The 50,937-nt window shown below is 72.4% G+C and carries 41 protein-coding genes and 7 pseudogenes; 16 read left to right on the top strand and 32 right to left on the bottom strand.

All coding sequences use genetic code 11. From position 1 onward, the window contains the following. Positions 1–110 precede the first annotated feature (110 nt). Positions 111–741: pseudogene (locus tag ACWFR1_RS31100) on the bottom strand (PHP domain-containing protein); the annotation flags it as partial. Between the two features lie 152 nt (positions 742–893). Here ACWFR1_RS31100 and ACWFR1_RS31105 point away from each other — a divergent pair. Further along, entirely contained in the window at positions 894–2,318 is a 1,425-nt protein-coding gene (locus ACWFR1_RS31105; RefSeq protein ID WP_453557092.1) for an RtcB family protein, read from the top strand. A 19-nt stretch (positions 2,319–2,337) separates the two neighbouring features. On the opposite strand, the gene ACWFR1_RS31110 is transcribed toward ACWFR1_RS31105, so the two are convergent. The 4 genes from ACWFR1_RS31110 to ACWFR1_RS31125 all read right to left on the bottom strand — a co-directional run bounded on the left by ACWFR1_RS31110 (position 2,338) and on the right by ACWFR1_RS31125 (position 5,535). Further along, entirely contained in the window at positions 2,338–2,796 is a 459-nt protein-coding gene (locus tag ACWFR1_RS31110) for a CBS domain-containing protein (RefSeq protein ID WP_141297002.1), read from the bottom strand. Positions 2,797–2,807: 11 nt separating this feature from the next. Next, the gene (locus tag ACWFR1_RS31115) at positions 2,808–3,002 is read right to left on the bottom strand and encodes a hypothetical protein (RefSeq protein WP_453557095.1); all 195 of its coding nucleotides are present in this window, start codon (positions 3,000–3,002) and stop codon (positions 2,808–2,810) included. Between the two features lie 93 nt (positions 3,003–3,095). Next, the gene (locus ACWFR1_RS31120; protein WP_453557166.1) at positions 3,096–4,568 is read right to left on the bottom strand and encodes a bifunctional aminoglycoside phosphotransferase/ATP-binding protein; all 1,473 of its coding nucleotides are present in this window, start codon (positions 4,566–4,568) and stop codon (positions 3,096–3,098) included. A 100-nt stretch (positions 4,569–4,668) separates the two neighbouring features. Next, positions 4,669–5,535: a universal stress protein gene (locus ACWFR1_RS31125; RefSeq protein ID WP_453557097.1), complete on the bottom strand. Its 867-nt coding sequence runs from the start codon at positions 5,533–5,535 to the stop codon at positions 4,669–4,671. 308 nt (positions 5,536–5,843) lie between these two features. Here ACWFR1_RS31125 and ACWFR1_RS31130 point away from each other — a divergent pair, with 308 nt between their 5' ends. Together ACWFR1_RS31130 and ACWFR1_RS31135 are read left to right on the top strand one after the other, a co-directional pair. Then, a complete protein-coding gene (locus ACWFR1_RS31130; protein ID WP_453557099.1) occupies positions 5,844–6,308 on the top strand; it encodes an Hsp20/alpha crystallin family protein in 465 nt (154 codons plus the stop codon). A 100-nt stretch (positions 6,309–6,408) separates the two neighbouring features. Further along, on the top strand, positions 6,409–6,747 hold the full coding sequence (locus tag ACWFR1_RS31135; protein WP_453557101.1) for a hypothetical protein: 339 nt from the start codon (positions 6,409–6,411) through the stop codon (positions 6,745–6,747). Between the two features lie 106 nt (positions 6,748–6,853). Here the strand turns inward: ACWFR1_RS31135 and ACWFR1_RS31140 are convergent, their stop codons facing one another. The 5 genes from ACWFR1_RS31140 to ACWFR1_RS31160 form a co-directional block, all read right to left on the bottom strand. Beyond that, on the bottom strand, positions 6,854–7,060 hold the full coding sequence (locus ACWFR1_RS31140) for a DUF1918 domain-containing protein (protein ID WP_453557103.1): 207 nt from the start codon (positions 7,058–7,060) through the stop codon (positions 6,854–6,856). 328 nt (positions 7,061–7,388) lie between these two features. After that, entirely contained in the window at positions 7,389–7,967 is a 579-nt protein-coding gene (gene pspAB, locus ACWFR1_RS31145) for a PspA-associated protein PspAB (RefSeq protein WP_453557105.1), read from the bottom strand. A gap of 19 nt (positions 7,968–7,986) precedes the next feature. Continuing rightward, the gene (htpX, locus tag ACWFR1_RS31150; protein ID WP_453557107.1) at positions 7,987–8,913 is read right to left on the bottom strand and encodes a zinc metalloprotease HtpX; all 927 of its coding nucleotides are present in this window, start codon (positions 8,911–8,913) and stop codon (positions 7,987–7,989) included. Positions 8,914–8,920: 7 nt separating this feature from the next. Next, positions 8,921–9,199, bottom strand: a complete 279-nt coding sequence (pspAA, locus tag ACWFR1_RS31155; protein WP_453557109.1) for a PspA-associated protein PspAA — start codon at positions 9,197–9,199, stop codon at positions 8,921–8,923. Further along, a complete protein-coding gene (locus ACWFR1_RS31160) occupies positions 9,196–9,951 on the bottom strand; it encodes a PspA/IM30 family protein (protein ID WP_453557111.1) in 756 nt (251 codons plus the stop codon). Before ACWFR1_RS31160 ends, pspAA begins: the two co-directional genes overlap by 4 nt. A gap of 73 nt (positions 9,952–10,024) precedes the next feature. Here ACWFR1_RS31160 and ACWFR1_RS31165 point away from each other — a divergent pair. Further along, a pseudogene (locus tag ACWFR1_RS31165) lies at positions 10,025–10,216 on the top strand (hypothetical protein); the annotation flags it as partial. Positions 10,217–10,273: 57 nt separating this feature from the next. On the opposite strand, the gene ACWFR1_RS31170 reads toward ACWFR1_RS31165, so the two are convergent. From ACWFR1_RS31170 to ACWFR1_RS31180, 3 genes are all read right to left on the bottom strand, one after another. Next, positions 10,274–11,071, bottom strand: coding sequence for a VOC family protein (locus ACWFR1_RS31170; RefSeq protein ID WP_453557113.1), 798 nt, complete (start codon positions 11,069–11,071; stop codon positions 10,274–10,276). Between the two features lie 365 nt (positions 11,072–11,436). Next, positions 11,437–12,393, bottom strand: a complete 957-nt coding sequence (locus ACWFR1_RS31175) for a universal stress protein (protein WP_453557115.1) — start codon at positions 12,391–12,393, stop codon at positions 11,437–11,439. 114 nt (positions 12,394–12,507) lie between these two features. Next, complete coding sequence (locus ACWFR1_RS31180) at positions 12,508–12,906, bottom strand: DUF5997 family protein (RefSeq protein ID WP_453557117.1); 399 nt, start codon at positions 12,904–12,906, stop codon at positions 12,508–12,510. Positions 12,907–13,078: 172 nt separating this feature from the next. Here ACWFR1_RS31180 and ACWFR1_RS31185 point away from each other — a divergent pair, with 172 nt between their 5' ends. Further along, positions 13,079–13,885 (top strand): LysR family substrate-binding domain-containing protein, encoded by an 807-nt coding sequence (locus ACWFR1_RS31185; RefSeq protein WP_453557119.1) that lies wholly within the window; start codon positions 13,079–13,081, stop codon positions 13,883–13,885. 102 nt (positions 13,886–13,987) lie between these two features. Then, the gene (locus ACWFR1_RS31190; protein WP_453557121.1) at positions 13,988–14,569 is read left to right on the top strand and encodes a Type-2Aa cytolytic delta-endotoxin; all 582 of its coding nucleotides are present in this window, start codon (positions 13,988–13,990) and stop codon (positions 14,567–14,569) included. Positions 14,570–14,608: 39 nt separating this feature from the next. Here the strand turns inward: ACWFR1_RS31190 and ACWFR1_RS31195 are convergent, their stop codons facing one another. From ACWFR1_RS31195 to ACWFR1_RS31205, 3 genes are all read right to left on the bottom strand, one after another. After that, a complete protein-coding gene (locus tag ACWFR1_RS31195; protein WP_453557123.1) occupies positions 14,609–16,267 on the bottom strand; it encodes an FAD-dependent oxidoreductase in 1,659 nt (552 codons plus the stop codon). 59 nt (positions 16,268–16,326) lie between these two features. Then, positions 16,327–17,238, bottom strand: coding sequence for an AurF N-oxygenase family protein (locus ACWFR1_RS31200; protein ID WP_453557125.1), 912 nt, complete (start codon positions 17,236–17,238; stop codon positions 16,327–16,329). A 388-nt stretch (positions 17,239–17,626) separates the two neighbouring features. After that, on the bottom strand, positions 17,627–19,459 hold the full coding sequence (locus tag ACWFR1_RS31205; RefSeq protein WP_453557127.1) for a S8 family peptidase: 1,833 nt from the start codon (positions 19,457–19,459) through the stop codon (positions 17,627–17,629). A 229-nt stretch (positions 19,460–19,688) separates the two neighbouring features. On the opposite strand from ACWFR1_RS31205, the gene ACWFR1_RS31210 reads away from it, so the two are divergent. Together ACWFR1_RS31210 and ACWFR1_RS31215 are read left to right on the top strand one after the other, a co-directional pair. After that, entirely contained in the window at positions 19,689–20,051 is a 363-nt protein-coding gene (locus ACWFR1_RS31210; RefSeq protein WP_453557129.1) for a DUF1304 domain-containing protein, read from the top strand. Positions 20,052–20,074: 23 nt separating this feature from the next. After that, positions 20,075–20,668 carry a TetR/AcrR family transcriptional regulator gene (locus ACWFR1_RS31215; protein ID WP_453557168.1) on the top strand — a complete coding sequence of 198 codons (594 nt, stop codon included), beginning with the start codon at positions 20,075–20,077 and terminating at the stop codon, positions 20,666–20,668. A gap of 75 nt (positions 20,669–20,743) precedes the next feature. Here ACWFR1_RS31215 and ACWFR1_RS31220 read toward each other — a convergent pair whose 3' ends face one another. Together ACWFR1_RS31220 and ACWFR1_RS31225 are read right to left on the bottom strand one after the other, a co-directional pair. Further along, positions 20,744–23,749, bottom strand: coding sequence for a carbohydrate binding domain-containing protein (locus tag ACWFR1_RS31220; RefSeq protein WP_453557131.1), 3,006 nt, complete (start codon positions 23,747–23,749; stop codon positions 20,744–20,746). A gap of 220 nt (positions 23,750–23,969) precedes the next feature. After that, positions 23,970–24,314, bottom strand: a pseudogene (locus ACWFR1_RS31225) (MarR family winged helix-turn-helix transcriptional regulator); the annotation flags it as partial. Here ACWFR1_RS31225 and ACWFR1_RS31230 point away from each other — a divergent pair. Then, positions 24,311–25,324: pseudogene (locus ACWFR1_RS31230) on the top strand (MFS transporter); the annotation flags it as partial. The pseudogenes ACWFR1_RS31225 and ACWFR1_RS31230 overlap by 4 nt on opposite strands. Positions 25,325–25,384: 60 nt before the next feature. Here the strand turns inward: ACWFR1_RS31230 and ACWFR1_RS31235 are convergent. Beyond that, entirely contained in the window at positions 25,385–26,209 is an 825-nt protein-coding gene (locus ACWFR1_RS31235; RefSeq protein WP_453557132.1) for a VOC family protein, read from the bottom strand. A 144-nt stretch (positions 26,210–26,353) separates the two neighbouring features. Here ACWFR1_RS31235 and ACWFR1_RS31240 point away from each other — a divergent pair, with 144 nt between their 5' ends. Continuing rightward, complete coding sequence (locus tag ACWFR1_RS31240; RefSeq protein WP_453557134.1) at positions 26,354–26,983, top strand: GNAT family N-acetyltransferase; 630 nt, start codon at positions 26,354–26,356, stop codon at positions 26,981–26,983. Between the two features lie 96 nt (positions 26,984–27,079). Then, positions 27,080–27,274, top strand: a complete 195-nt coding sequence (locus ACWFR1_RS31245; protein ID WP_453557136.1) for a hypothetical protein — start codon at positions 27,080–27,082, stop codon at positions 27,272–27,274. Positions 27,275–27,668: 394 nt separating this feature from the next. On the opposite strand, the pseudogene ACWFR1_RS31250 reads toward ACWFR1_RS31245, so the two are convergent. The 3 genes and pseudogenes from ACWFR1_RS31250 to ACWFR1_RS31260 form a co-directional block, all read right to left on the bottom strand. After that, positions 27,669–27,815: pseudogene (locus ACWFR1_RS31250) on the bottom strand (hypothetical protein); the annotation flags it as partial. A 199-nt stretch (positions 27,816–28,014) separates the two neighbouring features. Then, a pseudogene (locus ACWFR1_RS31255) lies at positions 28,015–28,146 on the bottom strand (hypothetical protein); the annotation flags it as partial. A gap of 15 nt (positions 28,147–28,161) precedes the next feature. Next, positions 28,162–29,202, bottom strand: coding sequence for a helix-turn-helix domain-containing protein (locus ACWFR1_RS31260; protein ID WP_453557138.1), 1,041 nt, complete (start codon positions 29,200–29,202; stop codon positions 28,162–28,164). Between the two features lie 137 nt (positions 29,203–29,339). On the opposite strand from ACWFR1_RS31260, the gene ACWFR1_RS31265 reads away from it, so the two are divergent. Continuing rightward, the gene (locus ACWFR1_RS31265; protein WP_453557140.1) at positions 29,340–30,875 is read left to right on the top strand and encodes an alpha/beta fold hydrolase; all 1,536 of its coding nucleotides are present in this window, start codon (positions 29,340–29,342) and stop codon (positions 30,873–30,875) included. Positions 30,876–30,981: 106 nt separating this feature from the next. On the opposite strand, the gene ACWFR1_RS31270 is transcribed toward ACWFR1_RS31265, so the two are convergent. From ACWFR1_RS31270 to ACWFR1_RS31290, 5 genes are read right to left on the bottom strand one after another with little or no spacing between them, the layout of a single operon-like run. Further along, a complete protein-coding gene (locus tag ACWFR1_RS31270; RefSeq protein WP_453557142.1) occupies positions 30,982–31,788 on the bottom strand; it encodes an ABC transporter ATP-binding protein in 807 nt (268 codons plus the stop codon). Beyond that, positions 31,785–32,789 (bottom strand): ABC transporter ATP-binding protein, encoded by a 1,005-nt coding sequence (locus ACWFR1_RS31275; protein WP_453557144.1) that lies wholly within the window; start codon positions 32,787–32,789, stop codon positions 31,785–31,787. The genes ACWFR1_RS31270 and ACWFR1_RS31275 overlap by 4 nt, the downstream gene beginning before the upstream one ends. A 5-nt stretch (positions 32,790–32,794) precedes the next feature. Continuing rightward, entirely contained in the window at positions 32,795–33,664 is an 870-nt protein-coding gene (locus tag ACWFR1_RS31280) for an ABC transporter permease (protein WP_453557146.1), read from the bottom strand. After that, the gene (locus ACWFR1_RS31285) at positions 33,661–34,614 is read right to left on the bottom strand and encodes an ABC transporter permease (RefSeq protein ID WP_453557148.1); all 954 of its coding nucleotides are present in this window, start codon (positions 34,612–34,614) and stop codon (positions 33,661–33,663) included. Before ACWFR1_RS31285 ends, ACWFR1_RS31280 begins: the two co-directional genes overlap by 4 nt. Beyond that, positions 34,614–36,251: an ABC transporter substrate-binding protein gene (locus ACWFR1_RS31290; protein WP_453557150.1), complete on the bottom strand. Its 1,638-nt coding sequence runs from the start codon at positions 36,249–36,251 to the stop codon at positions 34,614–34,616. The genes ACWFR1_RS31285 and ACWFR1_RS31290 overlap by 1 nt, the downstream gene beginning before the upstream one ends. Before the next feature lie 131 nt (positions 36,252–36,382). Here ACWFR1_RS31290 and ACWFR1_RS31295 point away from each other — a divergent pair, with 131 nt between their 5' ends. Beyond that, positions 36,383–37,576 carry a LacI family DNA-binding transcriptional regulator gene (locus ACWFR1_RS31295; protein WP_453557152.1) on the top strand — a complete coding sequence of 398 codons (1,194 nt, stop codon included), beginning with the start codon at positions 36,383–36,385 and terminating at the stop codon, positions 37,574–37,576. 21 nt (positions 37,577–37,597) lie between these two features. On the opposite strand, the gene ACWFR1_RS31300 is transcribed toward ACWFR1_RS31295, so the two are convergent. Next, positions 37,598–39,232, bottom strand: a complete 1,635-nt coding sequence (locus ACWFR1_RS31300; protein WP_453557170.1) for an amidohydrolase — start codon at positions 39,230–39,232, stop codon at positions 37,598–37,600. A gap of 95 nt (positions 39,233–39,327) precedes the next feature. On the opposite strand from ACWFR1_RS31300, the gene ACWFR1_RS31305 reads away from it, so the two are divergent. Together ACWFR1_RS31305 and ACWFR1_RS31310 are read left to right on the top strand one after the other, a co-directional pair. Further along, entirely contained in the window at positions 39,328–40,044 is a 717-nt protein-coding gene (locus ACWFR1_RS31305; protein ID WP_453557154.1) for a TetR/AcrR family transcriptional regulator, read from the top strand. After that, positions 40,037–40,948: a DUF4232 domain-containing protein gene (locus ACWFR1_RS31310; RefSeq protein ID WP_453557156.1), complete on the top strand. Its 912-nt coding sequence runs from the start codon at positions 40,037–40,039 to the stop codon at positions 40,946–40,948. Before ACWFR1_RS31305 ends, ACWFR1_RS31310 begins: the two co-directional genes overlap by 8 nt. Positions 40,949–41,091: 143 nt before the next feature. Here the strand turns inward: ACWFR1_RS31310 and ACWFR1_RS31315 are convergent, their stop codons facing one another. Together ACWFR1_RS31315 and ACWFR1_RS31320 are read right to left on the bottom strand one after the other, a co-directional pair. Then, positions 41,092–42,438 carry a hypothetical protein gene (locus ACWFR1_RS31315; RefSeq protein ID WP_453557158.1) on the bottom strand — a complete coding sequence of 449 codons (1,347 nt, stop codon included), beginning with the start codon at positions 42,436–42,438 and terminating at the stop codon, positions 41,092–41,094. Between the two features lie 125 nt (positions 42,439–42,563). Further along, the gene (locus ACWFR1_RS31320) at positions 42,564–46,283 is read right to left on the bottom strand and encodes a choice-of-anchor D domain-containing protein (RefSeq protein ID WP_453557160.1); all 3,720 of its coding nucleotides are present in this window, start codon (positions 46,281–46,283) and stop codon (positions 42,564–42,566) included. Positions 46,284–46,525: 242 nt separating this feature from the next. Here ACWFR1_RS31320 and ACWFR1_RS31325 point away from each other — a divergent pair, with 242 nt between their 5' ends. Continuing rightward, positions 46,526–47,959 (top strand): chondroitinase-B domain-containing protein, encoded by a 1,434-nt coding sequence (locus tag ACWFR1_RS31325; protein ID WP_453557162.1) that lies wholly within the window; start codon positions 46,526–46,528, stop codon positions 47,957–47,959. Positions 47,960–48,064: 105 nt separating this feature from the next. Here ACWFR1_RS31325 and ACWFR1_RS31330 read toward each other — a convergent pair. Continuing rightward, positions 48,065–49,009, bottom strand: a pseudogene (locus ACWFR1_RS31330) (TIGR03564 family F420-dependent LLM class oxidoreductase). 157 nt (positions 49,010–49,166) lie between these two features. Then, a complete protein-coding gene (locus ACWFR1_RS31335; protein WP_453557164.1) occupies positions 49,167–50,741 on the bottom strand; it encodes a carbohydrate-binding protein in 1,575 nt (524 codons plus the stop codon). Positions 50,742–50,937: the final 196 nt, after the last annotated feature.

Consider the following 50,937-nt stretch of genomic DNA (forward strand, 5'->3'; position numbering starts at 1 on the left):
TCATCCCGATACACCAGTATCGGGACGACCCTCCGCCTTGCGATCGCACGCACCAGACGCCGCCCGGCCTGCCCTTCGGGCAGACGACGCTACTTGCGAAACACGCCCTAGTGACTTCTCGCCCGGAGGATGTCCTCGTCGCCCAGGTCGACACGGTCGGGCTGGGCGTTGATCTCCAGGGCGGTGCCGGTACGGGCGCAGGCGGCGAACACCTCGTCGAGGTCGGCGTCGATGCCCGGCCGCTTGCCGATGAGGCGGGTGGTGGGATGGCCGACGATACCGACGTGGGGGTCCTCGCAGGCGCGGACGAGCCGACGGACCATCGCCTGCCGGTTGAGGCTGAAGTGGGAGTGCACCGAGGTGACGCAGAGGTCGAAGCCAGCGAGGAACGCGTCGGGCCCGTCCACGCTCCCGGCCGGGGCTACGTTGAGCTCGGTGCCGTGCAGGAGGCGCATCCGATGGCGCCTGCGGTCCAGTGCCCGTACGCGTTCGTGCTGGTCCAGGAACTTCTCGTCGGTCATGCGCTGCATGGACAGGTCCGGAGCGTGGTCGGTGACCGAGTAGTAGGCGTAGCCCCGTGCGGCGGCGGCCCTCACCATCTCCTCCAGCGTGGCGAGGCCGTCGGTGAGGTCGGTGTGGGTGTGCAGGTCGCCCTTGATGTCGTCCTCCGTCACCACCTCGGCCAGCTCCCCCGCGCAGAGCCGCTTCGATCTCGCCGCGGTCCTCGCCCAGCGTGGGCGGGTTCCCGGCACCCGCCGCGCGAAAGCGCGGTCCGGACGTTGTACTGGGAGTGATGGGGATCCGTGCCACGTGAACCGCCGTGTCGAAGAACGGGCCTGCCGCCGGGGCGGCGTCCGGGGCCGCCCGCGTGGCGCGAAGAGAAGGTGGCGGGCATGGACATCACCCTGGTCGAGGAGACCCCGTTCCGGTTCCGCATCGAGCGGCAGGTCCCGATGCGCGTGCCCGGGGTCGTCTTCGCGACGCGGGAGCTACTGCCGCAGGCGGCGGGGGACAAGGCGCTGGAACAGGTCGTGAACGTGGCGACGCTGCCGGGCATTGTCCGCGCGTCGTACGCCATGCCCGACGTGCACTGGGGGTACGGCTTCCCGATCGGCGGGGTGGCCGCCACGGACATGGATGCCGGCGGAGTGATCTCGCCCGGCGGCGTCGGCTTCGACATCTCGTGCGGCGTACGGCTGCTCGCCGCCGGCGTCGACCGCGGCCCGCTGGCCCCACGGATGGGGCGCCTGATGGACATCCTGGGTGACACCGTCCCTCGCGGCCTGGGACCGGGCGGGCTGTGGAAGCTGTCGGGGCGCTCCCAGCTGGAGGAACTCATGGTCTCCGGGGCCGCCTACGCGGTCGAGCACGGCCGGGGTGTGCCCCGCGACCTGGAGCGCTGCGAGGACCGCGGGACCTTGCCGGGGGCCGATCCGTCACAGGTCGGCCAGCGCGCCGTGGACCGGGGACTCCGGCAGGTGGGCAGTCTGGGGTCGGCCAACCACTTCCTGGAGGTGCAGGCCGTGGACCGGGTGTACGACGGGCCCACCGCGACCGCCTTCGGGCTGCACACAGGTCAGGTGTGCGTCATGATCCACTGTGGTTCGCGCGGCCTGGGGCACCAGGTGTGCAGCGATCACGTCCGTGTCATGGACCAGTCCCTGCGCTCCTTCGGCATCGAGCTGCCGGACCGGCAGTTGGCCTGCGCGCCCGCCGTCTCCACGCCGGGCAGCGCCTATCTGGGGGCGATGGCCGCCGCCGCCAACTACGGACGCGCCAACCGCCAATTGCTCACCGAGGCCGCGCGCCACGCCTTCACCGTCGTCGCAGGGGCGGGCCTCGACCTCGTCTACGACGTCTCCCACAACATGGCGAAGATCGAGACGCACGATGTGGACGGGGTACGGCGCCGGTTGTGCGTCCACCGCAAGGGTGCCACCCGGGCTCTGCCGCCCGGACACCCGGACCTGCCGGACGACCTGGCGGAGGTCGGGCAGCCCGTGCTTGTGCCCGGCACCATGGGCACGGCCTCGTACGTGATGGCCGGCGTCGTCGGCAACGACGCCTTCTGGTCCTCCGCCCACGGTGCCGGACGCGTCTGGAGTCGCCACCAGGCGCTGCGCCGCGTCCGCGGCGAGCAACTGCACGAGGAGCTGGAATCGCACGGCATCGCTGTACGGCCGAAGTCCTGGCGTGCGCTTGCCGAGGAGGCGCCCGACGCCTACAAGGACGTCGACGCCGTGGCCGTCGCCACGGAGGGCGCGGGGCTCGCCCGGCTGGTCGCCCGGCTGGTACCGCTCGGGGTCGTCAAGGGATGAGCAACCAGGCGTCCCGCTGTCAGGCCCCGCGTGAGCGGGGGTCCGCGGAGGGCGGCCCGGGTGGTTCCTCCAGGACGCTCCAGGCGACCGGGCCCAGGAGGTCGGCCAATCGTTGGAAGACGTCGATGAGCATGTCGTCCACGGTCAGGACGCCCACGACCCGGTGACCGTCCAGGACGGGAAGGCGACGGAACCCGGACCTGCGGAAGGTTCGGTAGGCCACGTGGATGTCATCGGTGACGTCAACCGTGATCACGGGCGAGGTCATCACCGAATCGATCATCTCGTCCGCGTCGAGACTTCTTGCGAGAGCGGCCAGCGCGAGGTCACGGTCGGTGACGATGCCTCGGAGGGTGTCGCCCTCGGTGACGATCACGGAACCGACCCCGTACTCGGCCATCTCTCGGGCGACTTGTCTCAGCGGTGTCCTCGTGGGCACGGACACCGCCGGATGGCTCATCGCTTCGGAGACCTTCATCGGCCCGGTTCCTACAGTCCCTGGGCCAGGAGCAGCTCGTGTGCCAGCCGGGCGCCGCGAGCCGCCTGCTTCTCCCTGTCGGTGTCCTCCGAGGGGATCTCCTCCAGCCCTTCGGCGAGCGCCCTGACAGCCTGAGCCAGGACCTGCACCTGGGCCTCCAGGGTGCGCAGCCTCTCGTGCTCGTTCGGGGTGATGTTCTCGGTCATGACGTCTCCTTTTTGCGGTGAACGGGGGAGCGGGCTCTCCCGGTCGATGGGGTGAGTCGTGCTGTGGGTCGGTCGCATCGGCGTCCTTCGCTGCTATCCCGGCTCCATGTAGGGGCGGCGGAAGACGAGGGGGCCGGTGTCGTGCGGGCGTACGGCTGTCAGCGCTTGGGAGGCCGCGGCCTCCAAGGGACCGCTGGTGTCGATCACGACGGCCTCTGCCCACGGAGGCTCTCGCGCCGCGATGGCGGTGGCCACGTCGAGGTCGGCGTCGGACGGTCCGGCGGCGCGGTGTTCCAGGCGGGCCGCCGTCATCTCGTCCGGGACCTGGCAATGCAGGGCCACGAGGTCGGCATGGGTGCGTTCAGCCACGCGCCGGGCGGCTTCGCGCTGTTCGGCGCTCGACCAGGTGGCGTCCAGGACGACGGACTCGCCGCGGGACAGCAGGGTGGCTGCGCGTTCCAGCAGGGCCGCGTAGGTCGTGGCGGTCCACTCGGATGTGTACAGGCCCTCGCCGTAGGGGGCGGCAGAGGGCCGGTCCGCGGGGAGGCCGGCGAGTTCCTTGCGGAGCCGGTCGCTGCTGAGCAGTGTGACGCCAAGACGATCGGCCAGCGCACCGGAGAGCGTGGACTTCCCGCTGCCGGGGAGTCCTCCCACCAGAGTGAGTCCGATGGCGGAGGCGCGCAGGTGCCGCAGGGCCGACGTGATCAGCCGCCGTGCGGCGAGGTCGGCGTCGGGCGCGCCCTGGCGGGCCTGGATCAGGGAGACCTTGGCGCGGACGAAGGCGCGGTAGGCGACGTAGTGGTGCCGCAGAGAGGGGGGTGCGGGATCGCCGGAGTACTCGCTGTACCGGGCGAGGAAGAATGCCGCCTGCTCCGGGGCGTCGAGTTGTTCCAGGTCCATGGCGAGGAAGGCGGCGTCGTCGATACCGTCGACGAAGCGCAGCTGGTCGTCGAACTCCAGGCAGTCGAGGACGCGGGGGCCGTCGTCGAGGCAGAAGATGTCCTCGGCGAGCAGGTCGCCGTGGCCGTCGACGATCCTGCCCTGCTCGATGCGCATGTCGAACAGCGGCTCTCGGCCGGCGAGATAGCGGCGGACCAACTGCTCGATCTCCGCCACGCCCTCGGGCACGCGGCCTTCTCCGGCCATCGCACGGACCTGCGCGAAGCTCGCTTCCCAGCGCGACGACAGGGCGTCCCGGGTGCCCTGCGCGTCCACCTCCGGCGTGTGGGGGGCGCTCGCATGGCGGGTGGCGAGCAGTCGGGCGACGGCCCGCAGGGCATCGTCGACAGCCGCGCCCTCCCGTACGAGCCGGGACAGGCGACGCTCGGCCGGCATGCGGCGCATCGCCACGACAGGCTCGGGCGCCTCGGTGTCCGGGACCCGAATCTCGCCCACGCCCAGGTAGACGTCCGGGGCGAAGCGGCGGTTGAGAGCGACTTCCCGCTCGCACGCCTCCCGCCGGGCCTCCACGGTGGTGTAGTCCAGGAACTTCAGGTCGACCGGCTTCTTGAGCTTGTAGGCACGATCGCCGACGAACAGCACGACCGCGGTATGGGTCTCGCGCACCTCCGCCCGTGGGAGTGCGCCGGTGTCAGAGGCGCCCGGCCGGATCGTGGCAGTGTGCTCCTGGCGCACCGTCGCGATCAGCTCGTTCAGCGGGGTCGGCTCAGTCATGGGGGACGACGGCGACGGGGCAGCGCGCGTGGTGCAGGGCGGCGTGGGCTACGGGACCGAGGCGTGGTGCGAGGGCGGGACGGTGCGTGCGCCGGCCGACGACCAGCAGATCGGCTCCCTCGGCAGCGCGCACGACAGCCTCGGCAGGGCTTGCGAGGCGGATCGCGTCGACCGGCTCCACGCCGGGGAACTTCTCGCGCCAGGGGCGAAGGATCTGCGCCAGCTGCTTCTGCGCTTCCTCCGTGATCTCCTTGGTGACGTCATGATCCACGCCCCAGGGGGTGTGTGCGTGGAGCGGCAGACTTCGGCCGTGGACGACCTGGAGGGGTACGCCGCGGGCCGCGGCGGCCTCGAAGGCGAAGGCGAGCAGGTCGTCGCAGGGGCCGTGCAGCTTCAGCGCGACCACGACGCTACGAAAGGCGGGGGACGAGCCCCGCTCGCGGGCCTCGGCACGGACCAGCACCACGGGCCGCGTGGCCCGTGCCACGACGGCCATGCTGACGGAGCCGAGGAAGTAGCTCTCGGAGGAAGTCAGGCCGCGCGAACCCAGCACGGTCAGCTCGGACTCGGCCGCCGCCTTCAGCAGGGCGTCCTGCGCGTCGTCGGCGAACAGGTTGCCGACGATCAGGAGGCCCGGGTGGCGGGCCTGGAGTTCCGCCTGCGCCTGGTGCACGAGCCGCTTCGCCCAGTAGTTCTGATCGATCTCCGATGCGGCGCGGACCGGCTCGGGCGCGAGCATGGGCCAGGCATGCATCAGGCGCAGAGTGACCTTGCGCCGCTCGGCCTCGTCGGCGGCCCAGTGAGCGGCCGCCATGCTCTCGGGCGAGCCGTCCAGGCCGACCGTGACGACTGGCTCCATGGCAACTGCCTCACTCTCGAACGACGCGGCAGGAAGGGACGCGCAAGCGTCGGCGACCGAGGGCCGAAGCACGCCCACTCCTCTCATTCGAGGAGTACCCCAGATTGTCCTGCCGCGCATGTGGGCCGCGACGTGACCCGGCTCGGGAGCGCTGTGAAGTTGCAGCTGTGCGCCGGAGGGGCCGGTAGGTCCCTGGAAGCCGTGCCCCGTCCGGCCCCTTCTCGGGCCCGTCCGGCACTCGGAGAGCGCGCCGACGGGCGCCAGGGTGGGGGTGACAGGTGGATCCACGACGCAAGGAGCGAACGATCATGTCAACTGGCATGGAACGTCGTCGCAGCTTCTTCCCCGAGTTCCCCGACGTCAGGGACTGGTTCGGCGACCTACCCCGCTTCCCGATGTGGCGCATGGCTTTCGACCGGCACGCCATCCCTATCGAGGTGACGAGCGGCGAGGGACGGTACGTGCTGAAGGCGGAGCTGCCCGGCGTGGACCCGGACGAGGACATCACGATCACTGTGGACGGCGACGTGCTCAAGGTCAGCGCCGAGCACGAGGAGAGCAGCGAGACGAAGGACCACTCCGAGTTCCGCTACGGCTCCTTCGAGCGCGCGGTGCGCCTGCCGGAGGTGATCGACCCCGAGGACGTGAAGGCCGAGTACGCCGACGGCATCCTTACCGTCAGCGTCGCCGTCCGGCAGCCCCAGGAGAGCCGCGCCCGCACCGTTCCCGTGACCCGCGCAGAGGGACCCGGCGAGGCGGAATCCGCCACATGAAGCCCGGCCAGGTCCCGGATCCACCCCTCGGGGCCGAAACCCCCGCACCCCGCTGAGCCCGTGCGGGCCCGGTGGGGGCCGTCCCACCTGGAGGCCCGTCATGCGCGACGGAGCGACACCGCCCCCCGGGCAGCCGCAGCGGCCCTGGCGCGCCCCCGACGGCACACTGCGCACCGGCAAGGTTCCCGTCCAGCCCCATACCGCCGAAGGCACCACGAAGACGATCTGGGTCGACGACGCCGGGGCGGTCACCCGCGCCCCGGGCAGTACGGCCGAAGGACAGTTCGGCGCCGTCGCCGGCGGCACCCTCGTCGCCGGGACGCTCGCCCTGACCGCCGCCGGCGTGGTCGGCCTGCGCCTGCGGCGCACCGAGGCCGCCACCCTGGACGAATGGGACAGCGAGTGGGCGGTCGTGGAGCCGCTGTGGACCCACCGTTGACGTACCTGAACCGGGCCGGAGCCATGGCCATCGTGTGGTGTCCTCGACAGCCGACACCCCTGATAGCCGCAGTCGGTGAAGCCGGCCACCGCCGCTCGTGGTGGGGCTACCCGGATGAGGGATCGCGTACCGGACGGGTCTCGATCACGCATCCCGGACCGGGACAGATCTCTGTCTCGTGGCCATCCTCGTAGCGCACTCGATAGGGCGCTTCGCCGTCGGGGCCGAGCCCTTTCACGACGGTGGCACGGTGCTCGGGCGTGCCTACGGCTCTGCCGCTGAATCGCAGCACGTCACCTTCGTACGCTGTCATCAACGCTCACCTCGGTCGTTGCCGCAGTCCTTGTCCTTGATCAGGACGACCCCGGCAGGCAGCTCGTGGTGAAGGGCCGTTCGGGTACCTCCAGGGGACAAGGGGGCGCGAACAGCTCGTTCCGCAGGGCGGGCGGGGCTCGTGAAGCAGGCGCATCCTGGAGTGGGAACGAACTGCGACGCCGACCCGAACGTGCCTCGGTGCGGCGGCATCACGGGCATGGTGGCAGGTGGCGCCGAGAGCCCCTCTCGGGAGCGACCATGCGACTTTCCTTCCTCGACCCCTGTACAGCCAGCCGGGTCCTTTCGCGTCCGTCCATCTGGACACGTCATAGGCCGGGGGCGCCCCAGAGCGGGAACCAGCGGGTCAGGTCCTTCTCGATCTGCAGATCGTCCTTGACCACAGCCTTGACCTGGAGTTCCAGCGGATTGTCGCGCCTGTCTCCGGGCAGCGGAGCGAACGGGTAGAAGGTGCCGCGCTTGTAGAGATAGACGAGCGCGAGGGAACGCAGCTCGGCGTCGTGGAAGGTGACCAGGGAGCAGAGCAGCTGTGGCCCGAAGCCGCTGTCCTGAAGGGCGGTGTTCACCGCGTGCAGATCGTTGACCAGGCTGGTCAGGTCGCCGGGGTCGCGGCGGGAGAGCAGCCACGAATATCCGTAGGTGTCGCGGCTGAACTCCACCGGCGCGTCACCGCGTTCGAAGTCCGCACCGAGGAGGGCACGTACCTCCTGCTGGACCTGTGCGAACGCCCCGCCCTCAATGGCGGCGAAGCAGACCGAGCCCGCTCCGGTCGGGGTGAAGCCGACGGCTGCCTGAAGGGTGATCGCCGCTGAGGGAAGACCGAAGAGCTGGTCCAGGTCAGGCTTGACCGGCTTGCTCCGGCCGAACAGGACGTCCAGGAATCCCATGGGTACCAGCTCCTTCTGCTCACGCCCCGGCGTGCGGTTCGCCGCCTGCCTCGCCCAGCTGCGCGGAGATCTCCGCGAGTGCCTCGATACGGCGTTCCAGGGTGGGGTGGGTGGAGAACAGGTGCGCCACGGTCGTGCCGGGCCCGAGGGCGGGGGTGAAGAAGAACGCGTTGAACGCCTGCGCGGTGCGCAGGTCCCGGGTGGGGATACGGGCGATGTCGCCGCTGACCTTGGTCAGCGCCGACGCCAGGACGGACGGCTTTCCGGTCAGCATCGCCGCGGCGCGGTCGGCAGCCAGTTCGCGATACCGGGACAGGGCCCGGATGAGCAGGAAGCTGACGGCGTAGACGAGGGCGGAGACCGTCATCACGGCCATGAAGACGACGGCGGTGTTCTGGTCGCGCTGGTCGCGTCCTCCGAACAGCTGGGAGTAGAAGGCGAAGCGGACGACGAGTCCGGCGATCACGCCCAGGAACGAGGCGATGGTGATCACGGCGACATCGCGGTGTGCGACGTGGGAGAGCTCGTGGGCGAGGACGCCTTCGAGTTCCTCGGTCTCCAGACGGCGCATGAGGCCGGTGGTCACGCAGACGACGGCGTTGTCGGCGTTGCGGCCGGTGGCGAACGCGTTGGGCAGGTCCATGTCGGAGACGGCGACCCGGGGTTTGGGCATGTCCGCGGTGGCGCACAGCCGGTCGATGACCCCGTGCAACCGGGGCTGCTCCTCGGGTGTGACGAGGCGGCCGTGCATGGCGTACAGGGCGATCCGGTCGGAGTACCAGAACTGCGCGCCCAGCAGCGCCGCGGCGATGAGGACCACCAGGACGACGGACTTGAGCAGCACGATCAGCGCGGCGATGAACGCCACGTACACCAGCCCGAGCAGGAACATCGTGACCACCATGCGGGCGGTCAGCTGCCGGTCGGGCTCGAAGCGGCTGCGCATCACACACTCACCCCGGGATCAGGCCCTCGTCGGAGAGCAACTCGCTCACCTGCGCGAGACTGGTGCCCTCATCGGGAAGTACGAGTTCCGACGGAGTGATCCGCTCGTCCGGCACCCGTGTGCCGAGGCTGCGCACCGCGTCCAGCAGGGCCGACAGGGCGGAGGCGAACGCCGCCTCGTCGCCCGCGGTAGCGGCCGCCTGCAGGGCGGAGTCCAGTTCATTGAGGTGATCGAGGTGTTCTTCGGCGATCTCGTACTGGCCCTCGCCGAGAATCCGCATGATCATGACCTCTCCTTCCCCTCGAGGCCCTCCACCGCCGCGGGACCGGTGGACGCCGGGAGCGCCGCCTTCATCCGGGCCAGCTCGGTCTCCACGTCGCTTCCCGCGGTGACGCGCTCGAGTTCGGCCTGGATGTCGTCACGGCCGGCCGGCAGCGTGGCGTCGTCCAGCGCGCCGGAGGCGATCAGCTCGTCCAGCGCACCGGCTCGCGCCTGAAGCTGCTCGGTCTTGTCCTGCGCGCGTTGCATCGCCAGGCCCACATCGCCCATCTCCTCGCCGATGCCGGTGACCGCCTCGGTGATGCTGGTCTGCGCCTCGGCGGCGGTGTAGGTGGCCTTGATCGTCTCCTTACGGGTGCGGAACGCCTCCACCTTCGCCTCCAGACGCTGCGCCGCCAGCGTCAGCTTCTCCTCCTGGTCCTTCAGCGACGCCTGCTGTCCCTCCAGATCGGTGATCTGCGAGTCCACTGCCGTACGCCGGGTCAGCGCCTCACGGGCCAGATCCTCACGCCCCATGGCAAGTGCCTGTTCCGCCTGGCCCTGGAGCTTGCCCGTGGACTGCCGCAACTGGTTCACCTGCAGCTCGACCCGCTTGCGGCTGGTCGCCACATCGGCCACGCCACGCCGCACCCTCTGCAGCATCTCGCGCTGCTGCTCGTAGGAGTAGTCCAGAACCTCGCGCGGGTCCTCGGCCTTGTCCAGCGCCTTGTTCGCCTTGATCCGGAACAGGGTGGCGATGCGTTGGGTGATGCTGGTCATGGCGACCGCCTTCCTCGATGCCGCGGGTCAACCACCGGAACGCGCCTCTTCCATTGTCCGGGTGCTTCACCGCCCCGGCAGCTTCGGCATCGACGCCTGGTACCTCACGGCCGTCGACTTCCGCACCGGACAGCGGGCCTTCTCCCGCTTCACCGGCACCGGCCTCGCCTACGACAACAACTGGGCGCCGATCACCATCGGCCCGGACGGCACCGCGTACGTAGGCGTCTTCACCGGCATCGTCGCCGTCCGCGACGCCGCCTGACGGGACGCACGGAACCGCCCCGCGACCAGGTGGGTCGTGGGGCGGTGACCGTACCGGTCATTCCATCTCGGGCATCTCGCCGACGGTGGTCTTGACGTCGATCACGGCGAACGTCGCACCCTGCGGGTCCAGGATCGTCGCGAAGCGCCCGAAGGGGCTGTCCATCGGCCCGAACAGCTTCCGCCCGCCGAGCCGTGTGGCCGCCTCGGCCGCCTTGTCACAGTTGTCCACGGCGAAGTAGAGCTGGATGTACGCGGGGATCTCCGGCGGGTAGTCCTCCGCCGTCATCACCATCCGTCCGAGCACCGGATCGGCACCGAGGTCGAAGAGCCGGTAGTCCATGTGCTCGTCCTTGATCTTCTTCGAGCGGTAGCCGAAGACCGCCGTGAAGAAGTCGTCGGCCTTCCCGGGCTCCCGGGTGAGGACCTCGGCCCACACGTACGAGCCGCTCTCGCCCTCCAGCTCGAAGCCCTCGTGGGCACCCGCCTGCCAGACGCCGAACGTCACGCCCGCCGGGTCCTGCGCGAGGCACATCGACCCGAAGTCGCCGACCTGCATCGGCTCCATGAGGATCGTGCCGCCCGCCGACCGGATCTTCTCCGCCGTGGCGGAGACGTCCGGCGAGGCGAAGTAGAGGCACCAGGCCGACTGCGGCTCCCCGTCCTGCCCCGGCATCGGCGGGACGACGGCCGCGACCGCCTTGCCGTTCTTGTACGCCTGTGTGTAGTTGCCGTACTCCGACGAGGACTCGCCGAAGGTCCAGCCGAGCACGTCACCGTAGAACGTCTTGGCGCCCTCGACGTCGGTGAACATCGCGTCGGTCCAGACCGGCGTGCCTTCAGGTCGTGAGGCCATGACGGTGACTCTCTCTCTCGATCGATGTCGTACTCCTGTGAGCCACGCTAACCACGCTCGCCACACCCCGCGCGGTGACGCACCGCGACCGGGACCGCCCGGTACCTGAGCCGGGCCGGCCTCTGTGTACCAGGCGCCATTGATGGAGAAGAAAAAGCCTGAAACCCCTTGAATCGGTCGAAAAAAGGAGGAAACTCGTTTTTACACCGGATTACCGGAAAGAGCCGCACCCGCCGACGGAGACGTCCGAAGGCCCGCGTGACCCTTGACTCGGCTCTGGCCAGGCCCCCGGCGGGGCCGGTCGGGCACGGAGCCGTCGGCGACGGCCGATGACCGCGCGAACCGATCAGGACCGCCGGGGACTGTCATGTCCCGAGGGTGTCCCCGGCGGTTCCCGGCGGGACCACCGCGACCGGGCAGTGCGCGTGGTGCAGCACCGCGTGGGCGACCGAACCGATGAGCAGCGAGCCGATCCGGTGCCGGTGGTGCCGTCCGACGACCACCAGACCGGCATCCCGCGAACCCTCCACGAGCCGCCCCGCCGCGTCCCCGGGCACCACGGACGGAACCAGCCGGACGTCAGGCCACCGCTCCACGAAGGGCCGGAGCCGCTCCCGCTGCTCCCGCTCCGCCTCCCCGATGAGCTCCGCCGAGTCGTCCGCCTCCGGCAGCGGCGGTGGCACCTGGAGCGCCGGTGACGGGGCCGCGAGCAGCGCGCTCGGCTGCGGGGGCAGGCGGAACGCGGTCACGACCTCCAGCGGTACGCCCCGCTGTCGAGCCGCCTCGAAAGCGAAGGCGACCACCTCGTCCGGGGTCTCCTCCGGGTGCATGCCCAGCAGGACCCGCCCCTTGTCCGGCCCGCCGGGCGGCTCGACCGTACGCGCCTCGTGCGGCACGACCACGAGCGGACAGGGGGCGGTCATAGCCAGCGTGCGGCTGGTCGAGCCGAGCAGGAGCGCCACGAAGCCGCCGTGCCCCCGGGAGCCGGTCACGAGGAGCCGTGCGCCCTTCGCCGCCGCCGGCAGCGCGTCGCCCACGGTCCCGTCGAGCGAGACGTACCGTACGGGAACGGTGTGCCCGCGCTCCTCCACCACGGTCCTGACGGCGTTCAGCACCGTGTCCGGCAGCTCGGGTTCCTTGCCGAGGGAGGCGATCCGGGCGGCCCCGAGCTGGAGCGCGTCGGAGCGGACATGGGCCACCACCACGGGCGTCCCGAGCTTCTCCCCGGCGCCCAGGGCCCATTCCAGGGCGCGGAGGCTGTGCTCGGAACCGTCCACGCCGACGACGACCGGGGGCTCGGAGGCGGTGCTCGTGTCGCTCATGAGGCGGTGCTCGTGTCACTCATGACGACATGCCTCCCGCACGCGCCCGCACGCCACACCGGCCCGTACCGAAGCGACTCGGTACGGGCCGGTGGAAAAGGTGGGGAGGAGGTGTCAGGCGCTCTCGTCGCGGCGCGCCCGCTCCGCGTCCCGCTCCTTGATGCGGACGGTCTCGGCGCGGACCTCCGACTGCGTGGCCCGCTCCTTCCGGAGCCACGCGGGGAGTTCGTCCTTGATCGCGTCGATCTGCTCGGTGGTGAGCGGCTCGGTGATCCCGCCGCGCGCGAGTCCGGCGATGGAGACGCCGAGCTTGTTGGCGACGACCGGGCGGGGGTGCGGGCCGTTCTTGCGCAGCTCCTGGAGCCAGGCCGGCGGGTCGGCCTGGAGTTCGGTCAGCTCGGCGCGCGAGACGACACCCTCCTGGAACTCGGCGGGGGTGGCTTCGAGGTACACACCCAGCTTCTTCGCCGCGGTCGCGGGCTTCATCGTCTGGGAGTTCTGGTGCGACGTCATGGTGTCAAGAGTATCGAGCATGCGGGCGACCTCCGACCATGTCCGCTACCGGTAGCCTGGCGGGGTGACAGGCTCGGACGTTTCCCCCGCGGAATCCCCTACGGATTCCCCCGCCCCTTCCCCCTCCTCCGCTCCCCCTTCCCCCGCCTTCCGGCTGGCGTACGTCCCGGGAGTGACGCCCGCGAAGTGGGTGCGGATCTGGAACGAGCGCCTGCCCGACGTGCCGCTGAGCCTTCTCGCCGTGGACCCCGCCGATGCCTTCGGCGCGCTCCGGGAAGGGAGCGCGGACGCCGGTCTCGTCCGGCTGCCCGTCGACCGTGACGACATCAGCGCCATCCCGCTCTACACGGAGACCACGGTCGTCGTCGTCCCCAAGGACCACCTGTTCGCGGAGGTCGAGGAGATCTGGGCGTCGGACCTCGCCGACGAGCTCGTCCTGCACCCCCTCGACGACGCCCTCGGCTGGGAGCAGCCGCCGGGCCGCCTCGCGGACGAGCGCCCCGAGACGACGGCCGACGCGATCGAGCTCGTCGCGGCGGGCGTCGGTCTGCTCGCCCTCCCGCAGTCCCTCGCCCGGCTCCACCACCGCAAGGACCTGACGTACCGGACGCTCAACGACGTCCCGCAGTCGCGCGTGGCCCTGGCGTGGCCGGCGGCCGACGAGGCCCCCGACCTGGTGGAGGAGTTCATCGGGATCGTGCGAGGCCGGACGGTGAACAGCACCCGGGGTCGTCGAGCCGAGGCGCAGAAGGGGCAGAAGCAGCCGAGGAAGGAGCAGAAGCCGGGCCGGTCCGCCAAGCCGGGCGGCGGCTCCCGCACCGGAGGCAGGCCCACGGCGGGGGGCAAGGGCGGCGCGAAGAGCGGCGGCAAGGGCGTCGCCAAGGGCGGCGCCAGGAGCGGTGGCAAGAGCGGCGGCAAGACCGGTGGCGCGGGCGGTTCCGGCCGCGGCAAGGGCGGGAAGCCCCGCGGCCGTTCCTGACCCCGGCCGCCGTGCTGTCCGCACGGCGGACGCCCCTCACCGGGGCGGGAGAGCCTCGGCATACTGACCCCTCCTGATCATCCAGATCACGCAGGAGGAGCTTTGGCCGCCAGTTTCAGGACCGTCGTCGAGGTGGGACCGGATCATCTCGAACGGGCCCGGTCCATCGACCGGGTGTTCCAGGAGGCGATCGCGCCCGCGACCGTCAACTTCGACTTCGAGGCGATACGGGCGGCGGCCGCCGCCGTCCCCGGCACCACCGTCGTGCGGCAGGTCAGGGGCTGGGGTCTCCAGGAGCACGCCCCCGTCCTGGTCATGGTGCTCTCGCTGAAGGAGGCCGTCCGGCAGGCCCTTCCCCCGGAGTACGCGGAGGCGGGGTTCTGGGGGACCGTCGAGCGGGAGCTCGTCGAGGCGTTCACCGGCCTCGCCGCGAAGGAGGGTCGGCCCGGACTCTCCTTCTACGAGGAGTCCGAGCACCGCACCCGCTTCTACCGGGACCTGTTCTTCGCCCTCCAGGACGAGGCGACCGGGGAGGACATCTACGCCCTCGCCTTCTGCGTCGACGTGACCGTCGAGCTCCCGAAGGCCGAGGCCACCACCCTGGAGCTGACGGACGTCGTCCCCTTCGCCGTCCGGCTCAACGCGATCGTGGTCCGCCAGGCGGCCCCGGCCGTCGCTGTCTGAGCCGTACCGGCCCGCCGTCCCGGGCCGGACACCCACGCCTCACACCGCCCTGCGCCACCGCCCGCCCCGCGCCGCCGCGACGAGTTCCGGCACCGTCGCCAGCTTGACCCGGGGCCGCCCCGCCTCCCGGCCCCGTGCCCGCTCGGCACGCTCGATGGCCGCGAGACCGCGCGCGTCGACGAGACCGGTGCTGCGGCTCCGTACCAGCTTGCGGAAGGCCTGCGGGGTGCCCGTGGGGGAGGGCAGCGCACCCGCGACCGCGTCCGCGAGCAGGGTCCCGACCGTCTCCTCCGCGCACGCCCGGTTGGCCCCGATGCCTCCGGACGGTCCCCGCTTGACCCAGCCCACCACATAGCCGCCGGGCAGTCCGGTAACCCGTCCCGCCTCGTGGGGCACGGTGCCGGTCGCTTCGTCGAAGGGCAGCCCGGGCAGACGCACCCCGCGATAGCCGATCGCCCGGACGAGCAGACCCGACCCGATCTCCGGAGCCGCCGGCGATCCGTCCTCCGTCACCCGGACCGCCCGCACCCGCTCCGTACCGACGGCCTCGACCGGCTCCGAGTGGAAACGCAGGACGATCCGGCGCCGGTCCGCGGCCGGCTCCCGCGTCCAGTCCACCGGCTCGCGGGGCACGTCCCGCAGGAGCGCGGCCCGGTCCCCGGGTACGGCGGTGTCGATCGCCTCCCCGGTGCGCGGGTCCCGGTCGTCGACGAGCAGCTCGACCCCCGGCAGGTGTTTCAGGGCGAGGAGTTCGGACGCCGTATACGCCGCGTGCTCGGGGCCCCGGCGGCCGAGCAGCACCACCTCCCGCACCCGCGCGGCGCTCAGGGCGCCGAGGGCGTGGTCGGCGATGTCGGTGGCGGCGAGGGAGTCGGGGTCCATGACGAGGATCCGGGCGACGTCGAGGGCGACGTTGCCGTTGCCCACGACCACGACCCGCCCGGCCGGCACGTCGACCGCGTCCGCGGCCGTCTCCGGATGGGCGTTGTACCAGGAGACGACCGAGCTCGCGGAGACGCTGCCCGGCAGGTCCTCGCCGGGGATGCCGAGCCGCCGGTCGGCGGGCGCGCCCACCGCGTAGACCACCGCGTCGTGGTGCGCGGCGAGCTCCTCGACGGTCACGTCCCGGCCGATCTCCACACCCAGTCGCAGCCGGACGCGGGGGTGGGAGTGGAAGCGGGCGAAGGTGTCCCCGGCGCCCCTGGTCGCCGGGTGGTCCGGCGCCACGCCGTACCGCATCAGACCGCCGGCGACCGGCAGCCGGTCGATCAGCGTGACCTCGGCGTTGGTGTGCAGGAGCAGGTCCTCGGCGGCGTACATGCCCGCGGGTCCCGTGCCGACGACGGCGATGCGCAGCGGGGCGAAGTCGGCGGGCAGCGAGCGGGAGAAGGCCGGTTCGCCCCAGGCGTGGAACATGGGCGAGGCGACGGCCGGGGCGGGCGAACGGTCCGCGTAGTAGGCGGCGTTGACCGCCTCGTACTCCTTGAGTCGGCCGGTGAGCCGGTCCGCGGGGACGACGGCGTCGACGGGGCAGGCGTCGGCGCAGGCCCCGCAGTCGATGCAGGCCCGGGGATCGATGTACAGCATCTCCGTGGTGCCGAAGTCCGGTTCGTCGGGCGTCGGATGGATGCAGTTGACCGGACAGACGGCGACGCAGGTCGCGTCGGAGCAGCAGGTCTGGGTGATGGCGTAGGTCATGGCGTCGACTCGACTCTGATGCGGGAGACGGGGCGGGGGTCGGCGGGCGGCGGCGGGGGTCAGACGAGGTGCGCGCGCCGGTAGAAGAAGAGCGCGGGCCGCGTCAGCATCCCGACGTCGGCCAGGAAGTCCATGAGCCCGGAGCAACTGGCGCGCAGCCGCGCCTTGTAGTGCTCGTTGGCGGCCGCCTCGCGGCGGGCCCGCTCGGGGTCGAGCCCGGCCCGTACGTACACCTCCGGGTTCACCAGGCTGGTGATGATGTAGTACGCGGCGATGGCCACCACGAGGGCCTGGAAGTGACGGCGCGGCCTGCTCGCGCGGGCGAGGTGGCGGCGCGTCTCGTCCCGGGCGAACTTCATGTGCCGGGACTCCTCGACGACATGGATGTTGTTGATCGTGCGGACGAAGGGGACGACCCGCTCGTCCCGCATCCAGTCGCGCTGCATGACGTCGAGCACCTCCTCGGCGACGAGGATGCCGGCGTACGCGGCCTCGCCGAAGCCGACGGTCTTCATGAAGCGCCCGAGCTCGAGGACGGCCCGACGGGGCCGGTACGCCGGCGCGCCGAGCTTCTGGGAGCCCCGGGCGAACATGATCGAGTGCCGGCACTCGTCGGCGACCTCGGTGAGGGCCCACTGGAACCGGGGGTCCGTGTGGTCCATGAGGTAGATGTCGCGGAGCACCATCTGCTGGAGGATCATCTCGAACCAGATGCCGGTGCTGGCGACCGAGGCGGACTCCTGCCGGGTCAGCTCCTTGCGCTGCTCCTCGGTCATCTCGTGCCAGTAGGCGGTGCCGTAGAGGGAGTTCCACTCGGGGCTCTGTCCGTGGAAGTCCTTGTCGAGGGGCGTGTCCCAGTCGACCTCGACGGCGGGGTCGTACGAGAGCTTCGCGGCCGACCGGAGCAGCCGCTCGGCGACGTCCGAGTCGGTGGCGTCCCGGCTCTCCGGGCGAACGGTGCTGCTTGCCATGGTGCGGCTCCTGGGGTCGCGTGATCGCCTCGGGCACGCTTGTTAGACGCGGTGTCTAGCAAGCTTGTTAGACGGAACGTATAGCAAGGGGGGCGGGCAGGCCTACCCCTCGGTACGGACTTTCTCGCCCGGCCTTCCCGGCACATGCGAACGGGGCCGGAGCCAAGGCGGCTCCGGCCCCGTCATGGGGTCGCGTGGTGCGAACGGCGGTGCTAGGGCGTGTTTCGAAAGTCCCGTCTGCCGGGCGACGCCTGGCACGCACGCTCGCCGCGTTGTCGGGATCATCCCGATACACCAGTATCGGGACGACCCTCCGCCTTGCGATCGCACGCACCAGACGCCGCCCGGCCTGCCCTTCGGGCAGACGACGCTACTTTCGAAACCCGCCCTAGAAGGTCAGGTTCCAGGCGTCGATCCTGCCCGTGTCCTGGTTCGCGTTGTCGTTCACGCGGAGCTTCCAGACGCCGTTGGCGACCTCCGCCGAGGCGTTGACCGTGAACGTCTGGACGATGTTGTCCGTGCCGCTGCCGGTCCGGTTGTGCACCGTGTAGAGGGTGCCGTCCGGGGCCACCAGGTCGACCTTCAGGTCACCGATGTACGTGTGCTTGATGTCCACGCCCACCTTGAGGGTCGCCGGGGCGTTGCCCGTGACCCCGCTGACCGTGATCGGGCTGTCGACCGTCGTGTTGTCGGCGATCGCGACGTCGGTCAGGTTCTCGAAGTACGCGCCGGGCGGCGGAGTGGTGCCCCCGACGGCCTTCAGGGCGTCGACCGCGCCCTCACCGAAGAAGCCGTTCTTGGTGGTGGTGCCCGTGCAGCGGGTGTCCGAGGGGCACGCCCGGTCCGTGGCCTGGACGCCGAGCTGGTCCCGGATCTGCGCCGGGGTGAACGTCGGGTTGACGCTCGCGATCAGCGCCGCGACGCCCGCCACGTGCGGGGAGGCCATCGACGTGCCGTTCTTGTTGCCGTACTTGCCGCCCGGGAGCGTCGAGTAGACACCGGAGGTGCCGTCGCCGCCGGGGGCCGCGATGTCGATGACGCCGTTGCCGAAGTTCGAGTACGAGGCCTTGGCGCCGCCGTTGCCCTGTGCGGCGACCGTCACCACGCCCGGGAGCTCGGTCGGGATGTCGATGCAGGCGTTGGTGATGGTGCGGGTGACCGGGGTCGAGTCGTTGGGGGACTCGGAGTCGGTCGTCTTGTTCGCCAGGTCGTAGTTCGAGTTGCCGGCGGCGGCCACCTGGAGCGAGCCCTTGCCCTCGGCGTACGCCTGGGCGCGGCGGACGCCCTCGATGATGGCGGCCTGGTCCACGTTGTCCGGGCAGTTGAACGCCCACGGGTCCGTGTAGTAGCTGTTGTTGGTGACCTTGAAGCCGTGGTCACCGGCCCACACGAAGCCACAGATCGTGTTCTCCGCGAAGAACAGGCTGCTGGTCGGCTCCGCGATGCGGACCGAGGAGATCTTCACGCCCGGCGCGACGCCGATGACGCCCTTGCCGTTCTTCGCCGCCGCGATCGTGCCCGCGACGTGCGTGCCGTGGGTGCCGACGTCGCGCCAGGAGCCGGCGCGGGTGTCCGCCTTGCCGTAGGCGCAGGACGCCGAGTCGGCGGCGTTGAAGTTGGGCGCGATGTCCTGGTGCTGGTCGTCCACGCCGGTGTCGAGGACGCCGACCTTCACCGTCGCCGAGCCGGTGGTGACGGCCCAGGCCTGGTCGGCCTTGATCTGCGTCATGTCCCAGCGGTTGGACTCCGTCAGCGTCGTCGCGGACTGCGACGGGTTCGCCGGGAGGGCGGGGCTGTAGGCGTCGGCGGGGACGTCGGACGTACGGGTCGCCCCGACCTGCTGGACGCCGCCGACGGTCCGCATCGACGAGGCGAAGGAGGCGGAGGTCGAGTGCGCGACGATCACGCCGATCGCGTCGTACGTGGCGAAGACCGAGCCGCCGTTGGTCGTCACGGCGCCGCTGACGGCGGAGGTACCGCCCGGCGCGGTGATCACCAGGTAGGCGCGGGTGCCCGCGGCCCAGGCCGCCGGTGCCGCGGCAGCCGTGGTGGTCGTGGGGGTGGTGGTCCGCGTCGCCTCCGCGGAACGGGCCGCGACGGGCGCGGTGTCCGTCGGCGCCGCCTGGGCGAGTCCGGCGGGAGCGGCGAGCGCCACGGTCGTGCCGAGGGTCGCGACGGCTATGGCCGAGATTCTCCACCGGCTGGATATCTGGGAAAACAATGCGTCCTCCGATGACCCGGTGGCGCGTGTGGCGCCCGCCGGGTCCTGTGATGTGTGGGGTGGATGCAAGATCCCAGACTCGGGAGGCGGAGGGAAGCATTCTGTCCGAGAAGCCCGTTCGCGTTACGCACTGTTGACCGAACAGCGTCAAAAGTGCCGAACATTCTGGACAGGTGTCCATGTATGCTGGACACCTGTCCAGGAAGCGTGGCGTGGTGAGGAGAGAGTGATGGAGACGACGGCGAACGTGCTGGTGGGCCTGGTGGCCGCCCTGCACGCGTACATCCTGGTTCTCGAGATGTTCCTGTGGGAGCGGAAGCCGGGCCGCGCACTGTCCGGCTTCGACGCGGACATGGCCCGTGCCACCGCCTCCCTCGCCGCCAACCAGGGCCTCTACAACGGCTTCCTGTCCGCCGGCCTCGTCTGGGGTCTGATCGCCGACGATCCGACCGGGTTCAGGGTCACGGTCTTCTTCCTGGTCTGCGTGGTCGTCGCGGGTCTGTACGGCGGTGCCACCGCGAACCGCCGCATCCTCGTCGCCCAGGCGCTGCCCGGTGCGCTGGCCCTCGGCGCCGTACTGCTGAGCCGGTGACCGCGATACCGGGCGACGGCGCGATGCCGGGGGGCCCGGCGTCGCGGGGGCGGGAGCCGGGGGATCCCCGGGCCGCGCGCACCAGGGCCAAGCTGCGCCGGGCGCTCCTCGACGAGTGCGCGGAGCGTCCCCTGGCGGAGGTCACCACCGCCGCGCTGGTCCGCAGGGCCGGGGTCGGCCGTGCCACCTTCTACGTCCACTACGCCGACCTGGAGGCGCTCGCCGTCGACGCCTGCGCCGATGTCGTCCGGGACGCGGTGGACGCCCTGCACGCCTGGCGCGGGGTCCCCGACCCGGCGGTCCCGCCGCCCGCGCTGATCGCCTTCTTCGAAGACCTCACCCCGCACGCCCCGCTCTACCGGGCCCTGTTGAGCCCGGGCGGCGGCGGGCCGCTCGGCCGTGTGCTCCATCACGACCTGCGGGCCCGCAGCCTCGCCGAGCGTTCCCTGGTCGGTGCCCCCGAGCCGGAACTGATCGCCTCGGCCGTGGCGGCGACCTTCGCGGGAGTCCTGGCCGACTGGCTGCACGGACTCGTCGAGGGCACCCCCGCCGGGATGTCCGGGCGGGTCTGGCTCCTTCTCGTCACCCTGCACCGCACGCCCCTGCGCGAGGCGTGAGGCGGGAGTGACCGTGCGGGGCGGGTGTCGCCGTACGGGGCGGGTGCGGGTGACCCCCGCCCCGCACGGTGTCCGCTACTTCAGGTACGGGCCCGGCGTGCCGATCCTGCCGGGGCCGTTCAGGACGTAGACCCGCAGATTGCCCTTGCCGGGTGCGGAGACCGAGAGCGTTCCGCCGCTGACGGTCTTCACGTCGCCGGTGACGGCGTCGGTGTACGTGCCGTTCGGGATGCCGGTGTACGTGGCGCCGCCCGAGACGGTGACCAGGGCGAAGCTGTCCGTACTCCCGCTGGTGTAGCGGCGCTTGAACGCCATGCCGCCCGAGATGCCCTCGGTGGAGTACTGCCCCGTCTGCAGTGCGGGGATCGCCCGGCGGATCTGGTTGAGCCGCTGCACGTGCCGCACCAGGGGCTGCTGGAGGGTGGTGGCGACGGCGCCGGAGGCCGAGGAGACCTGGGAGAAGTCGGAGGCCGTGACGGAGCCGGCGACATGGTCGCCGAAGTACGCGCGGCCGGTGGTGGCGAGCGGGCAGGACGGCCCGCAGTCGATCTTCTTGCCCTTCTGGAACTCGATCTCGGAGCCGTAGTACAGCGTCGGGATGCCGCGGAAGGTCCACATCAGGGACATGTTCTCGGCCCAGGCGTCGGTGCCGCCGGTGTAGCGCTCGCTCGACTTGTTGGGGCCGTAGTCGTGGCTGTCGACGTAGACGACGTTGTAGGTGGCGTCGTGGTAACTGTCGTCCGAGTCCTTGCCGTTGGAGAAGGCGTTGTACGCGTCGCCGAAGTTCATGTGCATGCGCATGTCGATGACGTTCATGCCGGAGAAGCGGCTGTTGTCGGGGGCGTGGTAGGCGTTCCCGTTCAGGAAGGCGTTGGTCGAGGTGGGCTGGTTGCCCGTGCCCTGCTGCTGCTCGTAGTCGTACATCTCCAGGGCGGCCTTGGCGTCGTCGGCGTCGTACTCCTTGCGCTCCTTCCAGGTGTAGAACTGCGCCGAGTGGTTCACCGAGCCGCGGTTCCACTTGTCGTTGACGAAGGCCGCGACCTCGCCGAAGACGAAGAAGTTCTTCGCGGCCTCGGCGCCGTGACGCTGCGTCACCCGGTCCTGGATCGCGGGCAGGAAGCGGCGGTTCCAGGTGGTGCGGGGGATGTGCACGGCGGTGTCGACGCGGAATCCGTCGACGCCCATGTCGATGTACTTGTTGTAGGCGCCGATCAAGTAGTTCTGGACGGCGGGGGATTCGGTGTTGAAGTCGGCGAGGTCCTCGTGGAGCCAGCAGGAACGCGAGTCCTCACCCTCCCAGTTGCCGATCCAGCACTGGTGGAAGAGGTCCTTCGGGAACATGCCGGACGTGGGGCTCGGCCACTGGCAGTTGTAGACGGTGTAGCCCTCGGCGCTCTTCCCGCCCGTGGGCTTGCCCCAGTTCAGGCAGGTGTTTCCGGTCGGCTCGGCCGTCGACCACAGGTCGCCGTTGTAGTACGACTTCCCGGACTTGGCGTCGACCGTCAGGCCGTCGTACTCGAAGCCGGGCTGCTTCTCGTCGTAGTACCAGCTCCACTGGCTGTCCCGGACGCCGTACACGGTGGGTGTGAACAGGCCCTTCGCACCCCAGCGGGAGGAGTGGTTGTAGACGACGTCCTGGTAGATCTTCATGCCCTTGGCGTGGGCGGCGTCGATCAGGTCCTGGTAGGAGGCTCCGGCGGACTCCAGGCGCGGGTCGACCTTGTAGAAGTCGTAGCCGTGGTAGCCGTGGTAGTCGTAGTCCGAGCGGTTGAGGACCACCGGCGTGACCCATATCGCCGAGAAGCCGAGGCCCTTGACGTAGTCCAGCTTCTGGATGAGGCCCTTGAAGTCGCCCCGGAACATGGGGTCGTCGTTGGCCGCGTTGCCGGACTTGGTGTGCTGGCTGCCCCCGCGGTTGTTCGACGGGTCGCCGTCGTGGAACCGGGCGGTGAGGACGAAGTAGATCGGGTCCTTGCGCGGGTCCGTGCCGAGCGGCTTCCCGGTGGCGGGGGTCTGCGGCCTGTCGCCGGTGGTGGCGGTCGCGGCGGCGGAGGCGGCGGAGACGTTCCCTGCGGCGTCCACGGCCTTCACCGTGTAGCTGTACGTGGTCCGTTCGGCGAGGCCCGTGTCGGAGAAGACGGTCGAGCCGACGTCGGTCACGACCGTGCCGGCACTGCCGCCGACCCGGGTGACCTGGTACTTCGTCACCCCGCGGTCGTCGGTGGCGGGGTCCCAGGTGAGGAGGACGGAGATGCCGTCCGCCGCGGCAGTGACGCGCGCGGGAGCCGTCGGGGCCTGGGTGTCGGGTACGGCGGCGGCGCACGGATCCGTCGCGCCGGCCGTCACCACGTTGTTCCGTACGGTGCTGACGCCCGTACCGATGGTGTAGTCGGAGCCCCGGTTGTTGTCCCAGGTGCCGTTGCCGTTGTTGAACGCGGCCTTGAGGGCGGTGGCCGTCCCGAGGTCGACCTCGCGCTTCCACCAGCCCGTGCACGCAGCCGTCATGCCGACGCCCGGGGCGGTCGTCCAGGCACCGCCGACGGGCTGGTAGTGGAGGTTGACGGTGGACCAGCCGAGCGCCTCGGTCGAGTAGTAGACCGTGGCCTTGGCGCCGGCCGACGGGGTGGGCGTCGGTGTCGGGGTCGGCTCCGTTCCCGCGCAGGGGTCGGAGTGGGCGACGACGCCGTCCTTGACGGTGACGGCGCCGGTGCCGAGGGCGTAGTTCTTGCCGCCGTTGTTGTCCCACGTACCGGTGCCGTTGTTGAAGGTGGCCTGCAGGCCGGTGGCCGTGCCGAGGGTGACGGTCTTCTTCACCCAGTCCGTGCAGGCGGCCTCCATGGCGACGCCGGGGACGGTCGTCCAGGAACCGCCGTCGGGCGCGTAATGCAGGTTGTACGCGGTCCAGTTCCGGGTCTTCGTCCAGTAGAAGACCGTGGCCGTGTTCTCGGCGGCGGCCGCGACCGGCGCGGTGCGGGGGGAGGTCCCGCCGGGGGGCGCGGCGACCACCAGGCCGAGGACGCCGGCGGCGGCCGCCAGTGCGGCGACCGGGCGGGCCGGCAGCCGTCTGCGGGTGCGAGTCATCTGAATCTCCAGGCAGGGCCGCCGCGTCACCGGTCGGAGCTCGGGCCCGGACGGGCGGCGAACCTCTTTGGAAACGCAGTCGGAAACTTTCAGAAACATCTTGCGTGGGCTGGAAGTTACCGCCGCGCGGCCCGCCCGTAAAGGGATCCGACGGAAGCGGGGCCCGCGGCCGGATCGGCCACGGGCCCCGCAGGGGTGGGTGTGAGGAGCGGATTCCCCGTCAGGGGCGGGGCCAGGGGCGGCCCTCCAGGCGCTCGATGTCGCGGTTGAAGCGTTCGAGGAAGCCGGCGAAACGGGCCACGTCCTCGGGCGACCAGTGCTCCATGACCCGCTCAAGGCCCTCGATGTTCGCGGTCCGGTCGGCGTCGAGGCGCCGCTCGCCCTCCTCCGTGATGCGGAACTTGCGGGCGATGCCGCCGTCGGGGTCGGGGATGCGCTCGACGACCCCGGCGCGGAGCATGGCGGCGGTCTGCCGGTTGAGCGTGGAGGCGTCGAGGCCGAAGGCCTCGCTGAGCTGCCCGATGGACATCGGCCCGTGCACGCGGATGCGGCTCAGCAGGAGCCGCCGCCGTCGCCGAGAACGCCAGCTGGCGCGTGCTGTTCTGGGTCGCCGCCGCCTTCAGCGTCCTCGTCGGCCTGCTCATCTGGCGCGTCGTGCCCGCCGGACCGCGCAACCCCGCCCCCGGCCGCTTCGACGTGCCCGGCGCCCTCGGCCTCGGCGCCGGACTCGTCGCCCTGCTGCTCGCCGTCTCCAAGGGCGCGACCTGGGGCTGGGGCAGCGGCACCACCCTCGGCCTCTTCGCCGGCTCGGCGATCGTCCTGTTCGCCTGGGGCGCGTGGGAGCTGCGCACCCGCGACCCGCTCGTCGACCTGCGGGTCACCGCCCGCCCCGTCGTCCTCCTGACCAACGCGGCCTCGGTCCTCGTCGGCTTCGCCATGTACGCGCAGTCGCTGGTCGTCCCGCAGCTGCTCCAGCTGCCCGAGGCCACCGGCTACGGACTCGGCCAGTCGATGAGGGCGATGGGACTCTGGATGGCCCCGGCCGGCCTGATGATGATGGTCCTGGCCCCGCTCGGCGCCAAGCTCTCCGCCGCCCGCGGGCCCAAGGTCACCCTCGCCCTCGGCGCCCTGGTCATCTCCGCCGGATACGCCTCCTCGCTCGCGCTGATGGGCTCCACCTGGGGCCTGCTCGTCGTGACGCTCATCTGCAACACCGGAGTGGGGCTCGCCTACGGAGCGATGCCGGCGCTCATCATGGGCGCCGTGCCGCAGGAGGAGACCGCCTCGGCCAACAGCTTCAACACCCTGATGCGCTCCATCGGCACCTCCGCCTCCGCCGCCGTCATCGGTGTCGCCCTCGCCCAGATGACCACCACGCTCGGCGGACACGTCCTGCCTTCCGAGGACGGCTTCCGCGCCGCCATGACGATCGGCGCCGGAGTCGGCCTCGTGGCCGCGGTCGTCGCCGCGCTCATCCCGGCCAAGCCCCCGGCCGCCGCGGCTGACGGGACGGCCGGCGGCGAGTCCGGGCCCGCCACCGAAGAGGGAACCACCTCGCGCGCCGCCCTGCGGTAGCCCGCACCACCCGGCCTTACGCCGGCCCCGACGGTCACTCAGCCGTGACCGCCGGGGCTCCTACGGCCTGTCCTCCTCCGTCGGCGCGTCCAGGGTGAACAGCGCGCCGTCCGGGTCCCGCACCACCACGCGATGCTCGTCGGCGCCCTCAGGAGAGCGGACGCCGCCCCACTCGCCGCCCGGCACCACCGACCCGCCGTGCTTCACGACGGCGGCCGTCGCCGCCTCCAGATCGGGCACCCGGAACCGTACGAGCCAGCGCGGACGCAGCTGCGGCCGCGCCGAGGCGGACTCGACGGGCCCGCTGTTCAGCCGCGCGACGGCCTCGCCGTGCCACCGCAGCACCACCTGGTCCTGCTCGTACGAGACCTCGACGCCCGCCGGGTTCCCGTCCGCCCAGCCGAGCACCCCGCCGTAGAACACCGCCGCGTCGAACGCGTCCCGCGTATGCAGTTCCAGCCATGCCGGCGCCGTCCGCTCGCCGACGCGCCAGCGCGAGATCAGCCGCCCCTCCCACACGGCGAACGCGGCGCCCTCCTGGTCCGTCGCCAGCGCCGCACGCCCCCGGGGCGGAAAGGCGACCGGCCCCACACCGACCGTGCCGCCACGCTCCCGGATCCGCGCCACCGCCGCGTCCGCGTCGTCCACGGCGAAGAACGCCGTCCACGCCACCGGCACCGCCATCGCGGAGGCCACCGCCGCGATCCCGGCCACCGGCACCCCGTCCCGCTCGCCGACCGCGTACTCGTCACCGAGAGCGCCCCGGCGGAACGTCCACCCCAGCACCGCCCCGTAGAAACGCTCCGCCGCGTCGAGGTCCCGCGCGGCCAGATTCAGCCAGCAAGGCGCGCCCACTGCCTCCGCGCTCACCGTCACCCACACCATCTCCTCGGTCCACCGTTCAACGCGGGTCGCCCGACACCGCCCCGCGCCCCTTCCCCGCCTGACGGCCTCGCATGCGCGCGTTCACCCATGTGCCGCCGATCACCACGCACCCGAGTGCGCCGACCCGCCGGATATCGTCCGATCATGAGCACATCGCAGGCCGTCCCGCAGGTCACCCTCGTGGAAACCCCCGCCCACGGCGCCGCCGCCCTGCTGCTGCGCCCGTGGACGCACGAGGACGCCGACGCGCTCGTACGCCACCACGCCGACGTGCTGCTCCGCACCTGGCTCGTCACCCATCTGGACACTGTGGGCCAGGCCGAGGCCTGGGTGGACGCCCAGCGCCGGGGCTGGGAGGCGGGGACCCGGGCCGCGTTCGCCGTAGTCGAGAACAGGCCGGACGGACCGAACGGATCGGACGGGCGGGCCGGCTCTTCCGTACCCGTCGGCCACATCGCGCTCTCGACCACCGACACCGACGGGGCACCCGTACGGGTCGGCTACTGGACCGCCGCCGAGGCCCGCGGACGCCGGATCGCGTCCCGGGCCCTGACCCTCGTCTCCCGATGGGCGGTGGGCGAGGGCGGTCCGTTCGCTGGACGGCCCCTGGAACTCGTGCACGCCGTCGGCAACGAAGGTTCCTGCCGTACGGCCCTCGGCTGCGGCTTCCCCCTCACCGGCACCCTCCCCGTCGACCCGCCGGCCCGGCTCCGCGCCCAGCACCTCCACACCGCGACGGATCAGGGAGCGGCGCGCGCCACACGGGCGGCGTAGGCACGGACGTCGGCGTCGCGGGCGTCAGCCGCCGCGGCGAGGGCGGCACGGGCCGCCGGCACGGCCCCGTGCGGGAGCACGGAGAGGACGGCGGCCTTGCGGACGTCGGCGTTCTGGTCGGCGAGCGCCCCCGCGAGCGCGGTAACGGCCGGCGCGGGCGGCGCGGCCCGCAGGGCGGTCGCCGCACCGGCTCGGACCTGCCAGGCGGTGTCGGCGAGCGCCGCCGCCGCGGCCGCCGCGTACTCCGGCGGGCAGCCCGTACCCGCGAGCGCGGCCAGCGCGGCCCCTTGACCAGCGGGTCGTGGTCGTCGAGCAGCGGTTCCGGGGCGGGAGCCCGCACAGCGGCGAGACCGCGGGCCACCGCGACCCGCACCTCGCGGGCCGGATCGGCGGCGGCCCCGCGAGTTCCTCGACCGCGTCGATCGAGACCAGGGCCCGGACGGCCTGGATACGGACCTCGGCGTCGGGGTCGCCGAGCGAGGCCGCGTACAGCGTCGGCGTCGCCGAGCCGCCGGGCCCGCAGGACGTCGAGCGCCGCGCCGCGCACGGCCGGGTCGGGCACGCCGAGCGCCTCGCGCAGACCCGCCGCGAGCAGCGGCTCGGCGGGCAGCACCTCCACCAGCTCCCGCAGGGCGGCCGAGGCGGCGGCCCGCACCTGCGGCGCCGCGTCCCCCAGATGCGCCGCGAGCGCCGGTCCCGCCCCGGCCGGGGCGGTCTCCCCGAGCGCGGTGACGGCGGCCGCCCGGACCGCGGGGTCGGCGTCGTCGAGGTAGGGCCGGAGCGCCGCCAGATCGGGGGACTCCTCGACGAGCGCGAGGAGGCGCAGCAGGATGAGGTGCGGCGCGGGGCGGCGGCGACATAGGCCGGACCCGGCGCCTCGGCCGAGGCATGCGCAGCCGCCGTCGCGGCCCGGCGGGACGTCGGGACACCGTCCCGTGGACCGGCTGTCGCCACCGGCACGAGCGCGACCTCGCCGAGCGGCCGCTCGGGACCGGCCGGGGCGTGAACTCCGCCACCGGCATCACGTACGGCTCGACCGGACGCGCCGTGAACTCCATAGCACCGGAAGGGGATTTGCGCAGGTCGAGGTGGTGCAGCCAGCCCTGGTCGTCCCGCTCCGGATGGTCGAGACGCTCGTGGTAGAGCCCCCACCGCGACTCGGTCCTGGCGGGGGCCCGTCAGGCGGCCCTGGCCTCGACCTCGGCGTACAGGGCGACGGAGAGGTGATGGTGGAGGGCGCCGAGGACCGGCTCGCCCGGGCCGAAGAGGCCGGTGGCGAGCTTCCAGTAGCGGCGGATCACGGGACCGTCGTGCCGGGCGAGCGGACCGAGGAGACGGCGCCGGAAGGCGGGGGTGTCGGGGACGCCGCTCGCGTGGGCGTAGGCGGAGACGAAGCAGTCGAGCGCCTCGCCGTACCTGCGAACATCCCCGTATCCGAGGGCCTTGCCGTACCCGAGGAAATCCCCGTCCCCGAGGACATCGCCGTACGCGGGCGCCTCGCCGTACCCGTGCGGCGCCTCGCCGTATCCCCGCGCAGCCTCGCCGGGTACGGTCGTCGCGGAGGCGGCCAGCGCGTACGCCTCGGCCAGCCCCTCGTACAGCACCTCCGGCTTGTACTCCCCGTCCGGCAGCGGTGGCGCCGGCCGGAGTTCCGGCCGGTCGAGGCGCGGATCCGTGACCAGCTCGTGCAGCCTGGCGAAGGCCAGTACCTGCGCGGGGCTCGGCTCCCTCGGGGGCTGCGGCACGACGGAGTCGAGGACCGTCGACAGGGTCCGGGCCGGCAGGCGGACCGGCAGCGTCCGCCGCCAGAACCGCGCCAGGGCACCGGTGCCGGGCGGGAGGGTCACGGCGCCGAGCAGCCGCAGGCGCTCGGCGCGTTCCCCGGGCACGCAGTCCCGGACCAGCCGCAGGGACGCCTCGCGCCAGCGCAGCGCGGCCAGTTGGGAGTCCACCTCGCGCAACTGCCCGGAGACGACCTCCTCCAGGGCCTCGTCCCGGTCGAGGGCCCGCTCGACCTCCGGCACCGGCAGGTCGAGCGCGCGCAGCGAACGGATCAGCCGCAGCCGGTCAAGGGCCTCGGGCCCGTACCGCCGATGCCCGCCGGAACTGCGCCCCGCCTCGGGCAACAGGCCCCGGTCGGAGTAGAAACGCACGGTCTTCACGGTGGCACCCGCCCGCTCGGCGAGCTCGCCGATGGTCCACAGGCCGTCGGACACCACGCGTCGCACCTTCCTCGGGGGATGCGTACACCCTCGCACATGCCCGGAGCGCAGGGGCGAGCGCTCCTTGAATCTCCCCCAGGGGGAGTTCCTAACGTGACCGCGACGCATCGCCCAGAAGTCGCGAGGAGACGATCATGACGACGTTCGTGCTGGTGCCGGGCCCCTTCACCGGGGGCTGGGTGTGGGAGGAGACGGCCGAACGGCTCCGGGAGGCGGGCGCCGAGGCGCACTCGGTGACGCTCACCGGCATGGGCGACCGTCGCGGCGAGGCCGGGCCCGGTACGGGTCTGGAGACGCACGTCCAGGACCTGGTGCGGCTGGTCGACGGGCTCGGCGCTGCCGAGGTCGTCCTCGTGGGCCACGGCTACGGCCTTCATCCCGTCTTCGGCACCGCCGACCGGCGTCCCGAGCGCGTCGCCCGGATCGTCGCGCTCGACACCCCGCTCCCGATGAACTGGGAGGCCGCCGTCCGCTCCGTACCCGACCCGGAGGTCCGGGCGCGCCTTGCGGCACCGACCGGGACGGCCGGGGACGGCGGGCCCGTACCGCCGCCGACGCGCGACACCTGGCCGCGCTGGGGCAGCACCGAGGGTGTCCCCTCCGAAGCGCTGGACCGTCTGGAGCGGCTCGCCGCCCCGCAGCCGCCGGGCACGCTCACCCAGCCCCTGCGTCTGACCGGCGCGGCCTCCGCCCTGCCGGTCACCGGCGTCCTCTGCACGGCCAACGGATCGAGCGTCGACCTGGTGCGGATGCTGGTGGAATCGGGCCCGCCGCAGTTCCGGGCACTCGCCGACACCGGGACGCGCTTCCTCGAACTGGCCACCGGGCACTGGCCGATGCTCTCCGCACCCCGTGAGCTCGCGGAGACGCTGCTCCGCGCGGCGGCCGGAGAGGGCCACCGGGTGACCGCCCCCGAGCGCGCCCACGAACCGGGGCCGCCGACGCACCTCCTGCCGTTCCTCCTGGACGTCCCCGAGGCGCCGCGCGAGCGGCGGGGACGGATCGACCTCCACCTGCCGGCGACCGGCGAGGACGGAGAGCGCCCGCGGCCCGCCGTGGTCTTCGTCCACGGCGGGCCGATCGCTCCCGACCAGCGGCCCACCCCGCGCGACACACCGTTCTTCCTCGGATACGGCCGCTACGCGGCGAGCCTCGGCGTCGTCGGCGTGACCCTGGACCACCGGCTGCACGGCCTCGCCGACTACCCGCGGGCCGCCGAGGACCTCGCCGAGGCCGTCGCTCTCGTCCGCGCGGACCCGCGCGTGGACGGGGACCGCGTCGCCCTCTGGTTCTTCTCCACCGGCGGACTGCTCGCGGCGGACTGGCTCGCCGCGCCCCCGCCGTGGCTGCGGTGCGTGGCGGCGAACTACCCCGCCCTCGCGCCGCTGCCCGGCTGGGGCGCGGTGGAGGCCCGCTTCAGCCCGGTCGACGTGCTCCGCCCGGAGCCGGGCGGGCCGCCGGTCGTCCTCACCCGGGCCGGTCGCGAACACCCCGCCTTCGCGACGACGGTCCAGCACTTCCTGGACGCCGCCGCGAAGAACGGGGTGGAGGTCGAACTCGTCGACGTGCCGCGGGGCCACCACAGTTTCGAACTGGTCGACCCCACCGACGCCTCCCGCGCCGCCGTGGAACGGGCGATGCGCTCCGTCCTCGGGCACCTCCGCGCGTGACACCGGGGCGGGGGAGCGACGGAGGGTGGCAGGACCCGCAGACGCGTCACCCGCCCGTGCTACGCCTTCCCGTGCCGCACCTTCCCGTGCCGCACCTTCCCGCGCGTCACCCGCCCGCGGAGAACCCGCCGCGGCGGGGCACCGAGTCCAGGAGGAGCCGGGTGTACGGGTGTTCAGGGGACTCCAGTACGCGTGAGGTCGCACCGGCCTCCACGACCTGACCGGACTTGAGGACCATCACCTCGTCCGCGATGTGCCGGACGACGGCCAGGTCGTGGGTGACGAACAGGTAGCCGATGCCCGAGCCGCGGCGGATCGTGGCGAGGAGTTCGAGGATCTGCGCCTGGATCGACACGTCGAGCGCGGCGACGGCCTCGTCGAGGACGAGGACCCGTGGCCGTACGGCGAGGGCGCGGGCGATCGCCACGCGCTGCCGCTGGCCGCCGGACAGCCCGCGGGGGAGCGCCGAGGCCTCGCGGGTGCCGAGCCCGACCTGGTCGAGGAGCTCGGAGACCCGGGCCGCGCGGGCGGTCCCGTCGAGACCGGTGTGGAGGCGGAGCACCTCGTCGAGGCAGCCGGAGACCGTGATCCGGGGGTCCAGCGAGAGGTACGGGTCCTGGAAGACCATCTGGATCTCCCGGGCCCTGGCGAGCCGTTCCGCCCGGCCCCGTGGCCGGGCGGAACGGTCCCGGCCGTCCAGGCGGACGGTGCCGCCGTCCGGGCGCTCCAGACCGACGAGCATCCGGACCGTGGTGGTCTTGCCGCTGCCGGACTCGCCGACGATCGCGAGCGAGGACCCGGGGGCCAGGGAGAAGGACACGCCGTCGACGGCCGTGTGGTCCCCGTACGTCTTGCGCAGGCCCTCGACGACCAGCCCCTCGACGACCGGTGCCTTCGTTGCTGAGACGGTCACAGCGTGATCCCTTCGTCGGCGCGGTGGCAGGCGGCGAGTCCGTCGCCGTGCCGGGCGAGGACCGGCTTCTCCTGGGAGCAGCGCGGCACGGCGTGGGCGCAGCGCGCGGCGAAGGCGCAACCCGGCGGCGTCTCGGCCAGGGAGACGGGACGTCCCGGGATGGGCCGGGGCGCGAGGGCGCCCGGGGCGATGCTCGGCGTGCAGCCGAGCAGGCCCGCCGTGTACGGGTGGCGCGGCCGGTCGAACAGCTCGTCGGTGCCGCGTGTCTCCACGATCCGGCCCGCGTACATCACGTACACCCGGTCGCAGACGGCGGCGGCCAGTTCGAGGTCGTGGGTGACGAAGAGCATGCCCGTGCCGCGCTCGGCCCGCAGCCGGGTCAGGATGCGGATGATCTCCGCCTGGGTGGTGACGTCCAGGGCGGTGGTCGGCTCGTCGGCGACGAGCAGCGCCGGCTCGGAGGCGAGCGCCGCGGCGATGACGACGCGCTGGAGCATGCCCCCGGAGAACTCGTGCGGCCGACGGCGCAGGGCGCCCTTCGGGTCGCGGATCCCGACCGCTTCGAGGAGCTCCAGGGCCCGCGCGGTCGCCGCGGCGGGCGGGGTGCCGGCCGCGCGCAGCCCCTCGGTGAGGAAGTCGCCGACGCGGCGGAGCGGGTTCACGGAGGCCCGCGGGTCCTGGTAGACCATGGAGACCTGCCGGGCGCGCAGCCCGGCCAGCTCCGCGCGGTTCATGGTGAGGACGTCCCGGCCGGCGACCCGGACCGCGCCGGTGGTGCGCGCGCCCCCGGGCAGCAGCCCGAGGACGCTGCGGCAGGCCACCGACTTGCCGGAGCCGGACTCGCCGACCAGGCCCACGCTCTCCCCGGCGCCGACCCGCAGGCTGACGCCGTCGAGGATCGGCCGCCCGGCGCGGCCCTCGGGCAGCCGGACGTCGAGGCCTTCGATCTCCAGGATCGGGGCCTTGGCCCGTGCTCCCGCCTGATGCCGCTGTTCGTTCATGCCGTTCACCGCTCACGCTTCGCGATCCGGTCGGCGAGCCCCTCGCCGACGATGCCGAACGCCACCACGGCGAGCACGATGCACGCGGAGGGCGCGAGGGCGGGCAGCATCGCCCCCTGCTGCACGGCCGACTGGCCTTCGTTGATCATGGCGCCCCAGTCGGCGGTCGGCGGCTGCACACCGAAGCCCAGGTAGGAGAGCGCCGCGAGGTCCATCAGCGCGTACCCGAAGTTCATCGCGGACTGGGCGAAGACCGTCGGGGCGATGTTCGGCAGCAGGTGGCGCAGACAGACGGTCCACCCGGACCAGCCCTGCACGCGGTAGGCCTCGATGTACGGGCGGGCCTTCTCCTGGCGCGCGATGCCGCGCACAAGCCGGCCCACGTACGGGGTGTACGCGACGGCCATGGCGATCACCGGCGCGGTCATCCCGGAGCCGACGACGGTCACGAGCAGGATGGCCAGGAGCAGGCCGGGGATCGCGAAGACCATGTCCATCGACCGGGACAGGAGCGTGTCCGCCCAGCCGCCCCGCCAGGCCGCGACGACACCGATCAGGGTGCCGAGCAGAGTGGAGACGGCGACGACGAGCAGCGGTCCGAGGAGTCCGGTGCGGGCGCCGTGGAGCAGTCGCGACAGGATGTCGCGCCCGGACTGGTCGGTGCCGAGGAGGTGGTCGGCGCTGGTCCCGACGAGGCTCGACGAGAGGTCGAGGGCCTCGGGGTCGTACGGGGCGATTACGGGGGCGAGGAGGGCGACCAGGACGAGGGCGACGAGCACCGCGACCGAGACGGTGAAGAGGGGCCCCTGGCCGAGGACGCGCAGCCGGCGGATGCCGGGCCTGCGGTACGGCGCCGGGGTGATGGTGGTGGTCATGAGGAGCCTTCCCCGTGGAGCGACAGCCGGGGGTCGATGAGGGGCGCGAGCAGGTCGACGGCGAGGTTCACGAGGACGAAGGCGGCCACGCTGAGCAGGGTGATCGCCTGCACGACCGAGAAGTCCTGGGCCGTCACCGACGACACGAGCAGGGAGCCGAGCCCGGGCACGTCGAAGGCGGTCTCGACGATCGCGGTGCTGATGAGCAGACCGGCGAGCATCGTGCCGCCGACGGTGACGACCGGACCCAGGGCGTTGCGCAGGACGTGCCGGCGGACCACGGTCCGCCCGGCGACGCCGCGGGCACGCGCCACCTCGACGTGCTCGCGGCCGAGCTCGTCGAGCATCGCCGAGCGGGTGACCCGGGCGAGCAGTCCCGCGAAGGTCATCGCCAGGGCGAAGGCCGGCAGGGTCAGGTGGTACAGCTGCTGGGAGAAGCCCACCGGGGTGCCGCCGGGGCCGGGGAACCAGCCCAGCTGCACCGAGAAGACCGAGACGAGCGCGATGGCGGTGACGAAGGACGGGGTCGCCGTGGCGACACCGGTGCCGATGAGCACCGTACGGTCCAGCGGGCCGGGGCGCAGCGCGGCGAGGATGCCGGAGCCCACGCCGATGAGGGCGACGAGCAGCGCCGCGTACGCGACGAGCAGGGCCGTGCCGGAAAGACGGGAGCCGATGAGGTCGGTCACGTCCTGGTGGAACTGGGCGGAGGTGCCGAAGTCGCCCTGGAGGACGCCGCCGAGCCACTTCGCGTACTGGACGGCCAGCGGGTCGTCCAGGTGGTACTCGGAGCGCAGGGCCGCCACGGCCTCGGGCGTCGCGGGGCGGCCGTGGAGCAGGAAGGTCACCGGGTCGCCGGGGGCCAGGTGGAGGGAGCCGAAGACCACGAGCGAGGTCACGAACAGCACCGCCACCAGCCCGAGGAGCCGGCCGACGAGGTATCGGGTCATTACTGTGCGGCCCCGATCGTCGCGGCCCACGGGTAGTACAGCTGGGCGATGCCGGTGGGGGCACCGGTGATGCGCTTGCCGAGGAAGACCGAGTAGGGCGCCTCGTACACGGGGATGATCGGCAGTTCGCGGATCGCGATCTTCTGGAGCTCGGCGGTCTTCTCCGCGCGCTTGGCCGGGTCGGGCTCCGAGTTGGCGCGGTCGAAGGCGACGTCGTACTCGGCGTCCGACCAGTTGCCGTAGTTTCCGAAGTCCCCGGTGCGGAGGTACTGGTAGAACTCCAGCGGGTCGGGCGTGTTGTCGTACCCGTTGGTGATGACCAGGTCGAGGCCGGTGCGCGCGTTCGGGTCGACGAAGATGCTGCTGTACGCCTCGGGGGCGACCGACTTCAGCTTGACGTCGAGGCCGATCTGTCGGCCGGCGGCCTGGACGGCGTTGGCGACGACGCTGATCTCGGGCGCGAGGGTGCTGGTGACCAGAGTGATGGTGCGGCCGGTGGCCCCGGCCTCCTGGACGAGCTTCTTCGCGGCGGCGATGTCGTACGCGGGCTCGGGCAGCGTGTCGTAGAGCGAGGCGGTCTTGTCCGGGAGGAGGGCCCAGGCACCGCGCGCGGCGGGAGCCTTGGCGGGGACACCGACGCCACCAGCGGCGGCCTTGATGATGTTCTTCCGGTCGAGCGCCATGGAGAGGGCCTGGCGGACCTTGAGGTTGCCCAGGGGGCCGCGGAAGTCGAGGACGGCGAGGTCCGCGGCGGCGGTGTTCGGGCCGAAGAGGACCGAGCCCTTGCCGCTGGAGCGCAGCTGCTCCAGCGAGGACGAGGGCACCAGGTACCCGCCGTCGGCGGTGCCGGAGAGGAAGGCGCTCGTACGGGCCGCCGGGTCCTCGATGAAGGTGAACTTGACGGACTCGGACTTGGGGGAGAGCTTCGTGTCCCAGTACGCGGCGTGCTTCTTGAGCGTGATGCCCGAGCCGGCGTCCCACTTGTCGAGGGCGAAGGGACCGGTGCAGTTCACGCCGCCCTTGGGGGTGCCGTAGTCCTTGCCGGCCTTGGCCAGGTAGGCGGCGCTCTCGATGGTGCCGGGGGAGGCGGCCATCAGCTCGTGCAGGAGGACGTCGGCCTTGCCGAGGCGGAGGGTGACCTCCAGCGGGCCGGTCTTCTCGATGGTGTCGACGTTCTTGAAGGCCGAGCCCCAGGGAGAGCCGGTCTCCGGGTTCATCTGGCGCTTGAGGGAGGCGACGACGTCGTCGGCGGTCATCGTCGTGCCGTCGTGGAACTTCACCCCGGAGCGCAGGGTGTAGACCAGCGTGCGCGGGTCGGGCTGCTTGTACGAGACGGCGAGACCGGGCTCGATCTTCATGTCGGGCGTGACCCGGAAGAGCTGCTCGCAGACGTTCGCGAGCACGGTGTTCGGCGGGTAGTCGTACGCGAGGGCGTAGTCGAGCGTGTACGGCTCGGCGTACAGGGACCAGGTGAACGAGTCCAGGGTGCCCTTCGCGGGCGGCGAGGTCGGGGTGACCTCGTAGCCGGCCCCGCCGCCGGGGGCGGCCTGGGGCTTCGTGGCGCCGGAACAGGCGGCGGTCGTGGCGGCGAGGGCGGCGGTACAGGTGAGGAGCGCGATGGTTCTCGACATGCGCATGCAGACCCACCCCTTTACGGGTGTAGTGACGGGCGCTGGGGGGATGGAGCGAGTATTAGTGCGGGAACGTTCCCGCACAAGGTCCTGCGGGAACGGTTTTGCAAAGGTCAGGGGGGTGGCAACATCGCTCCATGACCTCTGGATCACGGCACGGCGGGCAGCGCGCAGCACCCACCCCGCGCGTCCGTCTCGTCGACGTCGCCCGCGAGGCGGGCCTGTCCAAGACGACCGTCTCGGCGGCTCTCAACGACACCGGGAGGCTCTCTCCCGAAGTGCGGGAGAAGGCCCGTGAGACCGCGCGCAGAATGGGCTACCGACCCAACGCCGCCGCGCGCCAACTACGCGCGGGGCGAGCCAAGTTGATCGGGTACGTGGTGGGCGAAATGGCCGACGCGCCCTCGGTGTTCCTGGACTCGCCGTACTTCGCCCGGCTGACCGGGGCCACGGCGGCGACCGCGCTGCGAAGCGGCTACGCCATGGTCCTGCTGCCCACCGGTTCGTTGCAGAGCGAGTGGGCCGGTCTGCCGCTCGACGCGGTGGTCGTGACCGACCCCGGTGCCGACGACCGGATCGTCGACGACATGATCGCCGCCGGGATCCCCGTCTTCAGCGACCGCTCCGTGGAGGGGCGGCCCGGGGCCTACTGGGTGGACGTCGACGCGAGCGCCGCCGTCCGCACGGCCTTGGACCACTTCCTGGAGCAGGGCGCCCGGAGGCCGGTCCTCGTCGTACCCGACAGCACCACCCGCTTCCACGCCGAGGTCTTCGCCGCCCACCGGGAGTGGTGCGCGGAGCACGGCCTGCCGGAGCGGGTCGTCCGGGTCGCGGAACACGGGAACGGACCGGTGGTCCGCGCCGTCGAGACCGCCCTGACGGGAGTCCCGGCGGCCGAGGAGGACGACCGGCCCGACGGCGAGGACCGGCCCGATGACGGAGTCCGGCCGGCCGGCGGAGACCGATCCGACGGCGGGGTACGGCCCGTCGGCGGAAACCGGCCCTACGGTGGCGGCCGATCCGGCGGCGGAGACCGGCCCGACGCCCTTCTCGTCGTCGCCGAGGCGAGCCCGCCCCTCGTCCTGGAGGCGGCGCGTCGCCACGGTTACGACGTACCCGGCGATCTGCTCCTCGTCTGTGTGAGCGAGGACGTCACGGCCGAGCACACCGAGCCGCCCGTGACCACCCTGAGCCTGCGGCCCGAGGCGATCGCGGAGGCGGGCATCGACCATCTGGTGACGGTCCTGGAGCACGACCGCCGGGAGCCGGCCGGGACACTCGTCCCGACCCGCCTCGACGTCCGCGCGTCCTCGGTGCGGAAGCACGACTAGACCCGACCTTGCCCGGCGCCGTCAGCTCGCGTGGACGAGCTTGCCGCCGACGTAGGTCCGCTCCACGCGGGCCTGCCCGATCTCCTCGGGCGGGCCCGTGAGGATGTCGCGGTCCAGGACCACGAGGTCGGCGAGGTTCCCGGGGCGCAGGCTGCCCGCGTCGTCGAGACCGTTCACGTGCGCGGTGCCGGCGGTGTAGGCGGCCAGCGCCGTCGGGAGGTCGAGCCGCTGCTCGGGGTAGAAGACCGGCGCGTCGGCGGACTCGGGGTCCCGGCGGTTCACGGCCACGTGGATGCCCGCGATCGGGTCGGGGCTGCTGACGGGCCAGTCGCTGCCGGCGGCGAGCGTGGCCCCCGCGCGGACGAGATCGCCGAAGGGGTACTGCCAGGCGGAGCGCTCCGTGCCGAGGAACGGGATGGTCAGCTCGTCCATCTGCGGCTCGTGGGCCGCCCACAGGGGCTGGATGTTGGCGATGGCGCCGAGCGCGGCGAACCGGGCCAGGTCGCTGGGGTGGACGACCTGGAGGTGCGCGAGGTGGTGACGGTTGCCGCGGCGACCGTTGACCCCCATGGCCGCCTCGATCGCGTCGAGCGCCTCCCGGACGGCCCGGTCGCCCAGGGCGTGGAAGTGGACCTGGAAGTCGAGGGCGTCGAGCTCGGTCACGTACCCGCGCAGCGCGTCCGGGTCGACGAAGCTCAGCCCGGAGTTGGCGGTGGCGCAGCCGCAGCCGTCCAGGTACGGGGTCGTCATGGCGGCGGTGAAGTTCTCCGCGACACCGTCCTGCATGATCTTGACGGAGGTCGCGCGGAACCGGCTGGCGTTCAGCTTCGCGCGCCGCGCGACCAGCTCGGGGATCTGCTCGGCGCCACGCTCGCGGTCCCACCACAGGGCCCCGGTCACCCGGGCGGTGAGTGTGCCGTCGAGCGCGGCCGTCAGATAGGCGTCGGACGGGTCGGGCTGCCCGTGGAACTCGCCGAGCATCGCGTCCTGCCAGCCGGTGACACCGAGGGAGTGCAGCAGCGACTGGGCGCGGTAGAGCCCGGCGAGGCGGTCCGCGTCCGACATCGGCGGCTCCAGGTGGCCGACGAGGCCGGCGGCGCCCTCCTGGAGCATGCCGCTCGGGGTGCCGTCCGCCTCCCGCTCGATGCGGCCGTCGGCGGGGTCGGGGGTGTCGGCGGTGAGCCCCGCCAGCTCCAGCGCCCGGGTGTTCGCCCAGGCGCCGTGGTGGTCACGGTTCGACAGCAGGACCGGCCGGTCAGGGACGACCGAGTCGAGCAGCTGCCGGGTCGGCAGGCCGCCCTCGAAGCTCTCCATCGACCAGCCGCCGCCGGAGATCCACTCACGGTCAGGGTTGGCGTCCGCGTACTCCCGGACCAGCCGCAGGTACTCGTCGACGTCGACGGTCCCCGACAGGTCGCACTGGGCCAGCTCGGCCCCGGCGAACACCGCGTGGACGTGCGCGTCCTGGAAGCCCGGGAGCAGCAGCTTCCCCGTCAGGTCGACGACCTCGGTGTCCGGGCCGATGAGCTCGCGCACCTCGTCGTGGCCGACGGCGGCGATCCGGTCGCCGACGACGGCGAGCGAGGTGGCCCGGGTGCGGGCGGGGTCCACCGTGAAGACGGGACCGCGGGTGAAGACCAGATCGGCCTTGGCCATGCGCATGCTCCAGAACGTGAGGCGGCGGGGTGGTTGGCGCTATGGAAGCGGCAAGGCTGTTTACACGTCAATGGTGTTGACGTAAGGTCCCGGCCATGTCCGAACGCGTGGTCCCCGAAGGCAGCCGACAACGCCGCCGCCCCACCAAGCAGGGCGCCGTGCTCTCGGAGCAGCTGATCGTCGACACGGCGCTCCGCCTGGTCGCCCAGCACGGCGCCGAAGCCCTGTCGGTACGGAGGCTGGGCGCCGCGCTCGGCTCCGACCCCAGTGCGCTCTACCGCTACTTCCGCAACACCGACGCCCTCCTCCTCGCGATCGCGGACGAGCTCATCGGCCGCGCGCAGGAGGGCTGGACGGCCACGGGGGACTGGCGGACGGACCTCTGGACCATGGGCCTGCGGGTCCACGCCTGCTACCTCTCCCATCCGCAGGCCGCGGTCCTCGGCGCGTACCGCACGACCGGCCGGCACCACGAGACCCAGGCCGTCGAGCGGATCCTCGGCATCCTCCGTACGGGAGGCTTCCCGGACCCCCTCGCGGTGCGGATCTACCACGCCTTCGTCGACCAGGCCCTCGCCTTCGCCGCCCAGGACGCCGCCGCGGCTGCCCTGCCGCCCGCCGCCCGGGAGGGGGACGAAGCGGTCTGGCAGTCGGTGTACGGCAGACTGTCGCCGGACACCCATCCGAACATCGCCGCGACCTACCCGCTCCTCGCAGCCGACATGCGGGACAGCGGCTACCCCTTCGCCCTGGAGCTGATGCTCAGCGCGGTGGCGGCACTGCGCCCCCAGGAGGCCGCCCCGCATGCGTAGAGCCACTCTCCCCGCCGCCGTCGCCGGCCTGCTGCTGCTCACGGCCTGCGGCACGGAGCAGCCGGCGGCCGGCCCGGCGGCGCCGTCCGCCACGGCGGCGGGGTGCGCGGCCAGGCCCGGTGACGGCGCGACCGTGGACGGGGTCACCGTCACGGGGACCGGGGCGGGCGCGGGCACAGGGACGAGCACGGCGAGCCCCAGGCCCGGTGGACTCCAGCCCTGTGCGGAGTACACGGTCACCGGCGAGGAGACCGAGCCCTTCACGTTCACGATCGTCTTCGCGTTCCTGTCGGAGACCGGCAAGGCGCTGGCGACCACCGAGGAGACGGTCCCGGCCGTCGCCCCTGGCAGGACCGTCCGACGCACCGTCACCGCCACCGACGTGCCCCCGGACGCGGCCGGCGGCGCCGGAAGCGTCCGGATCCTGAAGGTCAGGAGCGTCCCGACCGCCGAGGCCCCCTCCGAGGCGGGCCCCTGCCCGCCCTCGGGCGTGCGCGTGTACGCCGACGACGGCGACGCCGCCATGGGGCTGCGGGTCGTCGGCCTCCACCTGGAGAACTGCGGGACCGCGCCCTACGCGCTGAACGGCTTCCCCCGCGTCGCGCTCGCCGACGAGGACCGCGGACCCGTCCGTGGAGTGCGACTCGTCCAGGGCGGCGAGGGCATCGCCGGCGGCACCGGAGCCGAGGGCCCGGCGCGGCCGCTCGTGCTCGCGCCCGGCGAGCGCGCCCACGCCGGCCTGGTCTGGCGCAACACCACCGAGGCCGGCGATCCCGTGAACGCCCCCTACGCCCGCGTGTGGGCCAAGCCCGGCGCCGCCCCGGTCATGGTGACGCCCGAACTCGACCTCGGCACGACGGGGCGGCTCGGCGTCGGCCCCTGGAAGAAGGACGGGACGCGCTGACGCCTGAGGGACGGGACGCGCTGACGCTTGAAGGGCGGACGCGCTGACGCCTGAGGGACGGGACGCGCTGACGCTTGAAGGGCGGACGCGCTGACGACCGAACGACGGCCGCGCTGACACCCAAGCGGCGGACGCGACGACACCTAAGGGTGCGAGAACACGCCCACCATCCGGGTGCCCGGATTGCTGCTCAGGCCGACGATCGCGCCCCCGTCGGCCCGGTTCGCCCGCGCGTGCGTCCCGGCGTACCTGTCGTCGGTGAGGAAGACCCCCAGGACCGCGATCCAGTCGTCGACCGCCCCCGTCGCCGGGTCGTAGACGGGCTCGGCACGCGGGACGACCCGCTCCTGGGCCACGTACCCGCCGTGCTCGACCGCGACGGACAGCGCCGCCTGCCAATCGGCCTCCGTGCTCTCCCAGCCGACGAACGTGTCCAGACCGCCGTACCCGGCCCCGGGCTTGAGGATGAGCTCCTCCCGCCGCTCCCGGCAGAGGTCCACGATCTCCGCGACCCCGGCCGGGCCGGCGGCGCTCACCGTGCGGCTCCACGGCAGCAGCCGCTCGACCAGGGCCCGCTCGTCGGCGTCGAAAGCCCCGCTCCACCGCGGGTCGGTGAGCAGCGACAACGCGCTCTTGTTTCCGTAGAAGCCGCTCTCCAGGGTGGTGAACAGCACGGTCCTGCCCGCCTCGTGGGCGCGGAAGAACGGCTCCGCCACCTCGGGACCCGCCGGATCCTCCAGAAGCTGACTGGCCGCGAAGTTCCGCACGACCAGGTCGAGCGGGGTCCCGTCCAGCGTCAGCTTGCCGTCGGCCCGGGTGCGTACGTCCCCGACCTCGCCGACCCGCACGTCCAGACCGTGCACGGCCATCGCCTCCTGCGTGGCGACCATCATCCGACCGTACGCGGCGACCCCGCCGCGCCCCTCGATGAGCCCGACGACCGGCTCCGCGCCGCCCGAGAGCGCCGGCTTCGCCCGCTCGCGCAGCACGGCCGCCATCCGGGCCCCGATGTCGACGTGATCGAGCCCGTGCTTCCGTGCGAACTCCCCGAACTCCGGTACAGCGAGCAGCCCTTGGTTGAACACGGCGAGCTCAAGGCCCCCCACCTCGCTGCCGAGGTTGAACTCCAGGAGCTTGTACGAGGTGCCGTCGTGGTACGCGTCGGCGCGGCCCAGCCGGTCGGGAATCCCGGATCCGCCCCGGCTGAGCAGCGACACCAGCCGGGGGTCGATTCCGATGGCCGCCCCGTACCGCTCCATGTCGCCGTCGAAGATCCGCCGCGGCAGCGACACCAGGAGGTCGAAGAGGCCTCCCAGGTCCCGCGCGAAGGCCTCCGTCTCGGCGGCGTCCACGAACCAGGGACGGTGCAGCAGGTGCGACCGCCAGGCCTTCTCGAAGGCCGGGGGGAAATCGGCCCGGGCGACGGCCTCGCCGAGCGCGCCCTCCCCGTGCAGGCACTCGTCGACGAGTATCCGGCTCAGTTCGGTCATGTGTATCGCTCGCTTCACGGAAGAGATCGGGTACGTGCTCCGAAAGGCGAAGAAGACTACCGCGCCTGTCCAGCATGCGGACAGGCGCCGGGTCGCCGCCCCTTGGGGCCGTCCCGGTACCTCGCTCAGTACCCGACGCGGACCCCCGTCACCGTGTGACGATCCGTCAAGCCACCGGTCGCGCCACTGAATCCGACCAGGACGTTCTTCGGCAGCGACACCGCCACGTCGATGACCTGCACCCCGTCGACGAGGACGAGGAGACGCCCGGCGGCGGTCACGTTCACGTCGATCACATGACTGCCCGTACGCAGCGCGGGGACCGCGGTCGAGGTCGCCGCGTACCGCAGCGTGGACGCCGAACCGCTCGTGGCCACGCCCACGAAGTTCGACGACGGCTCGCCGGGATTGCGGAACGTGTCCAGGGCGACGGCGATCCCGGGCAGCCCGCTGTAGCCGAGCCCGCCGCCCCCGTAGCCCAGCGCCTTCGGCGTGGTCCGGGTCGCGTCGAGGAGGAGCAGGGCGAGCCCGTCGGCGCCGGTGCCGCCCGAGAGCGTCGCGGTGAAGCGGGCCCGCAGCCGGGCCGACGGCACCGCCGTGGCCTGGATCGCCGAGCCCTTGACGTACGTCTGGACGGGGTTGAGGACGAGGCTCGTGCCGGACAGGGCGGCGGCGCCGTTGTACGTCCAGCCGTTCGGGCCCGGCGGCGGCAGCGCGTACGAGGGCGAGGTGATCGCCGCGCCGCGCACCGCGTGGATGTCGGTCAGGCCCCCGGTCGCCCCCGTGAAGGCGAGCAGGGCCGCGGGAGGCAGTGAGGCCACCGTCGTGCGTAGGCGCTGGGTGCCGTCGACGGAGACCGTGACCGTCTTGCCGGTGACCGCGACGGTGACCGTGTGGGTGCCCGCCCGCAGGTTGGGCACGCTGGTCGTCGTCGCCGCGTACGTGAGGGCCGAGCCGCTGCCGCCGGTCGCGACACCGACGAAGTTGGCCGCCGGGTCCCCGGTGTTGCGGAACGTGTCGAGGGCGACGGCCACGCCCGGGAGCCCGGCGTAGCCGAGGCCGCCGCCGACGGCGCCGAGCGCGGTGGGCGTCGTCCTGGCCGGGTCGAGCAGGGCGAAGGTCAGACCGTCGGCGCCGGTACCGCCGCCGATCACCGTGGTGAACGAGGCCTTGAGACCGTCGGTGAGCACCGGGACGGGCCAGACCGCCGAACCCCGCTGGGAGGCGCTCGCCCGAGTGAGCTGGAGGTCGTTGCCGGAGATCGCGGCGGCGCCGTTGAGCCGCCAGCCGCCCGCGCCCGGCGAGGGCACGGTGACCCCGGTGCCCGCCACCCCGGTACCGGTCAGCGCCTCGTTGCGCGGGCCCCGCCCGTCGTCCGAGGTCAGCTCGTACGCGGCCGTCACCGCGCCGATCGAGGTGGGCGAGAAGGTCACGGCCTGGTGGACCACGTCCTCGGGGCCGAGGACCTGGCCCTCACTGATCGGGTTCGTGACGTGGAAGGGGGCCGCGGGCGGCTTCGCCTTGGTGATGGTGAGCGGGATGTTGCCGGTGTTGCTGATGTCGAAGGTCCTCGTCACCGACTGGCCGACCTTCACCTCGCCGAAGGCCGTCGAGGTGGGCGTGACGGTGAGCTCCGCACGCCCGGTCACCGCCGTGCCCGTCACGGCCACGGACGCCGTGCCGTTCGCGCCGCCGACGGCGAGCGTTCCCGTGTGCTCTCCGGCGGCCGTCGGGGCGTACACCACCTGCACGGTGACGGACTGCCGGGGTCGCACGACCGTGCCGACGGCCGGCGGGTCCGCCGCGCTGAACGGTGCACCCGGGAGGGAGACCGACGAGATCGTCTCGTCCGCCGTCCCCGTGTTCGTGAACGTCACCCCGAGCGACTTGCTCGTCGTGGTCGGCACCGTGCCGAAGCCGAGCGCGCCCGGCGAGGCGAGGAACCCCGGCCGGGTGCCGTAACCGGTCAGCCCGAGCGCGCTGTCGCCCAGATCGGTCGCGAAGGTCAGCGCCGAGGTGTCCGGGCCGGGAGACGTGGGCGAGAAGGCCACCCGCGCGGTGTGGGTCTCGCCCGCCCGCAGCGTGCGCGGCAGCCCGGCGGAGGTCGCGGAGAACGGACCTCCGGCCGGTGTGCTCACCCCCGTGATCGTCACGTCCCGGGTCGCCGTGACCGTGGCCGTGACCGTCCCCGTCGCCCCGACCGCCACCTCACCGGCGTCCACCGGCTCACCCGTCAGGGCGCTGTTGGCCGGCCGTCCGAAGGCCAGCACATGACCGTCCCGGGTGCCCACGTAGATCCGCCCGCCGTCCGTGGCCGGCACGGCGAACTTCGACGCCACCCCGATCGGCGCCGACCAGCGCAGCCGCAGCGACCCGTTCACGGGCACGGCGTCGTACGCGCGCAACTGCCCGTTGGCGCCGCTCGCCCCGTCCGCGGCGATCGCCCACACCAGCGCCGACCCCGCGTTCGTCCCCGTCGAGGTGATCACCGGAGAGCCCGAGGTGTAGCCGAACCGCTGCGCACCGCTGCCCGTGTTGGTCAGGCCCGGCATCCCCGAGCCGGTGAGCCCGTACGCGAACGCCCGCAGCGGACCGCCGCTGCCGATCGTGTACACGTAACCGCCCTGCCCGCCGTACACGGCGGGATGCCCCCAGACCCCCTCGTACGGGCCGAAGGCGCCGAGCACCTTGTCGGTACCACCCGGGCCCTGACTCCGGCCGCCGAGGTCGTCCCGGTCGAGCAGGAACAGCCGCCCGTCCTTGCCGATCTGGACAAGGAGGCGCGGATGCCGGCTGGTCCCGAAGACCGGGCCCGGGAGAGCCACAGGACCGCCCGAGCCGAGGTCGGTGTCGTTCAGGTCGAGCTGGGAGGCGTTGGCGGGACTGAAGAAGTCCTGCGCCGACATCGTGCCGTCGCTGTTCACCCCGAGCCGGACCACCGACTCCGCGAGCTGCCCCGGCGGCAGGCTGCCGGGACCCGGCGCGGGGGAGACCCCGTTGCCCGTCGAGAAGAGGATCCGGCCCGGGCCGTCGGAGACCAGACCGCCACCGCTCATCCAGATCCCGGCCATGCCGTTGGCGGAGGAGTCCTCGGTGGCCCACAGCGTCGTCCGGCGCGTCGAGGTGCTCACGCCCAGCACGTACCCGACGTACGGACCGCGGTCGCAGTGCGAGGCGAAGGCCGCGTAGACGGAGCCGCCCATCAGGAGCAGCCCCGGCCGCTGCCCCGCCGTGTACGGATTGAACGCCCGCCCCGGGTCGTTCACCGGCGCGCCCGCCACCTTCACCGGCCAGCCCGCGCGCTCGGCCCCGGTCACCGGATCCAGCGCGTGCACGTACCAGTTGGGGTGCTGGAGGTCGGGACCGTCGTTCACCTTGGACGTCAAATACACGGCGTTCGTCGCCGGGTCGTACACCGGGGTGGCCGTCACCCCGATGTTCGGCACGAGGTCCCCGCAGCTGATCGCCGAGGCCGGCCAGGGGGCACCCAGGTCCTTGGTCCAGCCGATGGCCCCGGTGGCCGCGTCGATCCCGTACACCTTGTTGTTCTCGGTGGCAGCGACCAGCGTGCGTCCCACGACCAGCGGCTGCGCGTACACCTGGCCGTCGACGGTGGTCGAGAACTGGAGGCCGAAGTCCGAGCTGGACACCTGGTCGGGGGCGAGACCGGGCTCGTCCCGGTCCCAGCCCGTCCGCAGGTCGTCGTGGGAGATCATCGTCTGGTCGGCGGGGAGCGCGCCGCGCACCACCGGCGCTTCGGCGGCGGCCGGAGCCGTGGCCCCGACCCCGCCCACCGCCAGGCACATCGTCAGCAGTCGGGCGATCGCCCTGCGTCGGCCGGCCATCTCTCCCCCTTCACCTGGTCGAGCGGACGAATGGCCGAACGGGCCCGGAGACCGGGGCGCTCCGCCGGGGCCATCGTGAACCGGCCCCCGAGGGCGAACGGGCCGCCGCTCGCCCCCGCCCCCGAGGTCCACCCGATCGGCCGCCGTTAGCGGCGCGTAAGCGGAACGCCAGCGACCGGCCCGAAGCTGGGGGAGTTGCCGTACCGTCCGGACGGCAACGGGGGAAGACTTCAGGAGGCATCATGCGGCGTCGCGCGTTTCTCAAGGGCGGACTGCTGGGAGCGGCGGTCGCCGCCGTGCCGCTCGAAACGCTGCTCGCGACCGGTGCGTCGGCGGCCACGGAGACACGGGTCACCAGCCTGACCGGACTCCAGAGTGCGATCGACCGGGCGGTCGCCGGGGACCGGATCGTCGTCGCCGCCGGCACGTACACCGTCCCGTCCGGCACCGCGATCACCGTCTCCGGCCGGAACGGCACGAGCAGTGCCCCCATCACCATCGTCTCCGAGTCGCGCGGCGGCGCCGTGCTCCAGGGCGAGCGCAGCTTCGTCCTCAGCAACTCCAGCAACATCGTCATCAGTGGTTTCGCCGTGCGGCAGAGCACCACCCTGGAGATCCCGGCGGACAGCCCGCGCGTCCGGCTCACCCGCAACGACTTCCGGTTCGCCGACATCAGCGGCCTCGACTGGGTCGTCGTCCGCGGCGACGACGCCAAGATCGACCGGAACCACTTCCACGACAAGACCACCGAGGGCATCTTCGTCGTGGTCGACGGCCCCGGCACGACCGCCATGGCCCAGCGCCTCCAGCTCTTCAAGAACCACTTCTCCGACCACAGCTACACCGGAGCCAACGGCGGCGAACCGATACGCCTCGGCGTCAGCGGCCGCGCGCTCTCCAGCGCGCACGCGATCGTGGAGTACAACCTCTTCGAGCGGTGCGACGGCGACCCCGAGGCCGTCTCCGTGAAGTCCTCCGACAACACCGTCCGGTACAACACGATCCGCGACAGCCGCGGCGGCATCGTGCTGCGCCACGGCAACCGCTCCACGGTGGAGGGCAACCACGTCGTCGACGGCACCGACGGCGTACGCGTCTACGGCAACGACCACCTCGTCGTCAACAACTACCTCGCCGGACTCTCGGGCCGCGCCCTCGTCATCGGCAGCGGCTCCACCCGCGACCACCACGCGGGCGAGACCACCGAGGAGCGGCGCGGAAACGACGCGTGCGACCGCGCGGTGATCGCGCACAACACCCTGCGCGGCAACAGGAGCACGCTCTCGGGCGAGACCCGGGAGTACGCGCCCCAGGACGTCGTCGTCGCCGACAACATCCTGGTCGGCGACGTCGGCAGCCTCGTCGCGATGGGCGCGACCACCGGCTTCCTCTGGCAGAGCAACATCCTGTGGGGCTCCGCGGCCGACGGGAACCTGCCCACCGCGGGCTACGTCCGCGTCGACCCTCGCCTCCAGCAGGGGTCCGACGGCGTGTTCCGCCTCGCCGCGGGCAGCCCTGCGATCGGGGCGGCCACCCTGACGGGCGTGACCGTGGCCGAGGACCTGGACGGCCACAGCCGTGGCTCCGTGCGGGACATCGGCGCCGACGAGTACACGACCCTGGCCCCGGTCCGCCGCCCCCTGACGACCTCCGACGTGGGCCCTCACGCCTCCTGACGGAGGGAAGCGAGGGCCGAGGGGGTGATGCCGGGGGGCTTCACCCCCTCGTGCCCGACGCCTCGGCGCCGGACCCCCTCGTGTCGGAGTTCTTGGTGCCGACGCCTACGCGCCGGACTTCTTCGTCTCGGACGCCCTCGACAGCTCGCCGAGCAGCTTCCATGTGCGGCTGCGGTCGGCCTCGCCGCCCAGGTCCGTCGCCGTGAACACCACCTCCGTCGCCCCCGCGTCGAAGTAGCGCCGCACCTGCGCGGCGACGGTCTCCTCGTCGCCGATCACCGCCAGGTCGCCGGCCAGTTTGCCACCGGAGCGTTCGATGACCCGCTGGTAGGAGGGGATCCGCTCGTAGAGCGTGAGGGCCTCCGTCGCCTTCTCCCGCACGGCCCCGGCGTCGGCGGTGACCACGCCGGTCACGATGGCCACGATCCGGGGCGCCGGCCTGCCCGCCGCCGCCGCGGCGGCGGGCACGGCGGGGACGATGTCCTCGGCGAGCGCACGCGGTCGGCCAGGAACGGCAGGACGCCGTCGGCGAGTTCACCGCCGCAGGGCCTGCGGCCCCATCGCGGCGACGAGCAGCGGGACCGTCGGCCGGGCCCCGGGCACGGCCGCCGGCCACGGCGTCGTGGCGGTCAGCAGCTCGCCGTGGAAGTCGGCGGAGCCCGTCTCCAGCAGCGGACGCAGGGCGGTGAGGAACTTCCGGAGCCGCTTGACCGGCCGCTCGTACGGGATGCCGAACCCGTCCTCGGTCAGGTGCTTCGTGCCGAGGGCGATCCCGAGGTGGTAGCGCCCGCCGGTGGCGGCCTGCGCGGTCTGGGCCTGACTGGAGACGATCAGCGGGTGACGGCCGAAGACGGGTATCGCCGCCGTCCCGACCTGCAGTCCGGGCACCTCGCGCCCGACGATCGCGGCGAGCGACGGGGAGTCGTACGCGAAGGACCGGCCGAACCACGCCGAGTGCACTCCGGCGTCGCCGGCCTCCTGGGCGAGGCGCACGGTGTCGTCGATCGGGAGCTGGCGGGTGGTCGCGCTGAGGACTGCTCCGAGAGTCATGTCAGGGCCAACTGGCCTGTCGCACAACGTCATTCCCGCTGCCGTACGACAGCCGTGTGTCGGCTTCGTGAACGCCGCACGGGAGCGGGAGCCGTGGCAGGCCCGTCACCTACAAAGTGACGGGCCTGCCACTCCCACCGGATGACCGGCCTGCCGCCTACAGGGTGACCGGCCTGCCGCCGAGGGTCACGGCGAGCCGTCCGTCCGTGGCGTACGACCAGCTCAGGGCGCCGGAGTACGTGGCGCACCGGGAGCCGTTCGTACCGGACCAGAACTGGTTGGATCCGTCGACGTCACCGATCGTGCGGTCGTTCGTGCCGCTGGCGCTCCGGCACGAGGTGTTGTTCCGGAAGACCGAAGTGCCCGCGTCGAAGGAGTAGTTGCGCTGCGCGTTGTCGATGCTGAGGTTGTTCGACACGGCCATGCTGCCGGGGTTGCTGTTGTAGGTGAAGCCGTGCTTGCCGTTGCGGAAGGCGATGCTGCGCCGGACCACGTGGTCGACCGCGATGTCCTCGCCACCCAGCTTGTAGCCGTTGCGGTCGCCGCTGGCGTTCTGGGTGCCGTCGGAGAGTGTGCCGTTCTCGTAGGCGAGGGAGTCCTCGATCGTGACCGTTCCGATGGGTCCGGTGTCGGTCTTGGTGTAGAGGTCCCAGCCGTCGTCGATGTTGTGATGGGAGACGGCGTAGCGGAAGACGTTTCCGGGGCCGACCGTGAGCTTCGCCGCGAAGCCGTCGGCGTCCTCGCCGTCGGAGTCGGCGTTGTCGTGCGACTCCGCGCTCAGGACCAGGTTGCGGGAGGGCCACTGGCTCTGGGGGGTGGTGGAGGCGATCCGGGAGAGCTGGAGTCCCGAGTCGCGGTTGAAGCGCGTCACCGTGCGCTCGATGACGTTGTCGCTGCCGCCGACGAAGATGCCGTTGTCGCCGGCCCGCTCGACGGTGATCCCGCTGACGTGCCAGTAGGAGCCGTTCAGGGCGAGACCGCGGTTCGCCGGGTCCTCGGTCATGGCCGAGAAGTTCAGTACCGGCTTCTCGCCGGGGTAGGCGGAGAGCTTCGTGCGGGCGGCGGCCGTGCCGTTGGTCCCGGCGGGGACGGTGATCGTCTGGGAGTGGTTGTACGTGCCGCCGCGCAGGTAGATGGTGCCGCCGGAGGTGACACGGGCGATGGCGGAACTCAGCGTGGTGGGAGCGGAGATGGTTCCGGCGGCGCCGTCCGTGCCGTTCGGCGCCACGTACAGCGCGCTGCCCGACGGCGGGGTCGTGGTGCCGGCCGTCTCGACGTCGAGCCGGTCGATGTTGGGCAGGCCCGCGGCGCTGGTCGGGTTGAACCGGACGGTGTTCGCGCCCGCGTTCACCGGCACCGAGAACGTCTTCGTCGCCCAGGTCGTCCAGGCTCCCGTGGCCTCGTACGAGGACGACGAGACCGCCGACCCGTTCACCGTGAGGGCGGCGGGTCGCGCGGTGGTGGTGCCGTTGGCGTAGCGGACCGTGAGGGTGGCGGTGCCCGCGGCCGGGGCGTTCACGGTGAACTGCGCGTAGGCGCCCACCGCGTTGGTGCCGTTGCAGAATCCGGTGCCGGTGAAACCGGCCCAGTCGGAGTCGATGGTGCCGGTGCAGACCGCGGGCGAGGTCTCGGCCTCGTAGGCGGTGGACGCGGCCTGCGCCGTCGTCCCGGTCAGGGCGACGAGTGTGCCGGCCAGCAGGCTGACGCACGCGATGACGGGTCCCGTTCGCATCGTGGCTCTCCAGTGTGAGGGGCTGAGGGGAGTGAGGGGGATTGGTGCGGGTCGATGAGGCTGATGACGGCTCAGAAAGCGCTTTCCGTGGGACGCTAGAGGCAACGCCGTTCAGTTAAGGGTGGGGGTTGTTCGTCAAGGCCGGTGAACGAGGCAGCGGAGCTGCTGTAGAAGAGGGTTGTCCTCCAAGACATCC

The sequence above is a fragment of the Streptomyces sp. NPDC055103 genome, from assembly GCF_053607625.1.

Excerpts from the sequence above, each read along its gene's own strand:
- ACWFR1_RS31105 (WP_453557092.1), top strand. The coding sequence starts at position 894 with ATGGACATCACCCTGGTCGAGGAGACCCCGTTCCGGTTCCGCATCGAG.
- ACWFR1_RS31110 (WP_141297002.1), bottom strand. The coding sequence starts at position 2,796 with ATGAAGGTCTCCGAAGCGATGAGCCATCCGGCGGTGTCCGTGCCCACG.
- ACWFR1_RS31115 (WP_453557095.1), bottom strand. The coding sequence starts at position 3,002 with ATGACCGAGAACATCACCCCGAACGAGCACGAGAGGCTGCGCACCCTG.
- ACWFR1_RS31125 (WP_453557097.1), bottom strand. The coding sequence starts at position 5,535 with ATGGAGCCAGTCGTCACGGTCGGCCTGGACGGCTCGCCCGAGAGCATG.
- ACWFR1_RS31130 (WP_453557099.1), top strand. The coding sequence starts at position 5,844 with ATGTCAACTGGCATGGAACGTCGTCGCAGCTTCTTCCCCGAGTTCCCC.
- ACWFR1_RS31135 (WP_453557101.1), top strand. The coding sequence starts at position 6,409 with ATGCGCGACGGAGCGACACCGCCCCCCGGGCAGCCGCAGCGGCCCTGG.
- ACWFR1_RS31140 (WP_453557103.1), bottom strand. The coding sequence starts at position 7,060 with ATGACAGCGTACGAAGGTGACGTGCTGCGATTCAGCGGCAGAGCCGTA.
- pspAB (WP_453557105.1), bottom strand. The coding sequence starts at position 7,967 with ATGGGATTCCTGGACGTCCTGTTCGGCCGGAGCAAGCCGGTCAAGCCT.
- htpX (WP_453557107.1), bottom strand. The coding sequence starts at position 8,913 with ATGCGCAGCCGCTTCGAGCCCGACCGGCAGCTGACCGCCCGCATGGTG.
- pspAA (WP_453557109.1), bottom strand. The coding sequence starts at position 9,199 with ATGATCATGCGGATTCTCGGCGAGGGCCAGTACGAGATCGCCGAAGAA.
- ACWFR1_RS31160 (WP_453557111.1), bottom strand. The coding sequence starts at position 9,951 with ATGACCAGCATCACCCAACGCATCGCCACCCTGTTCCGGATCAAGGCG.
- ACWFR1_RS31170 (WP_453557113.1), bottom strand. The coding sequence starts at position 11,071 with ATGGCCTCACGACCTGAAGGCACGCCGGTCTGGACCGACGCGATGTTC.
- ACWFR1_RS31175 (WP_453557115.1), bottom strand. The coding sequence starts at position 12,393 with ATGAGCGACACGAGCACCGCCTCCGAGCCCCCGGTCGTCGTCGGCGTG.
- ACWFR1_RS31180 (WP_453557117.1), bottom strand. The coding sequence starts at position 12,906 with ATGACGTCGCACCAGAACTCCCAGACGATGAAGCCCGCGACCGCGGCG.
- ACWFR1_RS31195 (WP_453557123.1), bottom strand. The coding sequence starts at position 16,267 with ATGACCTACGCCATCACCCAGACCTGCTGCTCCGACGCGACCTGCGTC.
- ACWFR1_RS31200 (WP_453557125.1), bottom strand. The coding sequence starts at position 17,238 with ATGGCAAGCAGCACCGTTCGCCCGGAGAGCCGGGACGCCACCGACTCG.
- ACWFR1_RS31210 (WP_453557129.1), top strand. The coding sequence starts at position 19,689 with ATGGAGACGACGGCGAACGTGCTGGTGGGCCTGGTGGCCGCCCTGCAC.
- ACWFR1_RS31215 (WP_453557168.1), top strand. The coding sequence starts at position 20,075 with ATGCCGGGGGGCCCGGCGTCGCGGGGGCGGGAGCCGGGGGATCCCCGG.
- ACWFR1_RS31220 (WP_453557131.1), bottom strand. The coding sequence starts at position 23,749 with ATGACTCGCACCCGCAGACGGCTGCCGGCCCGCCCGGTCGCCGCACTG.
- ACWFR1_RS31235 (WP_453557132.1), bottom strand. The coding sequence starts at position 26,209 with ATGGTGTGGGTGACGGTGAGCGCGGAGGCAGTGGGCGCGCCTTGCTGG.
- ACWFR1_RS31240 (WP_453557134.1), top strand. The coding sequence starts at position 26,354 with ATGAGCACATCGCAGGCCGTCCCGCAGGTCACCCTCGTGGAAACCCCC.
- ACWFR1_RS31265 (WP_453557140.1), top strand. The coding sequence starts at position 29,340 with ATGACGACGTTCGTGCTGGTGCCGGGCCCCTTCACCGGGGGCTGGGTG.
- ACWFR1_RS31275 (WP_453557144.1), bottom strand. The coding sequence starts at position 32,789 with ATGAACGAACAGCGGCATCAGGCGGGAGCACGGGCCAAGGCCCCGATC.
- ACWFR1_RS31280 (WP_453557146.1), bottom strand. The coding sequence starts at position 33,664 with ATGACCACCACCATCACCCCGGCGCCGTACCGCAGGCCCGGCATCCGC.
- ACWFR1_RS31285 (WP_453557148.1), bottom strand. The coding sequence starts at position 34,614 with ATGACCCGATACCTCGTCGGCCGGCTCCTCGGGCTGGTGGCGGTGCTG.
- ACWFR1_RS31290 (WP_453557150.1), bottom strand. The coding sequence starts at position 36,251 with ATGCGCATGTCGAGAACCATCGCGCTCCTCACCTGTACCGCCGCCCTC.
- ACWFR1_RS31295 (WP_453557152.1), top strand. The coding sequence starts at position 36,383 with ATGACCTCTGGATCACGGCACGGCGGGCAGCGCGCAGCACCCACCCCG.
- ACWFR1_RS31300 (WP_453557170.1), bottom strand. The coding sequence starts at position 39,232 with ATGGCCAAGGCCGATCTGGTCTTCACCCGCGGTCCCGTCTTCACGGTG.
- ACWFR1_RS31305 (WP_453557154.1), top strand. The coding sequence starts at position 39,328 with ATGTCCGAACGCGTGGTCCCCGAAGGCAGCCGACAACGCCGCCGCCCC.
- ACWFR1_RS31310 (WP_453557156.1), top strand. The coding sequence starts at position 40,037 with ATGCGTAGAGCCACTCTCCCCGCCGCCGTCGCCGGCCTGCTGCTGCTC.
- ACWFR1_RS31315 (WP_453557158.1), bottom strand. The coding sequence starts at position 42,438 with ATGACCGAACTGAGCCGGATACTCGTCGACGAGTGCCTGCACGGGGAG.
- ACWFR1_RS31320 (WP_453557160.1), bottom strand. The coding sequence starts at position 46,283 with ATGGCCGGCCGACGCAGGGCGATCGCCCGACTGCTGACGATGTGCCTG.
- ACWFR1_RS31325 (WP_453557162.1), top strand. The coding sequence starts at position 46,526 with ATGCGGCGTCGCGCGTTTCTCAAGGGCGGACTGCTGGGAGCGGCGGTC.
- ACWFR1_RS31335 (WP_453557164.1), bottom strand. The coding sequence starts at position 50,741 with ATGCGAACGGGACCCGTCATCGCGTGCGTCAGCCTGCTGGCCGGCACA.